Source organism: Streptomyces sp. NBC_01508, assembly GCF_045040315.1.
Classification (GTDB): Bacteria; Actinomycetota; Actinomycetes; order Streptomycetales; family Streptomycetaceae; genus Streptomyces.
Genome location: NZ_CP109419.1, coordinates 6,282,945 through 6,340,615, shown reverse-complemented (window position 1 = coordinate 6,340,615; position 57,671 = coordinate 6,282,945). Strand labels below are relative to the sequence as shown.

At 71.5% G+C, this 57,671-nt stretch carries 47 protein-coding genes and 2 pseudogenes (2 of these 49 cut by a window edge); 25 read left to right on the top strand and 24 right to left on the bottom strand.

Annotated features, from left to right (window positions below; translation table 11 throughout):
- Together OG700_RS29385 and OG700_RS29380 are read left to right on the top strand one after the other, a co-directional pair.
- A protein-coding gene (locus tag OG700_RS29385) for a DUF6891 domain-containing protein (protein ID WP_405618780.1) crosses the window boundary here: on the top strand, positions 1-169 show its 3' end. Its footprint begins 764 nt before the window's first position; only the last 169 of its 933 coding nucleotides appear in the window; its start codon lies beyond the left edge, outside the window; the stop codon is at positions 167-169.
- A gap of 397 nt (positions 170-566) precedes the next feature.
- The gene (locus tag OG700_RS29380) at positions 567-1,190 is read left to right on the top strand and encodes a winged helix-turn-helix domain-containing protein (protein ID WP_405618778.1); all 624 of its coding nucleotides are present in this window, start codon (positions 567-569) and stop codon (positions 1,188-1,190) included.
- Between the two features lie 97 nt (positions 1,191-1,287).
- On the opposite strand, the gene OG700_RS29375 is transcribed toward OG700_RS29380, so the two are convergent.
- Both OG700_RS29375 and OG700_RS29370 read right to left on the bottom strand, forming a co-directional pair.
- On the bottom strand, positions 1,288-2,790 hold the full coding sequence (locus OG700_RS29375) for a PepSY-associated TM helix domain-containing protein (RefSeq protein WP_405618776.1): 1,503 nt from the start codon (positions 2,788-2,790) through the stop codon (positions 1,288-1,290).
- Positions 2,791-2,847: 57 nt separating this feature from the next.
- On the bottom strand, positions 2,848-3,540 hold the full coding sequence (locus OG700_RS29370; protein ID WP_405618774.1) for a hypothetical protein: 693 nt from the start codon (positions 3,538-3,540) through the stop codon (positions 2,848-2,850).
- A gap of 120 nt (positions 3,541-3,660) precedes the next feature.
- Between OG700_RS29370 and OG700_RS29365 the strand changes: the two genes are divergently transcribed.
- From OG700_RS29365 to OG700_RS29350, 4 genes are all read left to right on the top strand, one after another.
- A complete protein-coding gene (locus OG700_RS29365; protein ID WP_405618772.1) occupies positions 3,661-4,668 on the top strand; it encodes an NAD-dependent epimerase/dehydratase family protein in 1,008 nt (335 codons plus the stop codon).
- A gap of 228 nt (positions 4,669-4,896) precedes the next feature.
- The gene (locus OG700_RS29360) at positions 4,897-6,180 is read left to right on the top strand and encodes a sensor histidine kinase (RefSeq protein WP_405618770.1); all 1,284 of its coding nucleotides are present in this window, start codon (positions 4,897-4,899) and stop codon (positions 6,178-6,180) included.
- Positions 6,165-6,818: a LuxR C-terminal-related transcriptional regulator gene (locus OG700_RS29355; RefSeq protein WP_405618768.1), complete on the top strand. Its 654-nt coding sequence runs from the start codon at positions 6,165-6,167 to the stop codon at positions 6,816-6,818. The genes OG700_RS29360 and OG700_RS29355 overlap by 16 nt, the downstream gene beginning before the upstream one ends.
- Positions 6,819-7,006: 188 nt before the next feature.
- A complete protein-coding gene (locus OG700_RS29350; protein WP_405618766.1) occupies positions 7,007-8,467 on the top strand; it encodes a DUF1996 domain-containing protein in 1,461 nt (486 codons plus the stop codon).
- An 82-nt stretch (positions 8,468-8,549) separates the two neighbouring features.
- Here OG700_RS29350 and OG700_RS29345 read toward each other — a convergent pair whose 3' ends face one another.
- The gene (locus OG700_RS29345; protein WP_405618764.1) at positions 8,550-9,038 is read right to left on the bottom strand and encodes a hypothetical protein; all 489 of its coding nucleotides are present in this window, start codon (positions 9,036-9,038) and stop codon (positions 8,550-8,552) included.
- A gap of 141 nt (positions 9,039-9,179) precedes the next feature.
- On the opposite strand from OG700_RS29345, the gene OG700_RS29340 reads away from it, so the two are divergent.
- Entirely contained in the window at positions 9,180-12,341 is a 3,162-nt protein-coding gene (locus tag OG700_RS29340; protein WP_405618762.1) for an alpha-N-acetylglucosaminidase, read from the top strand.
- A gap of 198 nt (positions 12,342-12,539) precedes the next feature.
- On the top strand, positions 12,540-14,501 hold the full coding sequence (locus tag OG700_RS29335) for a hypothetical protein (RefSeq protein ID WP_405622060.1): 1,962 nt from the start codon (positions 12,540-12,542) through the stop codon (positions 14,499-14,501).
- A 21-nt stretch (positions 14,502-14,522) separates the two neighbouring features.
- On the opposite strand, the gene OG700_RS29330 is transcribed toward OG700_RS29335, so the two are convergent.
- A complete protein-coding gene (locus tag OG700_RS29330) occupies positions 14,523-14,984 on the bottom strand; it encodes a hypothetical protein (protein ID WP_405618760.1) in 462 nt (153 codons plus the stop codon).
- Between the two features lie 52 nt (positions 14,985-15,036).
- Between OG700_RS29330 and OG700_RS29325 the strand changes: the two genes are divergently transcribed.
- The gene (locus OG700_RS29325) at positions 15,037-15,786 is read left to right on the top strand and encodes a TetR/AcrR family transcriptional regulator (RefSeq protein WP_405618758.1); all 750 of its coding nucleotides are present in this window, start codon (positions 15,037-15,039) and stop codon (positions 15,784-15,786) included.
- 33 nt (positions 15,787-15,819) lie between these two features.
- Here OG700_RS29325 and OG700_RS29320 read toward each other — a convergent pair whose 3' ends face one another.
- The 9 genes and pseudogenes from OG700_RS29320 to OG700_RS29280 form a co-directional block, all read right to left on the bottom strand.
- The gene (locus OG700_RS29320) at positions 15,820-16,551 is read right to left on the bottom strand and encodes a DUF4230 domain-containing protein (protein WP_405618756.1); all 732 of its coding nucleotides are present in this window, start codon (positions 16,549-16,551) and stop codon (positions 15,820-15,822) included.
- 108 nt (positions 16,552-16,659) lie between these two features.
- Positions 16,660-18,696 (bottom strand): ATP-binding protein, encoded by a 2,037-nt coding sequence (locus OG700_RS29315; protein ID WP_405622058.1) that lies wholly within the window; start codon positions 18,694-18,696, stop codon positions 16,660-16,662.
- A 127-nt stretch (positions 18,697-18,823) separates the two neighbouring features.
- A pseudogene (locus OG700_RS29310) lies at positions 18,824-19,599 on the bottom strand (alpha-1,6-glucosidase domain-containing protein).
- Positions 19,600-19,769: 170 nt separating this feature from the next.
- Positions 19,770-21,476, bottom strand: a complete 1,707-nt coding sequence (locus tag OG700_RS29305) for a carbohydrate-binding module family 20 domain-containing protein (RefSeq protein ID WP_405618754.1) — start codon at positions 21,474-21,476, stop codon at positions 19,770-19,772.
- Positions 21,477-21,857: 381 nt separating this feature from the next.
- Positions 21,858-22,916, bottom strand: a complete 1,059-nt coding sequence (locus OG700_RS29300; protein ID WP_405618752.1) for a LacI family DNA-binding transcriptional regulator — start codon at positions 22,914-22,916, stop codon at positions 21,858-21,860.
- The gene (locus OG700_RS29295) at positions 22,901-24,592 is read right to left on the bottom strand and encodes a glycoside hydrolase family 13 protein (RefSeq protein ID WP_405618750.1); all 1,692 of its coding nucleotides are present in this window, start codon (positions 24,590-24,592) and stop codon (positions 22,901-22,903) included. The genes OG700_RS29300 and OG700_RS29295 overlap by 16 nt, the downstream gene beginning before the upstream one ends.
- A 139-nt stretch (positions 24,593-24,731) precedes the next feature.
- Positions 24,732-25,610, bottom strand: coding sequence for a sugar ABC transporter permease (locus OG700_RS29290; protein ID WP_405618748.1), 879 nt, complete (start codon positions 25,608-25,610; stop codon positions 24,732-24,734).
- Complete coding sequence (locus OG700_RS29285) at positions 25,607-26,620, bottom strand: carbohydrate ABC transporter permease (RefSeq protein ID WP_405618746.1); 1,014 nt, start codon at positions 26,618-26,620, stop codon at positions 25,607-25,609. The genes OG700_RS29290 and OG700_RS29285 overlap by 4 nt, the downstream gene beginning before the upstream one ends.
- Positions 26,621-26,654: 34 nt before the next feature.
- Positions 26,655-27,929, bottom strand: a complete 1,275-nt coding sequence (locus tag OG700_RS29280; protein ID WP_405618744.1) for an extracellular solute-binding protein — start codon at positions 27,927-27,929, stop codon at positions 26,655-26,657.
- 382 nt (positions 27,930-28,311) lie between these two features.
- On the opposite strand from OG700_RS29280, the gene OG700_RS29275 reads away from it, so the two are divergent.
- Complete coding sequence (locus OG700_RS29275) at positions 28,312-29,391, top strand: LacI family DNA-binding transcriptional regulator (RefSeq protein WP_405618742.1); 1,080 nt, start codon at positions 28,312-28,314, stop codon at positions 29,389-29,391.
- Positions 29,392-29,465: 74 nt separating this feature from the next.
- Positions 29,466-30,599 (top strand): phosphatase PAP2 family protein, encoded by a 1,134-nt coding sequence (locus OG700_RS29270; protein WP_405618740.1) that lies wholly within the window; start codon positions 29,466-29,468, stop codon positions 30,597-30,599.
- On the opposite strand, the gene OG700_RS29265 is transcribed toward OG700_RS29270, so the two are convergent.
- Positions 30,584-33,658: a bifunctional [glutamine synthetase] adenylyltransferase/[glutamine synthetase]-adenylyl-L-tyrosine phosphorylase gene (locus OG700_RS29265; RefSeq protein ID WP_405618738.1), complete on the bottom strand. Its 3,075-nt coding sequence runs from the start codon at positions 33,656-33,658 to the stop codon at positions 30,584-30,586. The genes OG700_RS29270 and OG700_RS29265 overlap by 16 nt on opposite strands.
- Before the next feature lie 181 nt (positions 33,659-33,839).
- On the opposite strand from OG700_RS29265, the gene OG700_RS29260 reads away from it, so the two are divergent.
- Together OG700_RS29260 and OG700_RS29255 are read left to right on the top strand one after the other, a co-directional pair.
- A complete protein-coding gene (locus OG700_RS29260) occupies positions 33,840-34,352 on the top strand; it encodes a pyridoxamine 5'-phosphate oxidase family protein (RefSeq protein WP_405618736.1) in 513 nt (170 codons plus the stop codon).
- Positions 34,353-34,520: 168 nt separating this feature from the next.
- A complete protein-coding gene (locus tag OG700_RS29255; protein ID WP_405622056.1) occupies positions 34,521-35,279 on the top strand; it encodes a sulfite exporter TauE/SafE family protein in 759 nt (252 codons plus the stop codon).
- A 30-nt stretch (positions 35,280-35,309) separates the two neighbouring features.
- On the opposite strand, the gene glnA is transcribed toward OG700_RS29255, so the two are convergent.
- The 4 genes from glnA to OG700_RS29235 all read right to left on the bottom strand — a co-directional run bounded on the left by glnA (position 35,310) and on the right by OG700_RS29235 (position 38,176).
- Positions 35,310-36,671 (bottom strand): type I glutamate--ammonia ligase, encoded by a 1,362-nt coding sequence (gene glnA, locus OG700_RS29250; RefSeq protein ID WP_354607893.1) that lies wholly within the window; start codon positions 36,669-36,671, stop codon positions 35,310-35,312.
- Positions 36,672-36,870: 199 nt separating this feature from the next.
- Positions 36,871-37,257: a VOC family protein gene (locus OG700_RS29245; protein WP_405618734.1), complete on the bottom strand. Its 387-nt coding sequence runs from the start codon at positions 37,255-37,257 to the stop codon at positions 36,871-36,873.
- Positions 37,254-37,547, bottom strand: a complete 294-nt coding sequence (locus OG700_RS29240) for an ArsR/SmtB family transcription factor (protein WP_405618732.1) — start codon at positions 37,545-37,547, stop codon at positions 37,254-37,256. Before OG700_RS29240 ends, OG700_RS29245 begins: the two co-directional genes overlap by 4 nt.
- 77 nt (positions 37,548-37,624) lie before the next feature.
- A complete protein-coding gene (locus OG700_RS29235; RefSeq protein WP_405618730.1) occupies positions 37,625-38,176 on the bottom strand; it encodes a MarR family winged helix-turn-helix transcriptional regulator in 552 nt (183 codons plus the stop codon).
- Between the two features lie 159 nt (positions 38,177-38,335).
- On the opposite strand from OG700_RS29235, the gene OG700_RS29230 reads away from it, so the two are divergent.
- From OG700_RS29230 to OG700_RS29210, 5 genes are all read left to right on the top strand, one after another.
- On the top strand, positions 38,336-38,767 hold the full coding sequence (locus OG700_RS29230) for a hypothetical protein (RefSeq protein ID WP_405618728.1): 432 nt from the start codon (positions 38,336-38,338) through the stop codon (positions 38,765-38,767).
- Between the two features lie 86 nt (positions 38,768-38,853).
- On the top strand, positions 38,854-39,501 hold the full coding sequence (locus OG700_RS29225; RefSeq protein WP_405618726.1) for a DUF3105 domain-containing protein: 648 nt from the start codon (positions 38,854-38,856) through the stop codon (positions 39,499-39,501).
- Entirely contained in the window at positions 39,498-40,202 is a 705-nt protein-coding gene (locus OG700_RS29220) for a DUF305 domain-containing protein (protein ID WP_405618724.1), read from the top strand. Before OG700_RS29225 ends, OG700_RS29220 begins: the two co-directional genes overlap by 4 nt.
- A gap of 121 nt (positions 40,203-40,323) precedes the next feature.
- A complete protein-coding gene (locus OG700_RS29215) occupies positions 40,324-40,743 on the top strand; it encodes a CBS domain-containing protein (RefSeq protein WP_405618722.1) in 420 nt (139 codons plus the stop codon).
- Between the two features lie 147 nt (positions 40,744-40,890).
- Positions 40,891-42,651: an NAD+ synthase gene (locus OG700_RS29210; RefSeq protein ID WP_405618720.1), complete on the top strand. Its 1,761-nt coding sequence runs from the start codon at positions 40,891-40,893 to the stop codon at positions 42,649-42,651.
- 56 nt (positions 42,652-42,707) lie between these two features.
- On the opposite strand, the gene OG700_RS29205 is transcribed toward OG700_RS29210, so the two are convergent.
- The 3 genes and pseudogenes from OG700_RS29205 to OG700_RS29195 all read right to left on the bottom strand — a co-directional run.
- Positions 42,708-43,733: an endonuclease/exonuclease/phosphatase family protein gene (locus tag OG700_RS29205; protein ID WP_405618718.1), complete on the bottom strand. Its 1,026-nt coding sequence runs from the start codon at positions 43,731-43,733 to the stop codon at positions 42,708-42,710.
- Between the two features lie 192 nt (positions 43,734-43,925).
- Complete coding sequence (locus tag OG700_RS29200; protein ID WP_405618716.1) at positions 43,926-44,657, bottom strand: TetR/AcrR family transcriptional regulator; 732 nt, start codon at positions 44,655-44,657, stop codon at positions 43,926-43,928.
- Between the two features lie 185 nt (positions 44,658-44,842).
- Positions 44,843-45,505: pseudogene (locus OG700_RS29195) on the bottom strand (MFS transporter); the annotation flags it as partial.
- A 102-nt stretch (positions 45,506-45,607) separates the two neighbouring features.
- Here OG700_RS29195 and OG700_RS29190 point away from each other — a divergent pair.
- The 4 genes from OG700_RS29190 (at position 45,608) to OG700_RS29175 (ending at position 50,441) form a co-directional block, all read left to right on the top strand.
- Entirely contained in the window at positions 45,608-46,387 is a 780-nt protein-coding gene (locus OG700_RS29190; protein WP_405618714.1) for a hypothetical protein, read from the top strand.
- A 1,136-nt stretch (positions 46,388-47,523) separates the two neighbouring features.
- Positions 47,524-48,384 (top strand): 3-methyl-2-oxobutanoate hydroxymethyltransferase, encoded by an 861-nt coding sequence (gene panB / locus OG700_RS29185; RefSeq protein ID WP_405618712.1) that lies wholly within the window; start codon positions 47,524-47,526, stop codon positions 48,382-48,384.
- Between the two features lie 165 nt (positions 48,385-48,549).
- The gene (locus OG700_RS29180; protein WP_405618710.1) at positions 48,550-49,584 is read left to right on the top strand and encodes an ATP-binding cassette domain-containing protein; all 1,035 of its coding nucleotides are present in this window, start codon (positions 48,550-48,552) and stop codon (positions 49,582-49,584) included.
- Positions 49,581-50,441 carry an ABC transporter permease gene (locus OG700_RS29175; protein WP_405618708.1) on the top strand — a complete coding sequence of 287 codons (861 nt, stop codon included), beginning with the start codon at positions 49,581-49,583 and terminating at the stop codon, positions 50,439-50,441. Before OG700_RS29180 ends, OG700_RS29175 begins: the two co-directional genes overlap by 4 nt.
- A gap of 52 nt (positions 50,442-50,493) precedes the next feature.
- Here the strand turns inward: OG700_RS29175 and OG700_RS29170 are convergent, their stop codons facing one another.
- Positions 50,494-54,369, bottom strand: coding sequence for an AfsR/SARP family transcriptional regulator (locus OG700_RS29170; protein ID WP_405618706.1), 3,876 nt, complete (start codon positions 54,367-54,369; stop codon positions 50,494-50,496).
- Positions 54,370-54,495: 126 nt separating this feature from the next.
- Here OG700_RS29170 and OG700_RS29165 point away from each other — a divergent pair, with 126 nt between their 5' ends.
- On the top strand, positions 54,496-55,296 hold the full coding sequence (locus tag OG700_RS29165; protein WP_405618704.1) for a site-2 protease family protein: 801 nt from the start codon (positions 54,496-54,498) through the stop codon (positions 55,294-55,296).
- Here the strand turns inward: OG700_RS29165 and OG700_RS29160 are convergent.
- The gene (locus OG700_RS29160) at positions 55,289-55,480 is read right to left on the bottom strand and encodes a hypothetical protein (protein ID WP_405618702.1); all 192 of its coding nucleotides are present in this window, start codon (positions 55,478-55,480) and stop codon (positions 55,289-55,291) included. The genes OG700_RS29165 and OG700_RS29160 overlap by 8 nt on opposite strands.
- A gap of 86 nt (positions 55,481-55,566) precedes the next feature.
- Entirely contained in the window at positions 55,567-56,277 is a 711-nt protein-coding gene (gene npdG / locus OG700_RS29155; protein WP_405618700.1) for an NADPH-dependent F420 reductase, read from the bottom strand.
- Between the two features lie 147 nt (positions 56,278-56,424).
- Here npdG and OG700_RS29150 point away from each other — a divergent pair, with 147 nt between their 5' ends.
- Entirely contained in the window at positions 56,425-57,084 is a 660-nt protein-coding gene (locus OG700_RS29150; protein ID WP_405618698.1) for a hypothetical protein, read from the top strand.
- A 43-nt stretch (positions 57,085-57,127) separates the two neighbouring features.
- Positions 57,128-57,671: the beginning of an MFS transporter gene (locus tag OG700_RS29145; RefSeq protein ID WP_405618696.1), read on the top strand. It continues 797 nt past the right edge of the window; the window shows 544 of its 1,341 coding nt (coding positions 1-544); the start codon lies at positions 57,128-57,130; its stop codon lies beyond the right edge, outside the window.

The window sequence follows — 57,671 nt, the reverse complement described above, 5'->3', positions numbered from 1 at the left end:
GCTCTCGCTGTATTACGGAGGATTCGACGGCTCGGAGGAGACCACGGCGGCTGTCGGCGGGGAGGTCACGGCGGCTCTGGCGGACGCGGGTCTGTCGGTGACGTGGGACGGTTCGCCGGGTGCGGCGATCGACGTCACGGGCCTGGACTGGCGCAAGCGGCTGGGCTGACGGACGCGGGGCGGGGCGGGCGTGGGGCGGGGGCGGGCATGGAGGGGCGTGGGGCGGGGGCGGGCGTTGCGTGAACGGGCTGTGAACCTCATGAACTGCCCATGAAATGGCCAATGGTTCCCTCTGTGTGTACCGACCTGTGAGAGGGCACTCCTGCCGCGCCCCCGTTTCTGCTTCAATGAGGTCATGGCCAGCCTTCAGCACGACGCGTCGGGTCGCATCGACCTTGAGCCGTTCTGGCCGTCCCGGCAGCACCACGACTTCGACCGGGTGTGTCGGCGCGTGAGGAACGCGCCGGCCCTCTAAAGCCTCTTCCCGGGCCTTCGGCCGTCGCGAATGACGTACGTCCCGTCCTGTCGACTCGACGACATCCTTCGCGCGAAAGAGCTGACCCCTCATGGCGAACCCCCGTCCTTTCTCCACCGTCACCGCGGCCACCGCCGCGGCCGCGGCCTCCACCACCGCCACCACCTCCGGCCGTCACCGACTGAGGGCCGTCGACCGTGACGAGGTCGTACCGCTCGGGACGGCCCGTGCGGCCGGTCCGGTCATCGCGGCCGACCGGCTCGTGGACTTCCTGCCGCCCGGCTCCACCTGGCTTCCCGCCCCGGCGCACACCCTGCCGACCCTGCCGGGCAGGCCGCCGATGATCGGCTACCTCGTGCTCGTGCCGGCCGACCAGCACCCGGTGGCCGCCACCGCCGCCGCCACCGCCCCGGCTCCCGGCGGCGACGCCGGCGAGGGGCCGGTGCGGATCGACTCCGCCGAGCGGACCGTCGAGGTGGCCGGCCGGCCGCTGGATCTGACGTACCTCGAATTCGAACTGCTCGCCCATCTCGTGGCGCACCCCCACCGGGTGCACACCCGCGACCAGTTGGTGACCACCGTCTGGGGTTACGGACACGTGGGCGACGGCCGGACCGTGGACGTCCATGTGGCGAGGCTGCGCCGGAAGCTGGGCATCGAGCACCGGCACACGATCCGGACGATCAGGCGGGTCGGTTACAAGTACGCCCCGTAGGACCGCCGGCGTCTCGGTATGTGTGAGGCCCCCGTCGGTCGAGTCGGACCGACGGGGGCCTCGTACGTCCGCCGTACGGACGGGCCTACGGACGGGCCTACGTACCGGCCCGCGCCCGCGCCCGTGCCACCGCCCGCGCCCGCGCCCGCGCCACCGAGCCGAGCACCACGTCCAGGACCAGGAACGCCGCCAGCGTGATGCCGAGCAGGGGGACGAACCAGCCGGTAAGCGCCGCCGCGGCGATCAGCGGCAGCAGTACGGGCAGCGGCACCTTCCGCCACGCGCCGCGCGCCATCGGCTTGCCCACGGCCGGCTTCCGGTCCTGGGTGGGCCTGCGCTGCCACCACATGCGGTAGCCCCAGACGATGATCAGGATCAGCGAGAGGGCGAGCGCGGCGAGGAGCAGCTGGTTGACGACGCCGAACGTGAGGCCCATGTGGGCGTCGATGCCGATCCGGGTGAGCTGGGCGAGCAACGGGTAGTCGGCGAAGCGCAGTTCGTCGAGGATGAGTCCGGTGCCGGGGTCGACGGCGACGGAGTCCAGCCGGACCGGGAACTGGCTGTCCCGTTGCGCGACGACGTACGCCGCCCCGTCGGCGGGCGGTTTCACGATCACCGGGCCGTCGAGCCCGGCCTGGCGCGCGGCGGTCAGGGCGTTGTCGATGCCGATGTCCATCCCCTGGTGGTCACCGCCCGCCGCGCTGTCGCCGCCGTGCCCTTCGTGCCCTTCGTGTCCTCCGGCACCGGCCGCCGCGCCCTCGCCGCTCTTCAGGGCGGACGAGACGACGGGGGTGGCGCCGCCCAACTGGTCCTGGACGGCGCCGATGTTCGCGCCCGCGTACGTCGACCAGGTCAGGCCGGTCGCGGAGAGCAGCACGAATCCGGTGGCCGCCCACAGCCCGAGCGAGCCGTGCCGGGTGAGTGTCCTGCGGCGTCCGGTGGCGCCGCGTTCGGGCCGGAGCAGGGCCCGCTTCGAGGCCCTTCGGCGGCCGGTCCAGAGCAGCAGCCCGCCGAGCGCGACGACCCACAGCCAGCTGGCGGCCAACTCGCTGTAGACGCGGCCGGGTTCGCCAAGGTGCAGATGGCGGTGGAGCTGGGAGAGCCAGGTGCGCAGCGGGAGGGCTCCGGAGCTGCCGTAGCTGTCCAGCTCGCCGCGTATCCGGGCGGTGTGCGGATCGACGAACACGGCCAGCGACATGCTCTCCTCGCTGTCCGGCATCGTCATCAGGACGCGGGTGGACTCCTCGTCGTCGGACGAGGGCCAGACGGCGGTGACCTTGCCGTCGGGGTGCTCGGCGCGGGCGGCCTCCACCTGCTCGGAGAGCATGGCCGTACGGTCGCTGTCCGGGGAGCGCAGCTCCTGGCGGTAGACGATCTTCTCCGCCTGGTACGAGAGCGAGTAGAGCAGCCCGGTGGTGGCGGCGATCAGCAGGAGCGGGGCGATGAGCAGCCCGGCGTAGAAGTGCAGGCGCAGGACGAGCGGGCGCACCGCGCCCCACGTGGTGATCGTGGCCGCGGGCGGCTTCTTGGCGCCGGGCTTCTTGGCCGGGGCCTTGCCGCGTGGTGAGTCGGCGCCCTGTACGGGGTCGTCAATGGCCATGGCTGTCCTAGGAGTTGGCGGGGCACGGGGAAATCGACGCCCCGGGCCCCGCCCGGTTCAGACCATGGCGGCGGCGGCCCCGGAGGCCGTCGTACGGATCGGGAGCGCGCGGCGGGCGGGCGGGCCGCGCCGCGACACGGCGTGGGCCAGGACGGTGCCGCGCGGCCGGTGCGGCGCGCGGGTGCGGTGCCGGGGCCGTGCGGGTGGCGGCGTTACGGCGAGGGGCCGGGGCGCGGCGAGGAGCAGCCCGAGCGGGGTGAAGGCGAAGGCGGCGACGGTCTCGGCGAGACGGAAGAAGGCGGCCTCGCCGCGGGCCAGCCAGAGTGCGCAGACGGCCCCGGCGAGCAGGTGGGCGGCGAGCATGCCCGGCGAGGTGTCGCGGGCGGCTGCCAGCACGGCACCGACGGCGCCTTCCGTACCCCCGGCCGTACCCCCGCCCGCGCCCATGCCCGCCGCCGTCGCGTGGCCGTGGCCCGCCGGTACCATCGCGCCGTGCGTCCCGGCGGCGGCGAACGTCACATGCAGCCCGGCCTGTGCGGTGAGCACGGCGGGCCCGATGAACCCGATGCCCCGGCGCCGCCCGCCCGCGAGCCATGACAGCCCCGCGAGCACCGCGAACGCGGCCGTAAGCGCACCGAGCGGAATTTCATGAGCGGACATGGACGAATGCCCCACCGCCGCCAGTGTCACGCACACCGCCGCGAGAACCGCGGCCCGCAGGGCGCGCATCGGCGACCGGGCATCTGTCATGGTGCGCTCATGCTGCCATCCCCGTGGCGCGTGCGGCAGATGGCGCGAACGGCGTTGACCTGCTATGCCCGCGGCAGAAGAAATCCGGTGGCCGGACAGCCGCGTGGCAGGGTTTCGGCCATGAGACTTCTGATACTGGGCGGGACGGAATTCGTGGGGCGCGCCGTGGCCGAGGCGGCGCTCGCGCGGGACTGGCAGGTGACCGTCTTCCACCGCGGGCGCCACGAGGCACCGGCGGGCGTGCGGGTCCTGCACGGCGACCGCACGGCGCCGGACGGCCTCGCGGCCCTCGCCGCCGGGGCCGGCGGCGCGGCTCCCGAGTGGGACGTGGTCGTCGACACCTGGTCGGGCGCGCCGTCGGCCGTGCTCGACGCGGCCCGGCTGCTCGCCGGCCGGGCGGGGCACTACACGTACGTCTCCAGCCGTTCCGTGTACGCGTACCCGGCCCCGGCCGGTCTCCCGGAGGACGGCCCGCTGGTGGAGGGCGCCGATGCCGATGCCGGGCAGCGGGACTACGCGCGGGACAAGCGCGGTGGCGAACTGGCCGCCGAGGCGGCCTTCGGCGACCGTGCGCTTCTGGTGCGCGCGGGCCTGATCCTCGGGCCGTGGGAGAACGTGGGGCGGCTGCCGTGGTGGCTGGGGCGGATCGCCCGCGGCGGCGCGGTACTCGCGCCCGGACCGCGCGACAACCCGTTGCAGTACATCGACGTACGCGACCTCGCCGAGTGGACGCTCGACGCGGCGGGGCGCGGTCTCGGGGGCGCGTACAACCTGGTGAGTCCGCCCGGTCACACCACGATGGGCGGGCTGCTGACGGCGTGTGCCGAGGCCACCGGCTCGGACGCCGAGCTGCGCTGGACCGACCCGGACGCGATCCTCGCCGCCGGGGTCGAGCCGTGGACGGACCTGCCGATCTGGCTGCCGCACGGCGGTGAGGCGCACGGCACGATGCACGGCGGCGACGTCTCCAAGGCGCTCGCGGCGGGGCTGCGTTGCCGGCCGGCGGCGGAGACCGTCGGCGACACCTGGGCCTGGCTCAGGTCGGTCGGCGGCGAGGCTCCGCGGCGCCCGGACCGCCCGTCACTCGGGCTCGCGGCGGAGGTGGAGGCGGCGCTGCTGGGGCGGTGACCTGACGGTTCACCGGGTCCGTCCGGTGGCCGGGGAAACGGTCGCCCCGGCATCCCTGGAAGGCGCTGGGGGCGGGGATGCCGGAGGTGTCCGAGTGGTGCTGGCTACACCCCCGATCGGGGGCGGAAGCGGCTCCCGCCGCGCGGGTCCCGCCCGGCAGACTGATGTGCGTGCCCGCAGGCCGGGCCGAGGGCCGATGGGGCACGGGCGACGAGGAGAGGGACGACGATGGACAGGGCGACGGACAGGGCGAAGCAAGTAGTCGCGGGGGCGGCGGCGACCGCGGGCCGGGGGCTGGTGCTCGGGGTCACCGCCCTCGCGGGGTCGATCACGCTGTTCGTCTTCTCGGTCCTCTCGATCGTCTTCATCATTCTCGGCATCGGCGTCTTCACCACCCCCCACGTCCTGACGGCCGTGCGGGCGCACGCCAACCGGCGCCGGCTGCTGGCGGCCACCTGGTCGGACGTCAGGATTCCCGTTCCGTACCGCCCGATGCCCGCCGATCTGCGTACCGGCGTCACCGGTCAGGTCGAGCGGACCACGCTGATGCTGAAGGACCCGGCGACCTGGCGGGACCTGACGTGGCTGCTGGTGGACATGACGGCGGGCGCGACGGTCGCCCTGTTCTCCATGGCGCTGCTCGTCTACCCGCTGGAAGGCCTCGTGCTGGCGGCCGGGCTGTGGCGGGTCTTCGAGGAGGGCGGCGCCTACTGGTACGGCTTCGTCCCCGTCGACAGCCAGTTCACCGGCCTGCTCGCCGCCGCGCTGGGGGTGGCGATCGGGGCGGTGGGTGTGCGGTACGCCCACGAGATCCAGCGCGGTCACTTCCTGCTCGCCAAGTCGCTGCTCGCCCCCGGCCAGGACCAGGAGCTGGCCCGGCGCGTCGCCCATCTCACCGAGACCCGGCACGACGCCGTGGACACCTCCGCCGCCGAACTGCGCCGGATCGAGCGGGACCTGCACGACGGCGCGCAGGCCCGGCTGGTCGCGATGGGCATGGACCTGGGCACGATCGAGGCGCTGATCGAGAAGGACCCGGCCAAGGCCAAGGAGCTGATCGCGCACGCCCGTAAGTCCTCCGCCGAGGCGCTGACCGAACTGCGCGACCTGGTCCGGGGCATCCACCCGCCGGTGCTCGCCGAACGCGGTCTGGGCGACGCGGTGAAGGCGCTGGCGCTGCGGCTGCCGGTGGAGACCGACGTACAGGTGGAACTGCCGGGCCGGACCCGGGCGCCGGTGGAGTCGGCGGCGTACTTCGCGGTCAGCGAGATCCTCACCAACGCCATCAAGCACTCCGGCGCCGACCGGATCTGGATCGACATGACCTACGCGCAGTCCATGCTGCGGGTCGCCGTCGGCGACAACGGCGTCGGCGGCGCGCGGATCGGTTCCGGCAGCGGCCTGAGCGGACTGGAGCGCCGACTCGGTACATTCGACGGCATCCTGGCCGTCAGCAGCCCCGCGGGCGGCCCCACCATGGTCACCGTGGAGATCCCTTGCGAGTTGTCCTAGCCGAAGATCTCTTTCTGCTCCGTGACGGCCTGGTCCGGATGTTGGAGGCGTACGACTTCGAGGTGCTGGCCGCCGTGGAGACCGGGCCCGAACTGACCAGAGCCTTAGCGGAGTTGGAGCCGGACGTCGCCGTCGTCGACGTCCGGCTTCCGCCGTCGCACACCGACGAGGGGCTTCAGTGCGCCCTCGCCGCGCGCAAGGCCCGTCCCGGACTTCCCGTCCTCGTGCTGTCGCAGCACGTGGAGCAGTTGTACGCACGGGAGTTGCTGGCCGACGGCAACGGCGGCATCGGGTATCTCCTCAAGGACCGGGTCTTCGACGCCGACCAGTTCATCGACGCGGTACGCCGGGTGGCCGGCGGCGGTACGGCGATGGACCCCCAGGTCATCCAGCAACTGCTGTCCCGCCGCACACAGGACAAGCCGATCGGGCAGCTGACGCCGCGTGAGCGCGAGGTGATGGAGCTGATGGCGCAGGGGCGGTCGAACGCGGCGATCGCCGGCCAACTCGTGGTCACGGAGCGGGCGGTGTCCAAGCACACGTCGAACATCTTCGGAAAGCTGGGGCTGCCGGTGTCGGACGACGACAACCGGCGGGTACTCGCGGTGATCGCCTATCTGGACCGGGGCCAGCAGTAGCGACCGGGCGGGCACTCAGGGTTGTCCGTCGCCCGTACTGCCCAAGGTGCCGCCGGGCGGGGCGTGTTGAGGGCATCCGCCCGGTTTGTTGATGGGGATTTCCATGAATTCCGATGGCGGCTGAACAGGCCGCGAATGCCGTCCGTATGGAACGGAGCGCTTCCTCCCCCGCCGGCTTGAGGAGTTCCATGGGACGCACGTCAAGAAAACGCTCGACAGTGGCGAACCGGGCCATCGCGGCCGCGGCGGCCTTGATTCTGGGCGGGGGTGGGCTGGTAGCGGTAAATGTCTACGCATCCGCGGGAGAGGGCCGCTCCGGTCAGGAGCAGCGGATCCAGAATGCCGGACGGCAGATGTCCACCATCGACTGTCCCGAGGTCGCCAACGCGCTCACCAAGGTGCCGAGGCGGGCCCGTGCCCAGGTCGACCGGGAACTCGCCCGGATGGACACACAGATCACCGCCGCCTACAAACGGTTCGCCGACAACAAGACGCGGTTGGAGAGAGATCCGGGACTTACCGAGAGGAAGATCCTCAAGCCGCTGAAGCAGAAGAGACTCGCCAGTCTCAAGCGCATCCGTACCGCGCTGAAGCGTGCGGGTCACTGGCAGAGGAGTCTGGATTCGCTCGCCCCGTGCACCATGCGCCCCGATGACAACACCGACGACGGTGACCCGGGCGGCGGCCAGAACGGCGGCCAGGACGGCGGTGACCCGGGCGGCGGTGACCCGGGCGGCGGCGGCCAGCCGCCCGGCACCCCCGGCAACGGCCCCGAAGCCTCCGACTTCGTCGACATCGAGTCCATCGAGCCGAACATCCAGCAGCCCCAGGAGCAGGAACAGGCGTCGACCGGCACCTTCACCACCGACTGCGGGCGCAACGAGAACGGCCTCTTCAACTCGGACAACGTCATCGCCGCCCCCGGCGTGAGCAACGGCGCCCACCACAAGCACGACTACGTGGGCAACCAGGCCAACAACGCCTTCGCGAGCGACGACGACCTGGCCGACGGTGAGACGACCTGCGACGAGCAGGGTGACAAGTCCACCTACTACTGGCCGGTGATCCGCCTCCAGAACGGCCAGAACGAGGGCGACGCGAACGAGGACGGCGGCGGCAAGGACGGCAACGTCGGAGAGATCCAGACCCCGTCCGAGGTCACGCTGCGATTCGCCGGCAGCGCCGTGTCGAAGGTGACCGCCATGCCCCGATTCCTGCGCGTCATCACCGGCGACGCGAAGGCGTTCGTCAACGGCGACGCGAACGCGAACGCCTCGTGGAGCTGTACCGGATTCGAGGACCGTCAGCTGAAGGACAAATACCCGATCTGCCCCGCGGGCAGCCAGGTGGTGCGTTCCTTCGACTTCCAGAGCTGCTGGGACGGACAGAACACCGACAGCGCCAATCACCGCACCCATGTGGCGTTCGCCGACGAGAACGGTCGGTGCCAGGAGGGATTCCAGGCCATTCCGCAGCTGAAGCAGCGGATCGTGTACGACATCCCGCCGGGTCCCGGATTCGCGGTGGACTCGTTCCCCGAGCAGTTGCACAAGCCCGTGACCGACCACGGTGACTTCATCAATGTCTTCGACGAGGACGTGATGAACAGAATGGTCGGCTGCATCAACACCGGTAAGGAATGCAACTAGGCCTCTCGGTGTGACGTGATTCACGAGCGTCGGGCGCCGGGCGGGCCGTGTACGTACACGGCCCGCCCGGCGCCCGGGTGCGTCAGCTCTTCCCGGTGTGACCCGAGTGCCCCGCGCCACCGTCGCTCTCGCCACCGCCGCCACCGCCGCCACCGTCGTCGTCGCTCCCCGAGTGGTGCTCGGGGGCCGTCTCGACCGTCCCGCCCAGCCGGCCGCGCAGCGACTCGACCACCTTCGCGTCGCCGCTGGCGACCCATTTCCGGCCGACGAGATACGAACCGCCGTAGTCGTCGGCCTCGTTGATCCACTCGCGCAGACCGCGGTCGGTCGCGAAGGTGGTGAGGATGTATCTGCCGTCGTCCGTCGTGCAGTTGGCCTGACGCAGTTCCTCGGCGTCGGTCTGCACGTTCGGATCACAGGTGGCCTGCTCGGCCAGCCGTTCGAGGCTCCCGGTCGCCGTCTTCGGCACCTTCGGGGCCTCGTCGTCGTTCGCGCCGCAGCCGCTCAACAGGACCATGGCGAGGGCCAGGGCCGGTACCGCCAGTGCCGGCCGGGTTCGCTGGGTACGCATTCGGCCATCGTGCCCTCTCCACAAGCCCCCGCGCGGGTGAACGACGCATCACATCGTTGCCCACCACCCTCCCCGTCATTAACGTGCGCTCCGCACGCACCTGTTGTCACCCCCCCCATGACTGAGGACAGAGGACCGCTGATGACCGAGCTGCCGAGTCCCACCCCTCCCGCCACTGTCCCGATTCCCTCCGCTTCCTCCGCTCCCTCCGCCCCCTCCAGACGCGCCGTGCTGGCGGGCGCCGGGGCGATCGGCGTCGGTACAGCGCTGATCTCGCACTCCCCCGCCCGTGCCGACGCGCGGGCGACCACCGCGACCACCGCGACCACCGCGGCCACCGCCGTCACCGCGACCACCGCCGCCCGCGCCGCCGTGGAGCGCCTGCTGCCCCGCCACGCCGACCAGTTCCGGTTCCGGTTGACACGCGGCCCCGAGCGGTTCCGGGTCGCCGGGTCCGCCGGCCGGATCGAGGTGTCGGGCACCGACGCCGGCGTGCTGCTCACCGGGGTGCACTGGTACCTGAAGTACGAGTGCGGCGCCCACATCAGCTGGTCGGGCAGCCAACTCGACCTGCCCGCCACCCTGCCCGCGCCCCGCCGCCCGCTGGAGCGCTCGGCGACCGTACGGCACCGGTTCGCGCTCAACGACACGCACGACGGCTACACCGCCCCGTACGCCGACTGGCCGCGCTGGGAGCGGATGCTCGACATCCTCGCCCTGCACGGCTGCAACGAAGTTCTCGTCACCACCGGCCAGGAGGCCGTCTACCACCGGCTGCTGACCGACTTCGGCTACTCCGACACCGAGGCCCGCGGCTGGCTGCCCGCGCCCACCCACCAGCCGTGGTGGCTGCTCCAGAACCTGAGCGCGTACGGCGGGCCGCTCTCCCCCGAGCTGATCGCCGTACGCGCCACGCTCGGCCGGCGCATCACCGACCGGATGCGCGAGCTGGGCATGTCCCCCGTGCTCCCCGGCTACTTCGGCACCGTCCCGGACGGCTTCGCCGCCCGCAACCCCGGCGCGCGGACCGTGCCGCAGGGCAGCTGGAACGGGCTGCCGCGCCCCGACTGGCTCGACCCGCGCACCCCCGTCTTCGCCGATGTCGCCGCCGCCTTCTACCGGCACCAGGGCGAACTCTTCGGCGAGGTGAACCACTTCAAGATGGACCTGCTGCACGAGGGCGGCAACCCCGGGGACGTCCCCGTGCCCGCGGCGGCCCGCGCGGTCGAGACGTCGCTGCGCACGGCCCGCCCCGACGCGACCTGGGTGATCCTCGGCTGGCAGACCAACCCCGTACCGGCCCTGCTCGACGCCATCGACACCGACCGTGTGCTGATCGTCGACGGTCTGTCCGACCTGGACTCGGTGACGGACCGCGAGCGGGACTGGGGCGGCGCGCCGTACGCCTTCGGCACCATCCCCAACTTCGGCGGGCGTACGACGATGGGCGCCAACTCCGACCGCTGGACCGAGCGGTTCACGGCCTGGCGCGACAAGCCGGGCAGCGCGCTCGCCGGCACCGCGTACATGCCGGAGGGCGCCGAGCGCGACCCGGCCGCCTTCGAGCTGTTCAGCGAGCTGGCGTGGCGGGAGGAGCCGGTGGACCGGGAGAGCTGGTTCCGCTCGTACGCCGATCTGCGCTACGGCGGCGATGACCCCTCCGCGCGGGCCGCGTTCGGGGTGCTGGCGGCGACCGCCTACCGGCTGACGACCACCGACGGCCGGCCCGTCGACTCGATCTTCTCCCGCCGCCCCGGCCTCACCTCGTCCGTCGGGACCGCCTTCGACACCGGCGAGTTCGACAAGGCCTTCGGCGCGCTGCTCGACGTGGCGGCCGGGCTGCGCGGCTCGGACGCCTACCGGCACGACGTGACCGAGCTGGGCAGACAGGCGCTCGCCAACCGCTCCCGGCTGCTGCTGCCGCAGTTGCGCGGCGCCTTCCAAGGAGGCGACGTCGCCACGTTCCGCGCGCTGGCGGCACTCTGGCTGAAACTGATGCGGCTGAGCGACGCGATGGCGGGCTGCCACCGTTCGTTCCTGCTCGGTCCGTGGCTGGAGGACGCGAAGCGGCTCGCGACCGGTCCGGCGGAGGCCGCGACGCTGGAGCGGACGGCACGCACGCTGATCACCACCTGGGCCGACAGATCGGCGGCCGGGCACTTGAGCAACTACTCGAACCGCGACTGGCAGGGCCTGCTCGCCGATGTCCATCTGCCGCAGTGGCAGGCGTATCTGGACGAGCTGACCGACGCCCTGGCCGCCGGGCGCGAGCCCAAGGTCTTCGACTGGTACGTGGACGAGGAGGCGTGGACGCGGCAGCGCGGCGCCTATCCGGTGCGGGCGACCGGTGACGCGCACCGCACGGCCCTGCGCGTACGGGACACCCTGGCCACCGCCCCGTACCAGGGCACCGTCACCGTCACCGCCGACCCGCTCACCTTCACACCGGGCAGTTCGGGCACGGTGCGCGCCGACTTCAGATACCTCAACGGGCTGCGCGGCACCGGCCCCGTCGACTTCGCCCTGACCGGCCTCGAAGCCCGGCCGGACGGCCCCGCCCGGCTGCCCGCCGTCGAACCGGCCGGCGCCGGATCCGTCGCCTGGTCGGTGACCGCGCCCGACGAGCCCCTGACGGCACCGCTGCGCCCGCTGCCGTACGCGCTGGCGCTGGAGTACGGGCCACGCGGCGAGGAGCGCGTGAAGACCGTCCAGCGGGGCGTGGTGTACGTCGCGGGGCCGCCGGCCGCCGACTGGCGTACGTACGGCAACAACGGGGCGGTCTTCGGGCAGCTCGGCGAGCGCTTCTCGGTCAACGGCGGCGGCCAGGACCTGTGGCGGGCGACGACGCAGTTCGGCACGGCCTTCAAAGAAGGCGCGTTCAGGGACGGCGTGGGTGTGACGGTGCGGGTGGACGCGCAGGAGAACACGGGGGCGTGGGCCCGCGCGGGCATCATCGCCCGCGACCGCCTGGCGACGCCCGGTTCGCCGGGCATCGTCAACCTGGCCGTGACGCCGTCCAACGGGGTGGTGCTGTCGTACGACACGACCGGCGACGGCACGCTCGACACCTACCGGCGTGTCACCGGCGTCACCGCTCCGGTGCTGCTGCGGCTGGCGCGTGCGGGGGGCCGGTTCACCGGCTCGTGCTCGACGGACGACGGGGCCACGTGGCGGACGGTGGCCTCGGTGGCGGTGCCCGGCGCGGCCGACGTCCAGGACGTGGGGCTGTTCATGACCGCGACGAACGGGAGCAGCGGGCTGCGGGGCACGGTCGAGTTCAGCGGCTGGGCGGTCACGGGGTAGGGCGCGCCCCGCCCTACGGGCGGACGGCGCTGTTCGCCGGACACGGCCCGGGGCGGCCCTGACCGGCGGGGGCCGGACCGGCCGCGCGTGCGGCCGGTCCGGCGACTCGCGGACACCGCATCCGGCCCGTCCGGCGATTTGCGGACAACCCGCCTGGGACACAAGGGGGTTGGGTGACCATCCGACGAATCGCTCGTTCTGCTGAACGTGCCCCCACCCGACGCCGCCACGGCCTCCGCCGCCTCCGCCAGCCCGATTCCGCCCGCCCCCGCGCCCGCCCCCGTCGACGTGGAACAGGCCGAGGCCGCCCTCGTCGAGCACTACCAGCGGCTGGTGCGGCTCGCCTATCTCGTACTGCCGCCGGCCCTCGGCCGCAACCGCCGTGTGCTGACCGCGCACGCCGTCGTCCAGCGCTCCCTGCCGCGCAACCGCACGGCGGCGACCCCCGACGACGGCTACGCCTACGTACGCGGCCGGGTGCTGCGGCAGGCGCTCGACGCGGAGCGCCCGCTGCGCCGCGCGGCGTGGCCCCGGCGCGCCCAACTGCCGCCGCTGCTGCCGCACGTGTGGGGCCTGCGGCTGTTCCCGCGCTCGGGCGGCGCCGACGAACTGGCCCTCGACCAGCGCCTGTCGGCCCTCTCCGGCGGCGCCAGGGCCGCCTTCGTACTGAGGGGGCTGGAACGGCTGCCGGACACGGACGTACGCCGGCTGCTCACCGCCGCCGGGGTGGCCGACGCGCACGCGGCGCTCGCGGAGGCCGACGGCATCGGTACGCGGGGCGTGGCGCTGCTGGAGTCCCCCGAGTACGACCCGTGTTCGCTCCAGGCCCGCCCCACCGATCTGCTGCGCCGGCGCCAGCACGCCCGCGCGGCGGTCGCGGGAGCCGCCGCGCTCGCCGTCTGCGGCGCGCTGCTCGGGCTGCCCGGTGGCGGCTGGGGCGCGAACGGCGCCGCCGCACCCGCGTACGCGCGCAACTCGGCGGCGGAGGCGGCCCTGGACCCGGCGAAGGTGCTGCGCGTGCCCCAGAACGTCTGGCAGGCGTCCGCCCGTACCGACTTCTCCGTGTGGCCCACGCGCGGCGCGCTGGCCGCCGACCGGCCGCTGCTGCGCCGGGCGCTGGCGGTCTGGGCGCGGCCGGGCGCGTCGGTGCGGGTCTCGTCCACGCCGGCCACCCCCGTGGGGCCGCCGATGGGACCGGCGCAGTTGCTGTACGCGGGCGAGGTCGACCGGGCGCGGGTGGTGCTGCTGTACGACGGGCTGCGGATCGCCCGGTACGCGGAACCCCGGACCGGCACGGGCCCGGTGGCGCTGGACTTCGCCCGGGTCGACGGCGCGGCGGCCGACACCGCGCCCGGCGCGGCCCCGGCCACGTACGCACTGGTCGCCGGGCGCACGGACGGCAACGTGCGCTATCTGACGGCGCCCTGGGTGGCGGCGACGTCCGTACGCGATCTGCTCGACCCGGCCGGTGCCGCGCGGCCCCTGCGGCGCGGCGCGGACGGTGTGACGGACCCGCTGCCGACGCCGGGCACGGAGCGGACGTGCGGGGCGTGGGACGTGCTGGAGGTGGCGGAGGGCGGTAAGGGCGGCGCCGTACGGCTGCTGACCGACCTCGGCGAACTGACGCCCGCCCGGCTGACGTCGGGCCCGCCGTCGGCGCCCGCCGACGTGTCGGGCGGCGCGGCGCGCGCCGCCTGGGCGCGGACGGCGTGTCTGCTGCCCGCGGTGCGTTCGCACGGGGTGCGGACGGTCAACTCCTGGCAGTACGCGAACCAGCCCCTGCCCGAGTCCAACGGCGGCGCGCGGTGGGTGTGCACCCGCGCGGACACGTGGCGCGGCACGGAGAGCAGGGTGCTGGCGCAGTTCCAGGCGCCGGGGGCGAAGGGCGGGGCGCCGGGGGCGATCGCGGCGCGGGCGGAGAACACGGCGGCGTGCGGCCCGCGTGAGCCCCATGTGCTGGCGGGCGTGCTGTGGAAGTCGCGCGGCGGCCGGTGGTACGTACTGGCGGCCGGTGGCGGCGAGTTCCGCTCCGTACGTACGACGGGTGGCGTCACGGGCGACGCGGACGGCCGGCTGCTCGCGGTACCTGCGAAGCCCGGCGACCGGGCGGAACTCCACGGGCGGCTAACCGACGGCACACGGGTGGGCGCGCTGCGGTGACCGCCGGGGGCATCGCCACGGTCAGGGCAGGAGCAGCCAGTCGGTGGCCAGCGCCGCCGCGAGGCCGACGCCGAGCAGCCAGGTGGCGAGGCGGGTGCGGCCGTGTCTGCTGAGTTCGATGACGACGCCGCAGAGGATCATCGCGAGCCCGTAGAGGCCGACGACGAGGACGGAGGAGCGGTTGGCGAGCCGCACCGCCAACAGCGCGGCCATGGTGACCAGAAGGACCGAGGCGACCGCGACGCGGATTCGGCGGGCCTGGCGCGGGGTGAGGGCGCTGTCGTCGTGGTCGGTGTCCCCGGGGGCGGTGTCCCCCGGGTCGTCAGCGGCGAAGTCGGCGGCGGGGTCCGGGCCTGCCGCCGGCTCCGCCTCCCCCTCGGCCTCGGGCTTCGGCTTCGGCTTCGGGTCCCGCTTCGATTCCAGTTCCGATTCCGGCCTGGATTCCGGCGTTTCGGTGACCTCTTCCTGGTCAGGTGCGCTCATGGTCGGCGAGCGTAACGGACAGGCTTCGGCCACCGGCGGTTAGGCTGTTCATATGACGACCGGGGTGCGACGCAGAATGGGCGTCGAAGAGCGACGCCAGCAACTGATCGGTGTCGCGCTGGAACTGTTCAGCCACCGCTCGCCCGATCATGTCTCCATCGACGAGATCGCGGCGGCCGCCGGCATCTCCCGGCCGCTGGTATACCACTACTTCCCGGGCAAACAGTCTCTGTACGAGGCCGCGTTGCGGCGCGCCGCCGACGAACTGGCCGGCCGGTTCGTCGAACCGCGCGAGGGGCCGCTCGGCGCCCGGCTGCTGCGGGTCATGACGCGCTTCTTCGACTTCGTCGACGAGCACGGCCACGGCTTCTTCGCGTTGATGCGCGGCGGCCCCGCCGTGGGTTCGTCCACGGCCAACGCCATGATCGACGAGGTGCGGCAGGCCGCGTACGAGCAGATCCTGTCCCACCTCTCCATCCAGTCACCGCCGCCCCGGCTGGAACTGGTCGTGCGTTCCTGGGTGTCGCTCGCCGAGTCGACGGCGCTGCTGTGGCTGGACGGCCGCCGGATCCCGCGCGGTGACCTGGAGTTGCAGTTGGTGCACGACTTCGCGGCGCTGGCCGCGGTGAGCGCGGCGTACGACGACGAGATGGCGCGCATCCTGCTGCCGGTCCTCACCGACGAGCCGCCGGGCGGCCCGTTCGGCGATCTGGTGACCCGACTGACGGCCCTGGCGGCGACGCTGCCCGCACCCGTGACGGCATCGGTGACGGCATCGCTGCCGTCACCGCGCACGGCGTAGCCGCGCGCTGGACACACGGCGAGCGGGGTCCGGTCAGCCCGTCTCCCCGTAGACCACCGTCACTTCCTTGAAGCCGAGGGAGGTGAGCAGCCCTCGCAGCATGCTGGTGGTGTTCGTCTCGGCACGCTTGGTCAGTCCGCTGTCCTTGGCCGCGTCCTGGATGTGCTGGGCGGCGAGCTTGTTGACGGCGCGCTCGTCGGCCGGGTTGTCGGAGAAGAAGTCACCGAGCCGGTCGAGCAGCCCGCGCTGCTTGGAGACGGCGTACGACCGGTCGGCGTCCAGCGTGGCCTTGCCCAGTCGGGCGTGGGGCAGCCGCAGCGTTGCGGTGGTGCGGTCCTTGTTGACCCGCACGTTCTCGTCGCCGATCCCGCCGAGGTCCACGTACGACCCCACGCTGCCGGCGCCCACGTAGAGCGTGCGGCTTCCCTTGATGCTGTCGGGGAGGAGTTTGGCGTCCTTCTCCAGATCGACCACCACCTGGAAGTTCCCGGACGCCGCCTGGTAGCGGCTGAGATCCTGGATGGACTTGAGCAGGGTGGGTCCGGTGCGGTCCTGTGTCTCCTCACCGAAGACATCGTCGAATCCGGGCACGAGATCGAGGCGGCTGCCGATCCCGAGCAGCAGGACGAGCACCACGAGAGCGGCGGGCAGCTTGATCCACCAGGGCGCTCTCGACACACGCGCCCCTCGGGTACTGCCCCGGCTCGGTCCGGGTCCGGGTCCGGGTTCTGGATCCGGTTCTGGTTTCACGTCGGTGGACGTCATACCTACCGGGTTACCCGTCCGGCCGGGTTCACGCCATGGCGGGGCCGCAACAAGTCCCGGCAACTCCGGCGCATGGCAGCGGTGTTGGCGGGGACGGCCGCCCCAGCCTCAGGGCATCGGCCCGCGCAGCGCCCGCGCCAGATTCTTCACGCTGTCCTCCGACAGGCCCAGGCGGAACTCGCTCTCGTACGCCACGTCACCCGCCGCCTCGCGGGACTGACGTTCGCATTCCGTACGGACCGCCGCCAGTTCCGGGGTGCCGCGCTGGGGGTGGCCGACCATGTCCCAGAACGCCTGGCCGGTGCCGTAGAGGCGGGCCGCCCGTGCGCCTTCGCCCTGGGCGGCGACCGCCGCCGCCATCAGGTCGAGGCCGAGCGCGATACCGAAGCTGTCGCGCAGTTGGTGTTTGCCCGCGAGCATCGAACGGGCGTGGGTCTCCGCCGCGTGCGGGTCGCCGCTCAGGAGGTGGACCAGGGAGAGCTGGTAGTCGGCGTACGAGCGGGTCCAGCATTCGCCGCGTGCCGCGCACTCCGCCCGGAGGGTGGCGGCTTCCGCGCCCGCCTCGTCGAGCCGGCCGAGGCCGGTGAGGGCGAAGACGCGGACGAGGCGGCAGCGCAGCTCGGAGGGGTGGGAGAAGCCGTCGCCCCCGGCGGCGCGCAGCGCGCGGTCGGCCACCGCGTGGCCCGTCTGCGCGCCGCCGGTCATCAGCGAGGTGAGACCGAGGAGGTACGCCGCCGAGAGCGTGGACTCGGGGTCCTTGTCGTGCGAGGCGGCCGTGTCGCACTGTTCGCCGAGGCGGTGGGCGGCCTCGTAGTCGCCCTGGAGCATGGCGGTCAGCCCCAGCGCCCACAGGCTGCGGGTGCGGTCCGGTCCGGGCTCGTGGAAGGCGTCGAGGGTGCGCTCCAGGTAGATCCTGGCCTCGTGGAGGTGGCCGCAGCAGCTCCAGAAGAAGCCGACCCGGCCCGCCATCTCCTGGGCCGCCGCCGGGTCCGTGGCCAGCAGGTGGTCGAGGGCGGCGCACAGTTCGGAGTGGCTGTCGGCGATCCTGCCGTACCAGGCGACCTGGTCCCGGCCGAGCCACCCGGCGTGTGCCCCGCGCACGAGCGCGGCGAAGTGCGCGGCGTGGCGGTCGGCGAGCGCGCGCTCCTCGCCGAGTTCGGCCAGCCACAGGGCGCCGTACTCGCGCAGTGTGTCGAGCATCCGGTAGCGGGTGCCGTCCTGGCGGATCACGGATCGGTCCGCGAGTCCCGTGAGGGCGCGTGAGACGTCGTCGGCGGAGAGCGGGCCGCCCGCGCAGACGGCCCGCGCGTCGGCCTCCTCGATGTCGCCGCCGAACACGGCGAGCCTGGCCCACAGCAGCCGTTCCAGGGGCGCGCACAGTTCGTGGCTCCAGCCGATGGCGGTGCGCAGCGCGCGGTGCCGCCGGGGCCGGGCGGACTCGTCGGTGAGGACGTCGAGCCGGGAGGTGAGCCGTTCGGCGATCTCCTGGACGCTGTTCTCGCCGAGGCGCGCGCAGGCGAGTTCGAGGGCGAGCGGGATGCCTTCGAGGCGGCGGCAGATCTCCTGGGCCGCCGCCTCGGCCGCCGGTTCGTCGAGACAGATGCCGGGTACCGCCGTCGTGGCCCGCTCGCGGAACAGGGCGAGCGCCTGGCCCTTCTCGTCGTCGCCGGCCAGCGGCAGGGGTGGCACCTCGACGCGCTTCTCGCCCTGGGCGCCGAGCGGCTGTCTGCTGGTGGCGAGGACGGTGAGGCCGGGCGCGGCGCCGACGAGGTCGGCGACGAGCTGGGCGCAGGCGCCCACCAGCCGTTCGCAGCAGTCGAGTACGAGCAGCAGCCGCCGGTCGGCGAGCCATTCGCTGAGCGCTTCGACGGGCATCCGCAGGGTGTGGTCGGAGAGTCCGACCGCGTCGGAGACGGTCACGAGAAGGAGCCGGTCGTCGGCGAGCGGCGACAGGTCGACCCACCACACGCCGTCGGGGAACCGGTCGACGGCTCTGTCCGCCGCGCGCAGCGCGAGTCTGCTCTTGCCGACCCCGCCGGGGCCGGTGAGCGTCGTCAACCGGTGTGTCCGTAGCGCGCGTTCGACGGTGACCAGCTCGGTCGCGCGTCCTACGAAACTGGTCGTCTCTTCCGGAAGGTGTCCCACCACGCGGACAGTCTGGCCCAATTGAGGACCTGAACTGCCCGCCATGGTGAGAATCAGTCAGAAACGGACGGGATTGGCCACGCTGCCGACCCCGTCACCGAACCCGCCCCCCTCGTGTCCCCTTCGGTCACCCGCCCGCCCGGAAGACCGCGACCGTCCGCGCCGGCACCGCGAAGGTGCCCGAACTCGCCTCGTACGACACCTTCTTGACGGTCGCGTCCGAGCCCGCCGCCTGCACCGGGTGCAGGCCGTACGCCCGGTCGGCGAGCGCGGTGACCCGCTGCCGCGCGCTGTCCGGCGTGGCGTTGAAGACCACCACCAGTTCGCCGAGGCGCATCGTGATGACGCCCGGCGTCTCGTCGGGTCCGGACAGCGGGAAGGAGAGCGTGGACGGGAACGCGTCGGCGTCGACCCGGCCGACGCCCTCGCGGTCGTCGAAGGGGCGGCCGTCCTTGTCGAGGTACGGATAGGCGCCCTTGGGGCGGTAGTCGTACTTCTTCTCCGCGTAGTCGACGGTGTCGGCCGTGTGGTTGGTGATGACGTCGAAGAACACCTTCATGCCCTTGGCGTGGGCCTTGTCGATCAGCCTCTCCAGTTCGGCGTTGGTGCCGAGGCCCTTGATGTAGTCGAGCCGATCGGTGATCCCCTTGACGTCGCCGCCCTGGTAGAAGCCCTTGTCGGCGGGGTCGAAACCGGTCCGCGTACGCGAACCGGTCAGCCCGCCCCGGTCGTTGGACCGGTCGCCGTTGGCGAAGCGGTCGGGCAGCACGAAGTAGAACTGATCGCGGGTCAGATCGTGCCGGGCGGGTTCGGCGGCGAGCCGGGCGTCCGACGGCGGGGCCGGGCGCGGGCGGCGGCGGCCGGCAGCGCGGGCACCAGGGCCGCGCACAGGGCCGGGGCCACGACGGCGACGGCCGCGGTGCGCGGGAGCGCGGGCAGGGGCGGGCGTTTCACGCGGGGATCTCCTCGGGGTGTACGGGAAGAGGCCGGCCCGGCGACGGCGCGGGGAGGGGCGGGGGGTGCGCGTCGCCGGGGCGGCCGGATGGTGCGGGGGGTGCGGGGGGTGCGGTGGATCAGTTGCGCCAGGTGTCGTTCAACGTCAGCCCGCCCCCGGTGGAGTTGGGCACGGTGGCCGTACGGTTGGCGCCGCTCTCCCACGTCACCGCGCCGGCCGCGTCCTTGCGGAGGTACTTGTAGGCGAAGGACGTACCGGCGGGCAGCGGCACGTCGAGCTTCCACACCGGGTAGGCGGCCGGGTCGAGCTTGAGCGCGCTCCCGGTGTTCCAGTTGCCGAGTTCGGCGCGGTCGCCGGTGACGTAGATGTTCTGGCCGGGCTGCGTCGTGGCGTTGACGCCGAACGTCACTGTCGACTGGCCGGGCTGCGGATTGCCGCCGCCCCCGCCGCAGGTGCGGGCCCCGGCGTGCAGGGCGACCGCCGTGTTGGCGCCGAGCGCCGCGGTGAACTGGCCCGAGCCGTTCACGGTGACACCGTTGCCGCTCTGCACGTCACAGTAGTCACCTGCGGGCAGCGACGTCTGGAAGGTGCGGCTGAGCGCGGAGCCGGTGTAGTTGATGGCGACGTACGCCTTGGAGCCGCGCCCGAAGGCGATCTGGTCGCCGCCGTTGTCCCACCAGTCGGTGACGGCCTGGCCGCGCGCCGCGTTGCGGAAGCCGACCATGGAGGAGATCTCGCGCCAGTCGTGCTGGCACTTCCAGCCGTCCGCGTAACAGGCGTTCACGGTGCCGCCGTTGGGCGGTCCGGCGTCGTGGTCGCCGAACTCGTAGCCGGAGTGCACGTCGGGCGAGCCGTACGGATGGGCCAGCATGAAGACATTGGCCAGCGTGTAGGCGGCGCCGGCCTTGTAGTTGAGGGTGTCGCCGCCGCGCTCGGTGTCGTGGTTGTCCACGAAGACGGCGGACCTGCCGCTCTCCATGAAGCCCCAGCCCTCGCCGAAGTTCTTCAGATTGGCCAGGTTCTCGCCGGTGAAGACCTGCTTGAGGCTCCGGCCGTAGCGGAATTCCTGTACGTCTCCGGTGCCCAGGTACTCGGCCGGCGACACGGCCTCGCCGCCGCCGTAGATGGCTTCCTGCTTCCAGTACACGCCCGGATCGCTCAGCCTGGACTTGATGTTGGCGAGGTCGCCGGCCGGCATGTGTTTGGCGGCGTCGATCCGGAAGCCGTCCACGCCGAGCGAGAGCAGGTCGTTGAGGTAGGCGGCTATTCGGCCGCGTACGTACTCCTCGCCGGTGTCGAGGTCGGCGAGGCCGACGAGTTCGCAGTTCTGGACGTTGCCGCGGTCGCCGTAGTTGTTGATCTGCGAGCGGCAGTCGTCCAGGTCGGCGCCCGAATAGATGCCGGGGTACTCGTACTTGGTGTACGAGGTGCCGCCGGTACCGGTGCCCGATCCGGCCGACATGTGGTTGATGACGGCGTCGGCGACGACCTTCACCCCGGCGGCGTGGCAGGTGTTGACCATGTTCTGGAAGGCGGCGCGGTCGCCGAGCCGGCCGGCGATCTTGTAGCTGACGGGCTGGTACGAGGTCCACCACTGGCCGCCCTGGATGTGCTCCTGGGGCGGGGAGACCTGGACGTAGCCGTATCCGTCGGGGCCGAGGCTGTCGGTACAGGCCTTGGCCACCGAGTCGAACCGCCACTCGAACAGGACGGCGGTGACGTCCTTCTCTCCGGGGGGCGCCGCCTGTGCGGGGCTTCCGGGCGCGACGAGAGCCGCCGCGCCTGCCACAAGGGCGAGCGCGAGGGCGGGAGCTCTGCGGGCCATATTTCCTCCTGCGTGGGGGGAGGTGCGGGTGACGGGAGAGAGACCTCGCATGGCAACGCGCCCTGCCCTCAAGGCTCTTCAAGACTCCTGAATGTTCTTGCTGCAAGAAAGCAAATACTTGCCGCGGAGCAGACCGTACGAGGCCCGTCGGTCCCGGTCAACCCTCTGGACACCACTGGGTAACACCGGGGAAATATCGGCATCGATGATGTGCAAGACCTTCCGCAAGAGATTGCGGCGAGGTACGTTCATCGCGACTCCGGTCCGGTCGGACGGGAGGTCCCGGCAACGCCGGACCCCACGCGCCCGCCGGCCGGACCGGTCACGCACGGGGAGGTTTCGTCCTCGGGGGAGGTTTCGGCCCTGAGCGCCGGACGGGGCTCACTGACAACCCGCCGTCGACCCCCGTACCACCAGCTCCGGCTGGAACACATACTCCGTACGCTGCACGGGACTTCCCCCGATCTCCTCCAGCAGCGCGCTCACCGCCGCGCCCGCCATCGCCTGCACCGGCTGGCGGACCGTCGTCAGCGGCGGGTCGGTGAAGGCGATCAGCTGCGAGTCGTCGAAGCCCACCACCGACACGTCGTACGGGACCCGCAGCCCGCGCTCACGGGCCGCTCGCACCACACCCAGCGCCATCATGTCGCTGCCGCAGACGATGCCCGTGCAGCCCCGGTCGATCAGCGCGCCCGCCGCCACCTGGCCGCCCTCCACGCTGAACAGCGTGTAGCACACCTGCTCCCCGGCCTCCTCGCGCGAGAGCCCCAGCGAGGCGACCAGGGCATCGACGAAGCCCTCGCGCTTGCGCGCCGATGGCACGTAGCGCAGCGGTCCCGTCGCCAGGCCGATCCGGCGGTGCCCCAGGTCGGCGAGGTGCCCGACGGCGATGCGCATGGCCGCGCGGTCGTCCAGGGACACGAACGGCGCGCTGACGCGGTCGTTGTAGCCGTTGATCATGACGAACGGCACACCCCGGTCGATCAGCGCGGCGTAGCGCGACGGATCCGCCGCCGTGTCCGCGTGCAGCCCCGACAGGAAGACGATGCCGCCGACGCCGCGCTCCACCAACTGCTCGACCAGCTCGTCCTCCGTTGCCCCGCCCGGCAGTTGGGTGCACAGGACCGGGGTGTAGCCGTGCCCGGCCAGCATCTGCTCGACGGCCTGGGCGAACGCCGGGAAGATCGGGTTGATCAGCTCCGGGGTCACCAGACCGATCAGCCCGGCGCTGCGCTGCCGCAGCCGTACGGGACGCTCGTACCCGAGGATGTCGAGCGCGGCGAGGACCCGTTGGCGGGTGCTGTCCGCGACGCCGGGCTTGCCGTTGAGCACGCGGCTCACCGTCGCCTCGCTGACCGATGCCTGTCCCGCGATGTCCGAGAGCCGTGGCGTGCCGGCGCCGGTCGCCCTGGGGAGGGGCAGCGTCACACCGTCCACCACACCGTCGTGTCGGCGGGCAGTTCGGCCTCGGAGCCCTCATCGGACTCGGTGAAGGGACCGCTCGCCAGCAGCACCCGGCCGCGCACCGGGATCCGGACCGGCGCGCCGGTCGTGTTGACGGTGCAGAGGAAGCCGGGGCGAGCGAAGACGAGCACACCGCCGGGGGCGTCCTGCCAGTCGACGGACCCCCCGGCGCCGAGCCCGGGGTGCGTCCGCCGGGCGGCGATGGCCGCGCGGTACAGCTCCAGGGTGGAGCCCGCCACGCCGGTCTGCGCCTCGACGCTCAGCGCGCCCCAGCCGGCCGGCTGCGGGAGCCAGCTGCCGCCGGTGCCGAAGCCGTACGACGATCCTTCGCGGGTCCACGGGATCGGCACCCGGCAGCCGTCGCGGAAGCCGTCCTGGCCGGCCGCGCGGAAGTACGAGGGGTCCTGCCTGGCCTCGTCCGGGAGGTCGGTGACGTCGGGCAGCCCCAGCTCCTCGCCCTGGTAGAGGTAGGCGGAGCCGGGCAGGGCGAGCATCAGCAGCGTCGCCGCGCGGGCCCGGCGCAGGCCCCGTTCGCGGTCGCCCGCCTCCCGGAGCTGGGTGCCGAGGAAGGTGGGATGGGCGAAGCGGGTGGTGTGCCGGGTGACGTCGTGGTTGGAGAGCACCCAGGTGGTGGGGGCGCCGACGGGGCGCATCGCGGCGAGCGAGGTGTCGATGACGTCGCGGAGCGCGGCGGCGTCCCAGAAGGTGCTCAGATACTGGAAGTTGAACGCCTGGTGCATCTCGTCGGGGCGCACGTAGTTCGCGGTGCGCTCGACGGTGGGTGTCCACGCCTCGGCGACGGCGATCCGGTCGCCGGGGTACTCGTCGAGGATGGTGCGCCAGCTGCGGTAGATCTCGTGCACGCCGTCCTGGTCGAAGAACGGCATGACGTCATTGCCCAGCAGCTTGAGCTGACTGTCGCCGCCGGCGGCGCCGATGTCGGGCAGCCCGGCGGCCTTGACGAGTCCGTGGGCGACGTCGACGCGGAAGCCGTCGACGCCCATGTCGAGCCAGAAGCGCAGGATGGAGCGGAACTCGTCGGCGACGGCCGGGTGGTCCCAGTTGAAGTCGGGCTGCTCGGGCGCGAAGAGGTGCAGATACCACTCGCCGGGGGTGCCGTCCGGGTCGGTGGTCCTGGTCCAGGCGGGGCCGCCGAAGATGGACTCCCAGTCGTTGGGCGGGAGTTCGCCGTCGGTGCCCTTGCCGGGCCGGAAGTGGTAGCGCTCGCGCAGCGCCGAGCCGGGGCCGTCCTGGATGGCGCGGCGGAACCAGTCGTACTGGTCGGACGAGTGGTTGGGCACCACGTCGACGATGACGCGCAGGTCCAGCTCGTGCGCGTCGCGGATCAGCGCGTCCGCGTCGAGGAGCGAGCCGAACATGGGGTCGATGGCGCGGTAGTCGGCGACGTCGTAGCCGGCGTCGGCCTGCGGCGAGGCGTAGAACGGGCTGAGCCAGACGGCGTCGACACCCAGCGCGCGCAGGTACGGCAGCCGGCTCCGTACGCCTTCGAGATCGCCCATGCCGTCGCCGTTGGAGTCGGCGAAGCTGCGCGGATAGACCTGGTAGATCACCGCGTCCTGCCACCAGCCGGAGCGGTGGGCCGGGGCGTCGTCGGACGTGCCGGTGAAGGGGGCAGCGAGGTGCTGGGTCATGTCGTCCCTGGGGGGTCTGGGTGGGAGCGGCGCCGGGGTCCCGGTGGGGCCACGCGGCGCCGCTGTCACTGTCGCTGTCGTATCGGGTGGTGCGGGGTGGTGCGGGTGTACGGGTGGTGCGGCTGGGGCAGAGGCGCCGTCAGCCCTTGACGGCGCCCGCGGAGACACCGGTCACCAGATGGCGCTGCGCGAACAGGAAGACGATCGCCGCGGGTATCGCGATGAGCACGGACGCCGCTGTCATCGGACCCCATTGGGCGCCGTACTGGTTGACGAACTTCTGCAAACCGCCCGCGAGGGTGAGGTTCTCGTCGCCGACCATGAACGCGGAGGCGTACGCCACCTCACCCCAGGCGGTGACGAAGGAGTAGAACGCGGTCACCGCGAGACCCGGTTTGGCGAGCGGCAGGATCAGCCGCCAGAAGGTGCCGAACGGCGTCAGCCCGTCGACCATGCCCGACTCGTCGATCTCGCGCGGGATGGTGTCGAAGAAGCCCTTCATCATCCAGGCGCAGAACGGCACGGCGATCGTGAGGTACGTGATGACCAGCCCGGCGGCCTGGTTGAGCAGGCCGAGGCTCGACATGATGTTGTACAGCGGCACGATGAGGACCGCCATCGGGAACATCTGCGTGATCAGCAGGGTCCACATCAGGCCGCGCTTGCCGGGGAAGCGGAAGCGGCTGACGGCGTAGCCGGTGGTGGCGGCGGTGAACACGCCGAGCACGGTGGTGAGTCCGGCGATGAGCAGCGAGTTGCCGAACCAGGTGAGGAACGGCGTGTCGGCCAGGAGCTTGGTGTAGTTCTCGAACGTCGTTTCCTTGAAGAAGTCCGTCGTCGTCGCGTACGCGGCGGGCTTCAGCGACGTCAGCAGGACCCACAGCACGGGGAAGACGGCGATGACGGACGCCACGATCAGGGTGGCGTGCAGGCCGGCGGACGCGGCCCGGGAGCGGTCGCCGCGGCGCCGTACCTTCGCGGTCGGCGGGTTCGTCTGCGTACCGGTCACGGCGGTCACCAGGTATCTCCCTGCTTGCGGAGGACTCGTTGGTAGACCACGGCGAAGATCATCAGGAGTACGAGGATGAGCACGCCCCAGGTGGACGACTGTGCGAAGTCGCGTGGGCTGATCTCGAACGAGAACTTGTACGCCTGGGTCACCAGGATCTGGGTGGCCTCCCCTGGACCGCCTCTGGTCAGCAGGAAGATCACCGGGAACATGTTGAACGTCCAGATGGTGCTGAGCAGGATCACCGTCGTACTGACGGACCGCAGGCCCGGCATGGTGATGTGGCGGAACCGCTGCCAGGGGCTCGCGCCGTCCATCTCGGCGGCCTCGTACATCTCGCCCGGTATGGACTGGAGTCCGCCGAGCAGGGCCACGAGCATGAAGGGCACCCCGAGCCAGATGTTCACGGCGATGACCGAGAACTTGGCCCAGGTGGGGTCGTTGAGCCACGGCACGGCGTCGATGCCGCCGCCGGCGAGCAGCTTGTTGAGGAAGCCGCGGTCCTCGTTGTAGAGGAAGCGCCAGGCGAAGACGGACACGAAGCCGGGGACGGCCCACGGCAGGATGAGCATCATCCGGTAGGCGGAGCGGCCCGCGATCCGCCGATTCAGCATGTTCGCCAGGCCGAGGCCGAGGGCGAAGGTGAGGCCGACGCAGGAGACCGTCCACACCAGCGTCCAGCCGAGCGTGGACAGGAACTGATCGCCCGTCAGGGCGTCGGCGTAGTTGTCGAGGCCGACGAACTCGTAGGTGGCGGGCAGGTGGTTGACGCCGATGTTCCGCTCGACGTTGCGCTCGTTGGCGTCGGTCAGCGACAGATAGACGCCGCGGACGAGCGGGTATCCGACGATCACGCCGATCACGGCCACCACGGGGGCGACCATGGCCCAGGCGTACCAGTGGACCGAGAGCGAACGCCGCAGCCCGCCGGGGGGTTTGCCAGTGCCGCGGCTCCGGCCGCGGGCGACATCCGAGTCACCCGCGGCCTTCACCGCCGACTGGCCGGTGTGGACAGCCATCAGCCGGCCTGCCTTCCTTCCTCTCGCCGAAGTCTTACTTCCAGCCCTTGAGCAGCTTGCGGTAGGAGTCGCCGGTCGCCTTGACGCCCTTCTCGGGGGTCGTCTGACCGGTGAGGACCTTGGTGTACTCGGTCACCAGCGGCGCGAACAGGCTGCCGGTCTCCGGGATCCAGGGGCGCTCGATGGCCTTGTCCACGACCGGCTTGAAGAAGCCGACGATCTCGTTGCTCGCGACCTCGGGCCGGGAGTAGACGGACGTACGGGTCGGCAGCAGGTTCAGTTCGGTGGTGACCTTCGCCTGGGACTCGGCGGAGGACATGTACTCGACGAACGCGTAGGAGGCGTCGAGGTTCTTGGAGCCCGCGTAGACGGCGAGGTTGTGGCCGCCCTGCGGGGCGCCCTGGCCGGCCGATCCGGCGGGGACCGGGGCGACGCCCAGGTTGGCCTTGTCCTTGAACTGCGGTCCGGCGTAGGTGTCGGCGATCGCCCACGGGCCGTTGATCATCATGGCCACGTCGCCGCCCTTGAAGGCGGCCTGCATGTTCTCCCAGCCGTCGGTGGCGTCGGTCTTGGCGGCGCCGGAGTCGACCAGGTCCTTGACGACCTCCATGGCCTTGACGCCGGCCGGGCTGTCGACGGTGACGGTCTTGCCCTGGGCGTCGACCAGGTCGCCGCCCTCGCCGTAGAGGAACGACAGGAACCAGTACGCGTCGTCGCCGCGCAGATACATGCCGGTCTTGCCTGTCTTGTCCTTGATGGTCTTCGAGACGGTCTTCAACTCGTCGATGGTCTTGGGGACTTCGACCCCGGCGTCCTTGAAGAGCTTCTTGTTGTAGAAGATGCCGAGGGAGTCGATGACCTGCGGGACGGCGTACGTCTTGCCGTCGTACTTGGTGGAGGCGGCGGCCTGCGGGACGAAGTCCTTCTCGTCCTTCAGCGCGGCGGTGCCGTCCAGCGGGGCGAGGTAGCCGAGGTCGGCGAACTCGGGCGTCCAGGCGACCTCGGAGCGAATCACGTCGGGGGCGCCGGAGTTGGACTGCGCGGCGTTCTTGAACTTGTTCTGCGCCTCGCCGAACGGCACGTTGACGTACTTGACGTCGACGCCCTTGTGCTTGGCCTCGAAGTCCTCGGCGAGCTTCTTGAAGACCTTGTCCTCACTGCCCACGGTGGAGGTGTCCCACCAGGTGACGGTTCCCGTCAGCTCTCCCGAGCCCGACTTGCCGCCGGTGGACTCCTCGTCGCCGCCACAGGCGGTCGCCGCGAGCGCCAGGGTCGCGACCAGGGCGGTGGCCGTTATGCCACGTCGCATCTGAACTCCTTCAACTGCCGTACCGCTCCGTCGCGGCGCCGGGTCGACGTGAAGGTAACAAGGATGAAAGAAGGCCGAAAGAGCTTGCGGAATATTTCTGCAAGCATCTGTGATCGTTACATTCACGTGTCCTCACAGTTGCCGCAAGGGCTCTTGACGGAGAGCGCGCGAGCTGGCACGTACGGTACGTGTCAGCCGATACCGACTCCGTGAGCGTCCGGGGCGCTCCGGCCGGACCATCTCGCAAGGTCTTGCAAGATTTTGCCACCAGGGTGATTGCAAGGCCCTGCAAGGCATCCGGCACCGGCCGCCCCGTCGGCGCCGGTGGCTGATGCAGGCACACGGTGGGCAATCCGGCACCCGCCCGGTACAGTCCCCTTCCATGACCGCACGGCTAGCCGATATCGCAGCCCAGGCGGGGGTCAGCGAAGCGACGGTCAGCCGCGTACTGAACGGCAAGCCGGGTGTTGCCACGGCCACCCGCGAATCCGTACTCGCCGCACTCGACGTCCTCGGCTACGAACGCCCCGTACGGCTGCGCAGGCGCAGCGCCGGCCTCGTCGGACTGATCACGCCGGAGCTGGAGAACCCGATCTTCCCGGCGCTCGCCCAGGTCATCGGCCAGGCGCTGACGCGCCAGGGCTACACACCCGTCCTCGCCACCCAGACCCCCGGCGGCTCCACCGAGGACGAGTTGACGGAGATGCTGGTCGACCGCGGCGTCTCCGGCATCATCTTCGTCTCCGGACTGCACGCCGACACCTCGGCCGACATGCAGCGCTACGAGCAACTGCGCGCCCAGGGCGTGCCGTTCGTCCTCGTGGACGGCTTCTCGCCGAAGGTCAGGGCGCCGTTCATCTCGCCGGACGACCGGGCGGCGATGCGGCTGGCCGTGACACATCTCGTCTCGCTGGGCCACCGCCGGATCGGTCTCGCCGTCGGACCCAAGCGTTTCGTGCCGGTGCTGCGCAAGATCGAGGGCTTCCGCGCCACCATGCGCGAGCAGCTGGCGCTGACCTCCGAGGAGACGGAGGAGCTGATCCAGCACTCCCTCTACACCCTGGAGGGCGGCCAGGCGGCGACGACGGCGCTCATCGGGCGCGGATGCACGGCGGTGGTGTGCGCGAGCGACATGATGGCGCTGGGCGCGATCCGGGCCGCCAGACAGCTCGGCAAGGACGTGCCGCGCGAGGTGTCCGTCGTCGGTTTCGACGATTCGCCGCTCATAGCGTTCACCGATCCACCACTGACCACGATCCGCAAGCCGGTCCCGTCGATGGGCCAGGCCGCCGTCCGTACGCTGCTTGAGGAGATCGGCGGCACGCCCGCTCCGCACAGCGAATTCGTCTTCATGCCGGAGCTGGTGGTACGCGGTTCGACCGCCTCCGGGCCGGCGCCCGGACCCCTGGGGAAATCCCTGGGGGAAACCGGGCGGAACTCAGGGTCGCACGCTCGTCCGTAGGACGTAGCGCATGCGCTCAGGACCCACCCGAGGGATGATCGGTCGAGTGCGGAAATCTGGCAGACTCTCTCTCCATGGGTGAAACGACCGTGAAGATTCCGGAAGGCACGAAGGCCCCGCCGACACCCCCCGCGGGTGCGACGGCCGACGAGTCCGGCCCGGTGTCACGCACCGCTCGCCTGCGCCGGATCCGGTCGCCACGACGCCCGCGTATCTGGTTCGAAATCCTGCTGATCGCGGTGAGTTACTGGACCTACTCCCTGGTCCGTAACGCGGTGCCCGAGCAGAAGACCCAGGCCCTGCGCAACGCGGACTGGATCTGGCACGCGGAGCGCTCGCTGGGGCTCGCGTTCGAGGAGAGCGTCAATCACGCCGTGAATTCGGTGACATGGCTCGTCGTCGCCATGAACTACTACTACGCGACGCTGCACTTCATCGTCACGATCGCCGTGCTGGTCTGGCTCTACCGCAGCCATCCGGGCCGCTACGCGGCGAGCCGGCTCATTCTCTTCGCGACCACCGCTGTGGCACTACTCGGTTACTATCTGTATCCGCTCGCGCCGCCCCGGTTGATGAACGGGCAGAACTTCATCGACACGGTGAAGGTGCACGAGACCTGGGGTTCGATGGCCTCGGGCAACTTCAAGAACATGTCGAACCAGTACGCGGCGATGCCCTCGATGCACATCGGCTGGTCGCTCTGGTGCGGGCTGACGATCTTCGCGCTGGCCAAGGCGCCGTGGGCGAAGATCCTCGGGCTGCTCTACCCGACGGCCACGCTGGTCGTGATCGTCGCCACCGCGAACCACTTCTGGCTGGACGCGGTGGGCGGCATGATCTGCCTCGCGTTCGGATTCGCCGTCTCGTACGCCTGGTACCGCGCGCTGCCGCACCGGCTGCCACGGTATGTCGCGGACGACCGCCCGAAGCGGCGGCGGTGGCTGCGGCGCCCCGGCACGTCCACGGCGGGCACACGGGCGGCGCCGCCCGAGCCCGCCGGACAGACCGCCCGGACCGCCCTGACCGCGCCGACCGGTCAGGAGGTCACCGGTCGGACGGAAACCGATCACGCGGCCGCCGATCAGGCCGCCACCGGTCACGAGGCCACCGCGGCCTCCGCGCCGTCCGGCCGGGGCGCGACCGCGCGGCCCGGCCGGGGAGCCCCGTCCGCCCGGCAGCCGCCGCCGTCCGCTCAGACAGCCCCGTAGAACAGCTCCTCCATCACGGCGCGGGCCCGCCGGGTGGTCCGGCGGTAGTCGTCGATCATGTCGCCGCTGTGGCCGTTGTACGGACCACCCGCGCCGGGCGCCACCGAGCCGGGGCCGTAGCCCAAGTACCGCCCCATCGCGGCCAGTTCACGGCCGTCCGAGGGGAACGTGTCGCCCGCCCTGCCGCGTACGAGCATCACGCCGTTACGGACCCTGGTCGCCAGCACCCAGGCCTCGTCGAGGATCTGGGCGTGCTCAGCCGAGAGCAGGTCCGCGGCGTGCGCGGCGGCCAGCGCCTCGCGGGTGCGGGTGGTGCGCAGGCCGGGTACCTCCCAGGCGTGCCGCATCTGGATCAGCTGCACCGTCCACTCGACGTCCGAGAGACCGCCCCGGCCCAGCTTGGTGTGCAGCGTGGGGTCGGCGCCGCGCGGCAGCCGCTCCGTCTCCATCCGCGCCTTGAGCCGGCGGATCTCCCGTACGGCGGCCTCGCTCAGGCCCTCGGCGGGGTAGCGCAGCGGGTCGATCAGCTCGATGAAGTCGCGGCCCAGTTCCGCGTCGCCGGCCATCGGCTCGGCGCGCAGCAGCGCCTGGCTCTCCCAACCCAGCGACCAGCGGCGGTAGTAGGCGGCGTAGGAGGCGAGGGTCCGCACCATTGGGCCGGTCCTGCCCTCCGGGCGCAGATCGGCGTCGATCATCAACGGCGGGTCGGCCGTGGGCAGTTGGAGGAGTCTGCGCATCTCGGAGACGACGGTGCTCGCGGCCCGTGACGCCTCGTGGTCGCCGACGCCCTCGCGCGGCTCGTACACGAACAGGACATCCGCGTCGGAGCCGTACCCCTGCTCGTGGCCGCCGAAGCGGCCCATGCCGATGACCGCGAACCTGGCGGGAAGGGTGTCGCCCCACGTCTGGCGCACGGCGGCGCGCAACGCGCCCGACAGGGTGGCGGAGTTGAGGTCGGTGACGGCGTTGCCGACCCGGTCGACCAGCTCGCCGGGGTCCTCCTCGGCGGGGTTCTCCTCGGTGCCGTAGCTGCCGATGATGTCGGCCGCGGCGGTCCGGAACAGCTCGCGGCGGCGCACCCCCCGGGTGACGGCGACCGCGATCTCGGCGGTCTCCGCCCGCCCGACGGCGGCCAGCACCTCCAACTCCAGATGCTTGCGCCCGCGCGGTTTCAGGCCGCCGGGGTCGCCCAGGATGGCGACCGCCTCCGGGGCGCGCAGCAGCAGGTCGGGGGCGAGGCGGCCGGCGGACAGCACCCGGGCCAGATTCTCGGCCGCGGCGCCCTCGTCCCTGAGCAGCCGCAGATACCAGGGCGTCTTGCCGAGCGCGTCGGACACCTTGCGGAAGCCCAGCAGACCGGCGTCCGGGTCGGCGGAGTCCGCGAACCAGCCCAACAGCACGGGCAGCAGAGTCCGTTGGATGGCGGCCTTGCGGCTCACACCGGACGACAGCGCCTCCAGATGCCGCAGCGCGGCCACCGGGTCCGCGTAGCCGAGGGCTTCGAGGCGCTGGCCCGCCGCCTTCGGGCTGAGCCTGATCTCGCCGGGGGCGAGCTGGGCGACGGCGTCCAGCAGCGGCCGGTAGAAGATCTTCTCGTGCAGCCGCCGGACCACCGAAGCGTGCCGTTTCCAGGCCCTGTTGAGTTCGGAGACCGGTTCGGTCCGCAGCCCGAGGGAGCGGCCGAGACGGCGCAGATCGGCGTCGTCGTCGGGCACCAGATGTGTACGCCGCAGCCGGAACAGCTGGATGTGGTGCTCCATGGAACGCAGGAAGCGGTACGCCTCGTCGAGCTGCGCCGCGTCGGCCCTGCCGACGTAGCCGCCGGCCGCCAGCGCCCGCAGGGCGACGAGGGTGCTGCCGCTGCGCAGCGAGGCATCGCTGCGGCCGTGGACCAACTGGAGGAGCTGTACGGCGAATTCGACGTCGCGCAGCCCGCCGGGGCCGAGTTTGAGTTCGCGGTCGATCTGGCCGACGGGGATGTTGTCGACCACCCGGCGGCGCATCTTCTGCACGTCGGGCACGAAGTTCTCGCGGTCGGCGGCCTGCCAGACCATCGGCGAGACGGCGTCCACGTACTCCTTGCCGAGCGCGATGTCACCGGCCACGGCACGGGCCTTGAGCAGGGCCTGGAACTCCCAGGTCTTGGCCCAGCGCTGGTAGTAGGCGAGATGGCTGGAGAGGGTGCGTACGAGGGGGCCGTTGCGGCCCTCGGGGCGCAGGTTCGCGTCGACGGGCCAGATGGTGCCCTCGGCCGTCGTCTCGGAGCAGATCCGCATCATGTGGGCGGCCAGCCGGGTGGCCGCCCGCACGGCCTCGGCCTCGGTGTTCGAGGTGTCGGCGGCGCCGTCGTCGGGGGTTCCGTGCTGGTGCGCCGCGCCGTGGGCGGGCTCGCCGACGAAGATGACGTCGACGTCGGAGACGTAATTCAGTTCGTTGCCGCCGCACTTGCCGAGCGCCACGACCGCGAGCCGGCACAGCGCCGCGTCCTCGGGCGCGGCGGCGCGGGCGACGGCGAGCGCGGCGCGCAGCGTGGCGATCGCCAGGTCGGCCAGCTCGGCGGCGGTCTGCGCGACGTCGGTGGTGCCGCACACGTCGCGGGCGGCGAGGGACAGCAGACAGCGGCGGTAGGCGATACGCAGTGTGTCGACGTCGTGCGCGTCGGCCAGCCCGGCCTCGAACTCGGCGACGCCGGGGTGCAGATCGGCCGACTCGTAGGTGACGAGCACCTGCCAGTCGGCGGGATGCCTGGCCAGATGGTCACCGAGCGCCTCGGACGCCCCGAGCACCCCCAGCAGCCTGTCCCGCAGCGGCTTCGCCGCGATGAGCGTGTCCAGCAGGCGGTGCCGGTCGTCGGGCTCGTGCGCCTCGACCAGCCGGACGAGACCGCGGAGCGCCAGATCGGGATCGGCGGTGGAGCCGAGCGCGTCGAGGAGGACGGGATCGGTCCGTACGGACGCCAGCTCGGGGACGCCGAGCAGGCGCTCGGCCGCGGACGGATCGGTGAAGCCGTGCCGGAGCAGACGGGTGAAGTTACTGCTCCTGCGTCCCTGCACCGTCATCCGGCCTTTCGTCTGTCCGATCAAGGTCCGGACCCGAGCCTAGTACTCCGCCGGTCCCGCCGGCCGGGTTGTGGCCCGCCGACCGATGAGTCCCGGCACCGCCGCCGGTCACCACTCGCGGAAGGGTCGTGAGCGTACTCCCGCTCGCGGCCGTACAGCACGCTTCCCGGAGGGACGCGCCATGGCGCACAAGGAACCGACCAGCACCACCCTGGACACCCGCTACAGCGACCCGAAGGCCGTCGCGGACGGCTGGGCCGACGCGGTGACCCGGCTGGCGGCGGCGGAGCTCTTCTGGCTGTCGACCGTACGCCCCGGGGGCCGGCCCCATGTCACCCCGCTGCTGGCGGTCTGGTGGCGGGACGCGCTCCACTTCTGCTCGGGCGAGCGGGAGCGCAAGGTCCTGAACCTCCGGGAGAACCGCGAGGTCGTCCTCACCACCGGCGCGAACGCGCTCGACGAGGGCCACGACCTGGTGATCGAGGGCGAGGCGGTACGGGAGAGCGACGACACGCGGCTGCGTGAGCTGGCCGGCGTGTGGGAGTGCAAGTACGGCTCCGACTGGCACTTCGACGTGAAGGACGGGGCGTTCACCGGGGCGCACGGCCCGGCCCTGGTGTTCGGCGTGACCCCCCGCACGGCCTTCGGCTTCGCCAAGTCCCCGTACGCCCAGACACGCTGGCGGTTCGCCTGAGGGCGGGCCGGGTCATGTCCGTGGTGGCTTAACCGGGTTGCGCGGCACGTCGGCCGCGCTTGTCCTCGATCGCGGGACGGACCCGGCGAACCCGGCCCGGCACCGGCGGTGTGCCGTGTGGTCGGCCTGAGGTGGGGTGGACACGTGGTCGTAGCATGGGTCATCGCCATGGACACGATCAGCATGTGGGAATTCGTCGCGCTCGCCGCGGCGGCCGCGCTCGTCGGCTTCTCCAAGACGGCGGTCAGCGGCGCCAACACGGTCAGTCTCGCGGTGTTCGCCGCCGTGCTGCCGGCCCGCGAGTCGACCGGGGTGCTGCTGCCGATCCTCATCGTGGGCGACACGATCGCCGTCCTCACCTACCGCCGCCACGCGCACTGGCCGACCCTGTGGCGGCTGTTCCCGGCGGTCGCCGGGGGTGTGGTCGTCGGCACCGTCTTCATGGTGTGGGCCGACGACGGAGCCGTACGCGTGTCCATCGGCTCGATCCTGCTCCTGATGGCGGGCGTGACGATCTGGCGGCGGCGGTACGCGCCCGGGGAGGACACCCCGCAGGAGTCGGCGTCGCTCAGGGGCCGCGTCAAGGCCCGCTCGTACGGGGTGCTCGGCGGGTTCACGACGATGGTCGCCAACGCGGGCGGCCCCGTCATGTCGCTCTACCTGCTGTCGGCGGGCTTCCGGAAGCTCGGCTTCCTGGGCACGTCCGCGTGGTTCTTCCTGATCGTGAACACCGCCAAGGTGCCCTTCAGCGCGGGCCTCGGCCTGATCGACCGCGACTCGCTGCTGCTGGACGCGCTGCTCGTGCTCTTCGTCCTGCCCGGCGCCCTCTTGGGCAAGCTGTGCGTGGACCGGATCGACCAACGCGTCTTCGAACGGCTGGTGATCGGCGCGACGATCCTGGGCGGTCTCCAGCTCCTCCTGCGCTGAGTCACCCGCGCCGACCCACCTGACCCGCCCCTACAGCACCGGCAGCAGATTCTTCAGCTCGAAGGCCGTCACCTCGGAGCGGTACTCCTCCCACTCACGCTTCTTGTTGCGGAGGAAGAAGTCGAAGACGTGCTCGCCCAGCGTCTCGGCGACCAGTTCGCTGCGCTCCATCAGCGAGATCGCCTCGCCGAGGTTCTGCGGCAGCGGCTCGATGCCCATCGCGCGGCGCTCGGCGTCGGACAGGGCCCATACGTCGTCGTCGGCGCCCGCCGGGAGTTCGTAACCCTCCTCGATGCCCTTGAGGCCGGCGGCCAGGAGCACCGCGTACGTCAGGTACGGGTTCGCGCCGGAGTCGATGGAGCGGACCTCGACGCGGGCGGAGCCGGTCTTGCCGGGCTTGTACATCGGGACGCGGATCAGGGCGGAGCGGTTGTTGTGGCCCCAGCAGATGTACGAGGGGGCCTCGCCGCCCGAGCCGGCCGTGCGGGTGGAGCCGCCCCAGATGCGCTTGTAGGAGTTGACCCACTGGTTGGTGACGGCCGAGATCTCGGCGGCGTGCGTGAGCAGTCCGGCGATGAAGGACCGGCCGACCTTGGAGAGTTGGTACTCGGCGCCCGACTCGTAGAACGCGTTGCGGTCTCCCTCGAAGAGGGAGAGGTGGGTGTGCATCCCGGAGCCGGGGTACTCGCTGAACGGCTTCGGCATGAACGACGCGTGCACGCCCTGCTCCAGCGCGACCTGCTTCATGACCAGGCGGAAGGTCATCACGTTGTCGGCGGTGGAGAGCGCGTCGGCGTACCGCAGGTCGATCTCCTGCTGGCCGGGGGCGCCCTCGTGGTGGCTGAACTCCACGGAGATGCCCATGGATTCGAGCATCGTGATCGCCTGGCGGCGGAAGTCCATGCCGACGTTCTGCGGGGTGTGGTCGAAGTAGCCGGAGCTGTCGGCGGGGGTGGGGCGGGTGCCGTCGACCGGCTTGTCCTTCAGGAGGAAGAACTCGATCTCGGGGTGGGTGTAGAAGGTGAAGCCGAGGTCCGAGGTTTTGGCGAGCATCCTCTTCAGGACGTAGCGGGGGTCCGCGAAGGACGGCGAGCCGTCGGGCATCAGGATGTCGCAGAACATCCGCGCGGTGCCCGGGGCCTCAGCGCGCCACGGCAGGATCTGGAAGGTTCCCGGATCGGGCTTGGCGATCATGTCGGACTCGTACACCCGCGCGAAGCCTTCGATCGCCGAGCCGTCGAAGCCGATACCCTCGTCAAATGCCTGTTCAAGCTCGGCGGGGGCGACGGCGACCGACTTGAGGAAGCCGAGCACATCGGTGAACCACAGGCGTACGAAGCGGATGTCGCGTTCCTCAAGGGTCCGGAGCACGAATTCCTGTTGCTTGTCCATGTCTGCTGTCCTACCCATCCTTGCCGGTCAGGCCGCCTGCTCCCACGCTGCCGAGTACACCGGGGCACCCGAGCATGACACCACAGGATTTCCGGAAGGTTGCACACCGGCGTACTAAAGCATTGTCGGACACGCGCCCCGTGGGGCGCGCGTCCGGGTGCCTCAGTGGTGGACGGGGCTACGCGGACGGTGCCGGGGGTCAGGCGCTGTGTGCGATCTGGATCAGATTGCCGCAGGTGTCGTCGAACACGGCCACGGTCACGGGACCCATCTCGACCGGCTCCTGCGTGAAGCGCACACCGAGCCCCCGGAGGCGCGCGAACTCGGCGTGGACGTCTTCGACGGCGAAGGAGGTGTACGGGATGCCGTCCGCCACCAGGGCGTCCCTGAAGGGCTTCACGGCGGGGTGTCCGGACGGTTCGAGCAGCAGCTCGGTGCCGTCGGGCTCGGTCGGGGACACCACGGTGAGCCAGCGGTCGTCGCCCACCGGAACGTCGTTCTTCGTCCGGAAGCCGAGCACCTCCGTATAGAAGCGCCGCGCCTCGGCCTGATCGTCTACGAAAACACTGGCCAGATGGATCTTCATGGGGATTCTCCTGATCGCTCGGGTGCGAGCCAGCGGTCGGTGAGGTGTTCGAGCGGGCTCGTATCGAGGTGATGGAACTTGTAGCGGCCGTCCCGCCGGGTCTCCACGAGGCCGGCGGCCTCAAGGAGCGCGAGATGCTGCGAGACGCCCTGCCGGGACAGGTTGAGGCCGTGCTTGGTCGTCAGCCGCGCACAGATCTCGAAGAGCGTCTGGCCGTCGCGTTCGGCCAGCTCGTCGAGGATCTTGCGGCGGGTGTGGTCGGCCAGGGCCTTGAACACATCATCGGACACATCTCCACCATAGGCAAGTCCTTCCTTGCCTATCAAGTCCTGCCCGTGGCCCGTGGCCGGTGGGCGGGCGGTGGCCGTCAGTGGAGCGGGACCGCGGTGTCCGACCAGCCCAGGGGGTACGGCTCCCCCTCGTCGTCCGGCATGGGCCGCTCCCCGCCCGCCTCGGTGAACGCCGTGAGGGCCGCCACGAGCGCCGTACGCTGCTCGGGAGCCAGCCGCCGGACGATCGAGGTGATCTCGCGGTGGCGCGCCGCCGAGACGTCCGCCACGAGCGTGCGGCCCCCCGTCGTGAGCCGCAGTTCGGTCTCCCGCCGGTTGCCGGGGTTGACCCCGCGCTCGGCCAGCCCGGCGGCGATGAGCCGGTCGACCATTCGCATCGCGGTGGAGGGGTTCACCCCAAGCCGCTCGGCGACCGACACGAGGTTGGCGCCGCCGTGGGCGGAGAGGACCTTCAGCAGCCGGAACTGGGGCAGGGTGACCCGGTCCTGGACGGTGGCCAGGGAACGGACGGAGACGGCGACGAGGAGCCGTGAGGCGATCAGCACCGCCCGGGTGACGGCGTCGGTGTCCGCCTCCGCGTCGGTGTCCGCTTCGGGCTCGCTCGGCAAGGGTTCCGGGGGGTCGGCCATGCCTCTTTGTACCGCGCCGGAGCCATCCCGGACCCACCCAGGCCCCTGCCCCGGCCCCGCTCCGTACCGCCGTGTGAACCACTCCCCCAGGCACGTTCCGGACTCGGTACCTCCTGCGCACTCCTGCTCGACCACCTGTACGGACTACGATCTGCGCCCATGGGGGGACGACGGCACATACCCGACGCGCGTCCCACGGCCTTGCTGAGCGCCGTGGCGACGCTGCTCGCCGCGCTCTACTTCTGTCTGGTCCCCGCCGAGACGCGGACGCACCACCCGGCGGCGTCGTCACCGGCGGCGCCGGCGGCCGCGAGCGACGGCATCACCCTCCGTACGGAGGCGGCGAACACCGCCGCCGGTCCCGCCGCCGCGGCCTCCGAGTACACCTGCCCGTACGACCGGGGCAACTGCCGCTTCCTCCCGCACCTCAGTCCGGCCGTGCTCACCGCGCCGCACCCCGCCGACCCGCTCGGCGTCGACGACGTGGCTCCCGCGCGCCTCGTGGTTCCGTCCCACGCCGGCCAGGTGTCCCGCTCCGGAGTGTTTCCCCGTGCGCCGGATCCGCACGTCCTTCAAGTACTGCGGACGTAGCCGGGCCTGGCCCCGCGCCCCCACCGGGTTCCCGTAACTCCCCCACCCCCGTTCCGCAGGTTTTCGAGAAGGACGACACACACACCATGGCTTCCAAGTCGCAGAGCACCGAGCGCAAGGCCCGAATAGAGCAGATGCGCAAGGCCGAGCGCGCACATGAGCGGCGTAACCGCATCCTCACGATCACGGCGAGCACGGTCGTGGTCGTGGCGCTCATCGGTTTCGGCGCGTTCGTGCTGAACAAAGAGTCCGAGGACCAGAAGAAGGAAGAGCGGGCCGCCGCCGAGCCCGTCAAGGGCGAGAAGTCCTGGGAAGCGAAGGACCTGGGCCGTGACCATGTCACCGAGGCGGTCGACTATCCGCAGACCCCGCCGGTCGGCGGCAATCACAACCAGGTCTGGATGAACTGCGGCGGCGACGTCTACAAGGACGCGATCCCCAACGTGAACGCGGTCCACTCGCTGGAGCACGGCGCGGTCTGGGTGACGTACAACGACAAGGCTCCCGAGGGTGACGTGAAGGCGCTCGGCGATCTCGTGGGCAAGACGCAGTACTCGCTGATGAGCCCCGTGAAGGAGCAGGCCGGGGCACTCATGCTGACCGCGTGGGGCAAGCAGGTCACCGTCGACAGCGCGAAGGACCCGCGCGTCGACCAGTTCTTCGCGAAGTACGTGCAGGGCCCGCAGACGCCTGAGCCGGGTGCGGCGTGCACCGGCGGAATGGGCGACCAGTGACCCGCACGAACTGGGCGGCCATCACGGCGGTCGTGCTCGCCCTGCTGTTCGCGGGGGCGGCCACGGTCGCCTCCGCGGGGCGCGACGACGCGCCCCGCGCGGCTGCCACACCCACGGCCGACTCGGCCGAGGCGGGGTTCGCGCGGGACATGGCGGTCCACCACCAGCAGGCGGTGGAGATGTCGTTCCTGGTGCGCGACAGCACGGACGACGAGGAGGTGCGCCGCCTCGCGTACGACATCGCCAACACCCAGGCGAACCAGCGCGGCATGCTGCTGGGCTGGCTGGACATGTGGAAGCTGCCGAAGGTCTCCACGGGCCAGGAGCCGATGGCCTGGATGGCCGAGGACGGCGGGCACGCGGGCACGGGCGGTACGCAGGGCATGGAGGGCATGGAGGGCATGGAGGGCATGGATCACGGCGCCCACGAGGTCCGTGACGGCTCGCTGATGCCGGGCATGGCGACCAAGACGGAGCTGGACACGTTGCGCGCCGCCAAGGGGAAGAAGGCGGAGATCCTCTACCTCCAGCTGATGACCGACCACCACAAGGGCGGCGTCACGATGGCCCGGGGCTGCGCCGAGTTGTGCGAGGTCGACACCGAACAGGCCCTGGCCGAGGGCATGGTGACGGCCCAGCAGTCCGAACTGAACCTGATGGCCGACCTCTTGAAGGCCCGGGGCGCCAAGCCGCGCGCCTGACCGGCCCCGCACGCGTACGCGACCGCTGTCACCCGTTCGGGTGACAGCGGTCGCGTACGCCGGACGGCCCCATGACGATGGGGTCGCTCGGGGCGGACGGCATTCAGGAGGTACGAACCCCATGACCACCGCCAAAGACATCATGCATCCCGGGGCCGACTGGATCCCCTCGCACGAGACGCTGGACCGGGCCGCACAGCTGATGCGCGACCTGGACGTGGGCGCCCTGCCCATCGCCGACAACGACGAGCGGCTGACCGGCATCCTGACCGACCGCGACATCGTCGTCGGCTGTGTCGCGAAGGGCCACGACCCGGCGAAGGTCACCGCGGCCGAGATGGCCCAGGGCACGCCGCGCTGGATCGACGCGGGCGCGGACGTGGACGACGTCCTGCACGAGATGCAGAACCACCAGATCCGCCGGCTCCCGGTGATCGAGAACAAGCGCCTGGTCGGCATGATCAGCGAGGCGGACCTGGCGCAGCACCTGACCGACGCGCAGATCGCGGCGTGGGTGGAACGGGTGTACGCCTCCAGCTGACGGGCGCCGCGGAAGCGGCACGGGACGGGATCCGTCACGGTGGCCGGTTCGTCCTCGATCGCCGGACGGGCTGGTCCAAGACCGTCCGGCGATCGGGGACACCCGCCCGCCACCACATCGCGTCAGAGAGACGATTACACTGGGCCCGTGCCTCAACTACGTCTCGCCCTGAATCAGATCGACTCGACCGTCGGCGATCTCGCCACCAACGCCGAGGCGATCGTGCACTGGACCCGGCACTCCGCCGAACAGGGCGCGCATCTCGTCGCGTTCCCCGAAATGGTGCTGACCGGCTATCCCGTCGAGGATCTGGCCCTGCGGTCGTCCTTCGTGGAGGCGTCCCGCGCCGCCCTGCGCGCGCTCGCCGCGCGGCTCGCCGACGAGGGCTTCGGGGAGCTGCCGGTCGTCGTGGGCTATCTCGACCGGTCCGAGCGGGACCGGCCGCGGTTCGGCCGGCCGGCCGGGTCCCCGCAGAACGCCGCCGCCGTGCTGCACCGGGGCGGTGTGGCGCTGACGTTCGCCAAGCACCATCTGCCCAACTACGGCGTCTTCGACGAGTTCCGCTACTTCGTACCGGGCGACACCATGCCCGTCGTCCGGGTGCGCGGCGTCGACGTCGCGCTCGCGATCTGCGAGGACCTGTGGCAGGACGGCGGCCGGGTCCCGGCGACCCGTGCCGCCGGTGCCGGGCTGCTGCTCTCGATCAACGCCTCGCCGTACGAGCGGGCCAAGGACGACACCCGGCTCGAACTCGTACGCAAGCGCGCCCAGGAGGCCGGCTGCGTCACCGCCTATCTGGCGATGATCGGCGGCCAGGACGAGCTGGTCTTCGACGGCGACTCGATCGTCGTCGACAAGGACGGCGAAGTCGTCGCGCGGGCACCGCAGTTCGCCGAGGGCTGTGTGGTGCTGGACCTCGAACTGCCCGCGGCGGCGGCCGAACCGCCGGCCGGCACCGTGGGGGACGGTCTGCGTATCGACCACGTCGTCCTCTCCGATGAGCCCGTCCCCGCCTACGAGGCGGAGCTGTCCGGCGGCTACGCCGACCGGCTGGACGACGACGAGGAGGTCTACTCCGCCCTGGTGGTGGGCCTGCGCGCGTACGCCGCCAAGAACGGCTTCAGGTCCGTCCTGATCGGCCTCTCCGGCGGCATCGACTCCGCGCTCGTCGCCGCGCTCGCCTGCGACGCGCTGGGCGCGGCCAATGTCTACGGCGTCTCGATGCCGTCCAAGTACTCGTCGGACCACTCGCGGGGCGACGCGGCCGAACTGGCCCGCCGTACGGGGCTGAACTTCCGCACCGTCCCCATCGAGCCGATGTTCGACGCGTACATGGACGCGCTCGCCCTGACCGGCCTCGCGGAGGAGAATCTTCAGTCGCGGCTGCGCGGCACGATGCTGATGTCGCTCTCCAACCAGGAGGGCCAGATCGTGCTCGCACCGGGCAACAAGTCCGAGCTGGCGGTGGGGTATTCGACGCTGTACGGCGACTCCGTCGGCGCGTACGGCCCGATCAAGGACGTCTACAAGACGACGGTCTTCCGGCTCGCCCGCTGGCGCAACCGCGCCGCCGAGGAGCGCGGCCGGACCCCACCGATCCCCGAGAACTCGATCTCCAAGCCGCCGAGCGCCGAACTGCGCCCCGGCCAGGTCGACACGGACTCGCTGCCGGACTACGAGGTGCTGGACCGGCTGCTGGAGATGTACGTCGACCGGGACCAGGGCAAGGACGCGATCGTCGCGGCGGGCTTCGACCCCGCGCTGGTGGCGAAGACGCTGCGCATGGTGGACATGGCGGAGTACAAGCGGCGGCAGTATCCGCCGGGCACCAAGATCTCCGCGAAGGGCTTCGGCAAGGACCGGCGGCTGCCGATCACCAACCGCTGGCGGGAATCGCCGACGCCCTGAACAGCCGTGAACAGCCCTGGCCAGCCCTGAACAGCCCTCAACAGGGCTGACGAAGCTCAGAGTTCGATACGGGCGGCGATCGGCAGATGGTCGCTGCCCGTGCGGGGCAGCGTCCACGACGACATCGGCTCGACGCCCTTGACCATGATCTGGTCGATCCGCGCCATCGGGAACGCCGCCGGCCAGCTGAAGCCGTAGCCGTCACCGGCGGCGCCCTGGGTGGAACGCATCTGCGACGTCACGGCGTTCAGGGAGCGGTCGTTCATGGTGCCGTTGAGGTCGCCGAGCAGCACGACCCGGTCGAGCCTCTCGTCGGCGATCGCCTCGCCGAGCGCGTCGGCGCTGTCGTCACGCTGGTTGGCGGTGAAGCCGGCGTGCAACTTGACGCGTACGGACGGCAGGTGCGCCACGTAGACGGCGACTTCGCCCTGCGGCATCGTCACCGTGGAGCGCATCGCGCGGGTCCAGCCCATCCGGATGTCGACGGGCCGGCTCGCGCTCAGCGGGTACTTGCTCCAGAGCCCCACCGTGCCCTGCACCGAGTGGTACTTGTACGCCCCGGCCAGGGCCTTCTCGTAGATGGGCACCTCCGACGCCTTCAGCTCCTCCAGCGCCACGACCTCCGCGCCGGAGTCCGCGATCTTCCGCGCGGTTCCCTCCGGGTCGGGATTGTCGGCGTTGACGTTGTGCGTGGCGACGGTCAGATCGCCACCGGGGCCCGACTTGCCGCTGAGCAGCCCGCCGAAGAGGTTGACCCAGACAACGGCCGGCAGCAGCAGGGCGATCAGCGCCGTGGCGGAGCGCCGTACCAGCGCGGCCACGAGAAGCACGGGGACGAGCAGCCCCAGCCACGGCAGGAAGGTCTCCATGAGACTGCCCAAGTTGCCGATGCGGTTGGGGATCTGGGCGTGCAGGATCATCAACAGTGCCGTCAGGACGGCGAGCACCGCGAGGACGACACCGCGCCGCCAGATGCCCGGGTCACCGCGCCAGCGGTCGATGAAGGTCCGGATCGGGCTCTTGGGAGGGTCGTTGTCGTCGGCGCCGTCCACCCGGGACTCAGCCGTGTACTCCTGCGTCATTCCGCTGCCCTCACTGCCTTGCCGTTCACGCCCGCCATCGACCCTAGGGGATGACGGGCACTTTCCCTGCCGTCGCCCGACGGCCGTACGGGCTCAAGGACGAGTGGCATGGGGCGGTGGGTTCCGAACACGGGCGGTTACCGGGCCGCTGTGACACAAGACGCACGAGTGGCGCGGACGCCCGGCGGCCGGTCAGCTGTCCGCTGCCGTGGCCGAATCGGGTGCGGTATCGGGTGCCGTGCCCGGTGCGGTGACTGGTGCGATGACCGGTGCGGTGTCCGTGGTTGTGACCGGTGCCGCGTCTCTCGGGCGCAGTCCTTCGAGCAGCGCCCGGACGATGCGCTCGGCGAGATCGTCGTCCAGCGGCGCGTCCTTGCGGTGAATGGTGCGCACGAGCACGGGGCCGACGAAGAGTGCGTCGATCAGCTCCACATCGATGTCGTCCCGGAGTTCACCCGCGGCGACGGCGCGCCGCACCGCCGCCGTCATGGCGGCGCGCCGCGGCTCTATCACCGTGCTGTGGTACGCGCTCCACAGCTTCGGATGGCTCTTCATCTGCGCGAAGACGTTGTACAGCAGGGCGGAGCTGCGCTGGGCGAGACCGCGGCGGCGCATGGACTCCAGGCCGACGAGGATGTCGGCGAGACCGGAGGTGCCCGACAGGGCGGGTTCGGGCGGCTCGATGGTCCGCAGGACGTCGAGGAAGAGTTCTTCCTTGTCGCTCCAGCGCCGGTAGACGGTGGCCTTGCCGACGCCGGCCGTGCGCGCGATGCGCTCGATGGAGAGCCCGGCCAGCGGCTCGCCCTCCTCAAGAAGTCTCACCACGGCCTGGACAATGGCGCGTTCGGCCGCCTCGCTGCGCGGCCGGCCCCGCCGGGGCTCCGGCTCCCGCGCCCGCTCGCGACCTTGCTCTTGCCCTCGCACCGCGCCACCTTTCGCCCCGCTGCCACCACGCCGTCCGCCTCGCGCCATCCCGCCGATTCTCGCCGACGGTGGCGCGCCGGGCGAACCGGCCACCCGGCTGGTGCTGTGACCGGACAACGCGGCCCGTCCGGCGATCGAGGACAAGCGCGGCCCGAGAGCGGCGCGACACCGGCCGAGCCGAGGGCGGTGACGTGCATGGCGCTCAGGAAGGCGTCGTTCGCGGAGGAGAAGGCCGGCTTGTTGAAGCTGGACATGTCGATCGACGGGTGGTCGCTGCGCTTCTCGTGCACGACGAACGCGGCCAGGACGGCCACGCCGCCGATGATCGAGGCCGGCACCGTGGCGTCGGTGAAGTCGGCGAGTTCGCCCGCGCGGATGATCCCGTACACCAGCAGCACGAGTCCGGCGATCGACAGCAGCACGCCGAGCGGGTCGACCCGGCCGGGGTCGGGGTCCTTGGAGTCCGGCACCAGCACCATCGCGAGGAGCGCGACGATCACCACGGGGACGTTGCCCAGGAAGATCGAGCCCCACCAGAAGTGTTCGAGAAGTACGCCGCCGGTGATCGGCCCGATGGCGATGGCCAGTCCGACGCCGCCCGCCCAGATCCCGATGGCCTTGGGCTGCTCGTCGCGCTCGAAGACGCTCATCAGGACGGCGGGGGTGTCCGGCATCACGAACGCGGCGCCGAAGCCCATGAGGGCGCGGTACGCGACGAGTTCACCGGGGGATCCGGACATCGCGGCGAGGGCGGAGCCGAAGACGACGATGCCGAAGAGCAGCACCTTCTTGCGGCCGACGCGGTCGCCGAGCAGGCCGGAGGTGAAGAGCAACCCGGCGAACACCAGCGCCTGGAGCTGGCCTTTGATGAATTGGCCATGGCTTACCCAAAGTCCTCGCCAGAAGCCTTGTTGGAGCGCATTCGAAAGCACACGGCATACGTTGTAAAGTTGCTGGATTCTAAGAAGACACTCGCCGAACACCGGCGCTTGCTAGTGGTCGGTGGCTGGCTCTCGCTCCTCGGTGCCACAGTTCACATCGACCTCAAGCAAGACGATGCAGCTACGGCCCGACTCCACACGGCGGCGACTCTCGCCAGGGAAGCAGAACATCCAGAGATAGAGGCATGGTGTTTCGAGACTGACGCGTGGCGGGTGCTCACTGAGGGCGAATACGTCCGCGCGTTGGAGCTGTCACGCACAGCCCAGAGCTTGGCGCCTGCCAGCTCATCAGCTCTGATTCAGGCGACGGCTCAAGAAGGGCGAGCACTCGCGAGACTCGGTGAGTCGAGAGAGACCTACGACGCAATCGACCGCGTACAGGAATTGTCGTCTGCAATCGGAGATCCGGACCGGCCTGAGCACCATTACAAATACGACCCCAATAAGGCCATGTCGTACACAGCAACGACGTTGGCGTGGCTCGGAGATGCTGCGGCAGAACCGTATGCGCGAAGCGTCATCGAGCGACTGAAGCCCAGCGGTGACCCTTCTCGATGGCCTCGGCGTGTGGCCTCAGCCAACATCGACTTGGCCTTGGTCCTGGTCACGGGCGACCGGCTTGACGAGGCGTGCGACTCGGCACAGAAGGCGATCCTGAGTGGACAGGTAGCCCCGTCGAACCGCTGGCGCGCCTTGGAAGTTGTTATGGCAGTCGAGGCCCGCGGCCTGTCCGAAGGTGCCAATCTGCGCGAGGCGTATCGAGAACTCAGAGCGGCACACGACCTATAGGCGGGCACTCTCCGGTGTGCTGGCGCGGTCTCTTCCTCGGGAGGGGCCGCGCCTTCCCGCGTCCGTGGGTCTGTGGCGTGGGGTTCGTCGTGGTCCTGGTGGTGGTGCTCGCCTTGGGCGGCGAGCTGGTGGCGGGCCGCGGGTGGGCATGTGGCCGGCGGGGTGGGGCTTTGGGCGGGAGCTGCCATGGGGCGAGAGATCGTGACCCGTACGCTCGCCGCGAATCGGGCAGTCCCTGGACCTGCCCGCAATAGCCCGATGGGGGTCCCGATCTTAGAGGCTCGCCCCATGGTGGCTGCCTAAAGCCTCACCCCGCCTGCCACCCCTGAGCCAGACTGGGTTGAGGTTCTTTCGACCACGATCGGGGGCTGTGATGAGTGTTCGCCGTATGACCGTGGGCTCGCCGCTGCGGAACCAGGGGCGGGGCAAGGTGCGCGTCCTCAAGGACGGCGAGGGGCATCAGTGGGTGGCGTGCTCGGGGTGCCGCCTCGACCGCTTCGCGCCCGCGTTCCCGCCCGCAAGGTCTGTGGCGCGGCGCCATGCCGCGGCCTGCTTCAGGTGGCGCACCGTCAGACGAGCGTGAACCTTCCCTTCTGACGCTCTGTGTCGTCTGAGGCGGGGAGCGGCGGCGCCCGGCCGGGACCGGCGCCCGCGCCGCATGCCCGGCCGGGGTGCATGGCCGCTCCGCGCGCCGCAGGCGCGCCCTTGATGTCGGCGCCGGTCATCCGCACCCACCGACGTGCCTGGTCGTCGTCGGCGCCGAGCTGCCCTTCCGCCTCTTCGGGCGGACAGGCGGGCCAGCCCTGCGAAGTTCAGCCCCTCGAAGTCGCCCCAGTGTGCTTGGCGTACCAGATTCTCAGTCATGCACGGCTTCGGGCACCCGGGGGCCGGCGTCGGCCGCGCCGGGTGGTGGCGCGGACGGTGACGGGGCGGGCGGGGACGAGGGTGGTGGTGTGGACATGGCGGTGAGCGTGGGCAATTTCAATACGAGACCGTCTCGTATTGTAAATTCTTTACCCGCGGGACCCGCGAGAACGGAGCAGCCCCACTTCCCGTCGACGGTGCTCGGATGCCACCATGGAGACGGTCCGGGGACGCCGTCAGGGCGCCTCGAGATGACGAAGGAGCCGTAAGCCATGACGTTCGAGGCTGCGCAGAACCCCTCACGTGATCCCAAGTCGCTGTACGGCGGCACGGGCACCCGCCGTGTCACCGTCCACGACATCGCCGCCGCCAAGCGACGCGGCGAGAAGTGGCCCATGCTCACCGCGTACGACGCGATGACCGCCTCCGTCTTCGACGAGGCCGGCATCCCGGTCATGCTCGTCGGCGACTCGATGGGCAATGTCCACCTCGGCTACGAGACGACCGTGCCCGTCACGCTCGACGAGATGACGATGCTGTCCGCGGCCGTCGTACGGGGCACCAAGCGCGCCCTCGTCGTCGGCGACCTGCCCTTCGGCTCGTACCAGGAAGGCCCCGTCCAGGCCCTGCGCAGCGCCACGCGCCTGGTCAAGGACGCCGGGGTCGGCGCGGTCAAGCTGGAGGGCGGGGAGCGCTCGCTGCCGCAGACGGAGCTGCTGGTCCAGGCCGGTATCCCGGTCATGTCGCACCTGGGCCTGACGCCGCAGTCCGTGAACACCCTGGGCTACCGGGTGCAGGGCCGCGGCGACGAGGCCGCGCACCGGCTGGTGCACGACGCCAAGGCGGCGCAGGCGGCCGGCGCGTTCGCGGTGGTGCTGGAGCTGGTGCCCGCCGAGGTCGCCGCCGAGGTCACCCGGTCGCTGGAGATCCCGACCATCGGCATCGGCGCCGGTCCCGACACCGACGCGCAGGTGCTCGTGTACACGGACATGGTGGGTCTCACGGCCGGGAAGGTGCCGCGCTTCACGAAGCAGTACACGAACCTCCGGCAGACGCTCGGCGACGCCGCGAAGGCCTTCGCGGACGAGGTCACCGGCGGAACGTTCCCGCAGGAGGAGCACACCTTCCACTAGATCAACCGGCACCACCACAACAGCCACTGCCGCAAGAGAAGACAGCCCGCCGACATCCCCCATCGGCGGGCTGTCGGCGTTCGCGGGCCGCCCGACAGATGGCTGTCGGGCGGATGTCGGTCGGATGTCGGTTCCTTGTCAGTGGCGGCTGCCACGATCAACGGCATGACGCGAATCGACACCATCCCTGCTGACGGCACCACGGCCGTCACGGTGCGGGGCCTGGTCAAGCACTACGGTGCGACCAAGGCGCTGGACGGCGTGGACCTGGACGTGCGCGAAGGCACGGTTCTCGGTGTCCTCGGCCCCAACGGCGCCGGCAAGACCACCCTCGTACGCTGCCTGTCCACCCTGATCCTGCCCGACGCCGGTACGGCCGTCGTGGCCGGTTACGACGTGGTGAGGCAGCCGCGGCAGCTCCGCCGCACCATCGGCCTCACCGGGCAGTATGCCTCGGTGGACGAGAAGCTGTCCGGCTGGGAGAACCTGTACATGATCGGGCGGCTGCTCGATCTGCCCCGTACGGCCGCCCGCAGGCGGGCGGACGAGCTGCTGGAGCGGTTCTCGCTCACCGAGGCGGCGAAGAAGCCGGTGCTCCAGTACTCCGGCGGTATGCGCAGGCGACTGGACCTCGCGGCATCGATGATCGGGGAGCCCGCGGTGCTCTACCTGGACGAGCCGACGACGGGCCTCGACCCCCGTACGCGTAACGAGGTGTGGGCCGAGGTCAAGCGGATGGTCTCCGAGGGGGTGACCGTCCTGCTCACCACGCAGTACATGGAAGAGGCGGAACAGCTCGCGAGCGAGCTGACGGTCATCGACCGCGGCCGGATCGTGGCGGGCGGCAAGGTCGACGAGCTGAAGGCGAAGGTCGGCGGCCGGACCCTGGAGGTCCGTCCGACCGACCCCGGTCAACTGACCGAGATGGCACGGGCGTTGAGCGAGACGGGTCTGGACGGCGTCGCGGGGTCGCAGATCCACGACGGCATGCTGTTCGTGCCGATCCTCGCCGACGAACAACTGACCGCCGTGATCGGTCTGTTGGGTGGGCGCGGGTTCGACATCGCGCACATCGGCACCCATCTGCCCAGCCTGGACGAGGTGTTCCTGGCGATCACGGGCCAGAAGACGAGTGAACAGACCGACGACGTGCGCGACGGCGCCCACGACGACACGCAGCCGAAGGGGGTCGCGGCATGAGCACGGCGACAACGACGAAGGTGACGGACTCCGCGCCGTCACCCCGGACCGCACGGACCGTCCGGGCCACCGTCGGCGACGGCCGGATCGGGGTGCGCGCCAATCTGCGGCACATCGGCGCCCTCGCGCGCCGTAACGCCCTCCAGATCAAGCAGGACCCGGAGTCGATGTTCGACGTCCTGCTGATGCCGATCGTCTTCACGCTGCTCTTCGTCTTCGTCTTCGGCGGGGCCGTCGCGGGCAAGGGCAACCAGTCCGAGTACGTCAGCTATCTGGTCCCGGGACTGATGGCGATGATGGGGCTCAACGTCTCGATGGCTGTGGGCACCGGAATCAACGAGGACTTCCAGAAGGGGGTCATGGACCGGTTCCGTACGATGCCGATCGCCCGGTCCTCGGTCCTCATCGCCAAGATCGTGGTCGAGGTCGGCCGGATGATCGTCGCCTTCGCGATCCTGCTGGTCGTGGGCTTCGTCCTCGGTATGGAGATCGAGACCTCGCCGCTCCAGGTGCTGGCGGCGATCGGGCTCTCGCTGCTGTTCGGCGCGTCGCTGATGTGGATCTTCATCCTGATCGGTCTGACCGTGAAGACGGCGCAGGCGGTGCAGGGCCTGGGATTCCTGGTGCTGATGCCGCTCCAGTTCGGCTCCTCGATCTTCACGCCGCCGTCGACCATGCCGGGCTGGCTCCAGACCTTCACGGACTACAACCCGCTGTCGAATCTGGCCGACACGGCGCGCGGGCTGTTCATCGGCGGCCCTGTCGCGCACGACCTGTGGATGACGCTGGCCTGGTCGGCGGTGATCACTGCGGTCACGGCGCCGCTCGCGGTGTCCAAGTTCCGCAAGAAGACCTGAGGGGCGGGCCCGGCCCCGGGCTCCGTCCGGGGGCCGGGGTACGAGAGACGTGTCAGGCGCCGGCGACGACGACGGCGAATGCCTCGTCGAGGGTGAGCGCGCGGCCCTCGGCGAGGGCCGCGTCGTACGCGGCGCCGTCCAGGCCCCCGGCCCGGACGGCCGCCTCGGCCGCCTCCAGGGTCTCGCGCTCCTGCGAGGCGCGGTAGTGGCCGCGCGGCAGATGCGTCTCGTACGCGCCGATCAGCCGGGCCCCGTCCCGGACCCGCTCCGGTCCGCCGAGCCCGGCCAGCGACCAGCCCGCGGTCAGCAGATGGACCGCGGCCATCTGCGGGGCGACGATCCGCGCCATCGGATCACGCACCCCGGCCAGCGCCTGCCGGGACCAGTCGAGCCCGACCGCGTAACGGGCCTGAAGATTCTCCAGCCAGCCGAGCAGGCCGAAGACGAATCCCTCGAAGATGGCCAGGTTGGAGTGTTTGAACTCCTCGCGCAACTGGTCCAGTTCGTGGCGCGCCTCGGTGGCGCGCCCGCTGCGGCCGAGCCAGATCGCCAGAAAGAGCCGGGCGGCCGGCTCCGCCTCGTAGTCACGCCGGTCGTGCTGCGCCAGGATCTCGCGCAGCATCACCTCCGCCTCGTCCCCCTCGCCCGTCTCCATCATGATGCTGGCCAGGCGCGTACGCAGGAGCGCGACCTGGGACTCCACGCCGAGCAGCCGGGTCTTGTCGATGGCGGCGAGGAAGTCCTCGGTGGCGCGGGCGAATTCACCGTTGCATTCATGGGCTTCGGCGCGCGCCGACAGCGCCTCGGCGGCGCCCCACGCGTCGCCGAGCCGGGTGAAGATCTCCAGGCTCTCGTTGGCGTCCCGGCCCGCGTCACCGACCCATTCGGTGCGGTTGGCGAGGATGTTGGCCCGCACCTGGAGAGCGGAGGCCAGCTCCCACTCGTAGCCGAAGTCCCGGCACGCCTCCACCCGCGCGTCGATCAGCTCACGGAACTGGTCGACCTGCCCCGTCAGCATGACCGCGAAGAACCAGAGCGAGCCGGGCGTACGGCAGGTCTGCGGCAGATCGGGCCGGTAGACCTGGCTGACGCGGCGCAGCCACTCCATGGCCTCGGGCGAGGTCCACTCGTCGAACTCGTGGTTCATGCTGGACAGATGGATCAGCCGGGCCCCGCGCCGCGCCTCCAGCAGCACCTCGGGCGCCATCGGCGGCGGCGCGTCCGTGCACTGTTCGTGGACGGGCGGGGCGGGGACGACCGGCGCGTCGAAGGGGTCGGGGCCGAGGTCCGCGGCGGCGCGCGACCAGTGCCGCGCGTCGGCGCGCAGATCGCGGATCTGCCAGTAGAAGGCGAGCGAGTGCACCAGGCAGAGCGCCTCGTGCTCGTCGGCGCCGGCGACGGCGTGCCGCAGCGCGGTGCGCAGGTTCTCGTACTCGACCGTGATCCGGGTGATCCAGTGGAGCTGCTCGGGGCCGCGCAGCTTCGGGTCGGCCCGCCGGGCCAACTCCCGGAAGTGCACGAGATGGCGGCGCTCGGCGGCGGCGCGGCCACCGGACTCGTCGAGCCGTTCACCGGCGTACTCCAGCACGGTCTCCAGCAGCCGGTAGCGCATCGCCCCGTCAGGCGCGGGGGTGGCGACCACGAGCGACTTGTCGACCAGCGAGCCGAGCAGTTCGAGCGCGTCCGGTCCACACACGGCTTCGGCCCCGGCGAGGTCGCAGCCGCCCGCGAAGACGGACAGGGCGCCCAGCGCGGTCCGCTCGACGGGGTCGAGCAGGTCCCACGACCAGTCCACGACGGCGCGCAGCGTCTGCTGCCGGGGCAGTACGGTGCGGCTGCCGCCGGTCAGCAGCCGAAAACGGTCGTCCAGGCGGTCGGCGATCTGCCGGGGGGTGAGCATCCGCAGCCGGGCGGCGGCCAGTTCGATGGCGAGCGGCAGCCCGTCGAGCCGGCGGCAGATCTCGTCGGCGGCGGCCGGGTCCTCGTCCGTACGGAAGCCGGGCCGGGCGGCGGCGCCGCGGTCGGCGAGCAGCCGCAGCGCCATCGGTTCCGGCAGCGGGCCGACGGGGCGTACGACCTCGCCGGGCACGCCCAGCGGCTCCCGGCTGGTGGCGAGGACGGTCACGCCGGGGCAGCGGGCCAGCAGCTCCTCGGCCAGCCGGGCGGCGGCGTCCACGACGTGCTCGCAGTTGTCGAGCAGGATCAGCATGCGGCGGCGCGAGCAGTGCTCGACCAGGCGTACGAGGGGGTCGTTGGCGCCCGGGTCGACGGCCCGCAGCCCCTCGGCCCCGGCGCCGCGCAGCACGGTCTCACGGGCCCCGAGCGCGACGAGCACGGCCTCGGGCACGGTCGCGGGATCGTCCACGGGCGCGAGCTCGGCGAGCCACACCCCGTCGGGCCAGCCTGCCCCGTCATCCCCGGTGCTCCCGCCGCTCCCGGCGGCCACCTCCTGCGACAACCGCGTCTTCCCGGCCCCACCGGCCCCGAGCAACGTCACGAGCCGCGCGTCCCGAAGATCCCCCCGAAGGGCGGCCATGTCGGCCTCTCGGCCGACGAAGCTGGTGATGTGGGCGCGGAGATTGCCGGAGGGCGCGGGCGGGGTGGCGTACGGGGCGGGCGCCGTCCCCGCACCGGGGCCGGGGCCGCCGGACGCCGCCGCGTCGCGGGGCGCGGGCGGCGCCGCAGCGTGCCGATCGGGTGCCGGCTCCCCGGGGGAATCCGGCTCCGCCGGACCGGCAGCCCCGTCCGGGCGGGACTCGTCGCCCCGGCCGGACGAATCCGTCCCGGCTCCGCCGGGCACCGGGGCACGTCGGGCGGCAGGACCGTGGGGTGGCGCGTGACCAACGGGATCGGACCCGTCCGCCCGACCGGACGACCCCGCAAGGTCGCCGTCACCGCTGGGCACGGCGCCCGGTGCGTTGCCCGGCGCGGCACCAACCGGATGGGATCCGTCTGCCGGGCCGTACGACGGGTGGGCATCGGCCCGCACCCCGCCGGCCCGGGTGGACTGCGTCCCGCCGCCAGGCCCGGCAGGGGCGTGCGGTCCGTGGCCGTCAAGGCGAGGCGCGTCGGACCGGCCGGGTCCCGTCCCCGTCCGGGGCGGCGGACGGCGGGCGCGGGATGTGGCGGCGGGCTCGGGGTACGCGTCCGGGTTCAGCAACTCCTTGTGGAGCGAGCGGAGTTCGGGGCCCGGGTCCATGCCCAGACGGGTCGCGAGGTCGCGGCGGATCTCGTCGTAGGCCGACAGCGCCTCGGCCGTGCGCCCCACCGCACGCAGCGCGCGGATACGCAGCGCCTGGAGCATTTCGTCGATCGGGTGGTCGTCGCAGAGCGCCGCCAGCTCGGGCAGTGCCTCCTCCGCGTGGCCGAGGGCGAGCGCCGCCGTGAGCCGGGCCCGGCGGGCGCCCAGCCGGCGGGTCTCCCAGCGCGCCGCCTCGGCCCTGCGGTCGGGCAGGTCGGACAGCGCGGGGCCGTGCCACAGTCCCAGCGCCTCGTCCAGCAGTCCGGCGGCCCGCTCGGGGCTGCCGTCGTCCAGGGCCCTGATCCCCTCGGCCGTGAGCCGTTCGAAGCGGTAGAGGTCCACGTCCTCCGGGTCCGCGCACAGCCGGTAGCCGCCGGTGTCGGAGACGACGGCCCCGGCCCCGAGCGCCCGGCGGAGCCGGCTGACCAGGGCCTGGAGCGCGCCCGCCGCGTCCGCGGGTGTGTCGCCGTCCCAGACCTCGTCGACGAGCGTGGCCGCCGGGACGGTCCGGCCGGGCCGCAGCGCCAGTACGGTCAGCAGCGCGCGCAGTCTGGATCCGCCGACGGCGTACGGGGTGCCGTCGGCGCGCAGTGCCCGCGTGGGGCCGAGTAGCCGGTAGCGCACCCCACCATTGTCCGGTACGACCATCCGGTCGGCCGCCCGCTCCCCCAAGTCCGTACCCCGCATATGCCGGCCCCCTCCCTCCGTACGCCCAGCCTCGCCGGAACCCACCCCCGCACGCGAGACGTTTTCGCCGTGTCGCCTGTACGGTCAGGCAACCCCGACGCCCGCCCTCCCCTCCAGGAGCCGCGAATGACGACCGCACCCTCCCGTAGCGACCGGCGGATCAGTCCTGTCTTCCTGGGGATCGCCGCCGTCATGGCGGCGACGGGGTGGGCGGTGTGGACGGGCTTCGCGGCGGACGCCCGGATCGCCGTCTTCCTCTTCGTCACGTCCGCGTGGATCGTCTCGCTCTGTCTGCACGAGTACGCGCACGCGCGCACCGCCCTGCACAGCGGCGACATCTCCATCGGCGCCAAGGGCTATCTGACGCTCAACCCCCTGAAGTACACGCACGCGTTGCTGAGCATCGTGCTCCCCGTGCTCTTCGTCATCATGGGCGGCATCGGACTGCCCGGTGGCGCGGTCTTCATCGAGCGCGGGCGCATCCGGGGCCGCTGGCGGCACAGTCTGATCTCGGCGGCGGGCCCGCTGACGAACGTCCTGTTCGCGGTCGTCTGCACCGCGCCGTTCTGGCTGGACGCGCTCGACGGTGTGCCGGTCGTCTTCCGCTTCGCGCTCGCGTTCCTCGCGCTGCTCCAGGTGACGGCGGCGATCCTCAACTTCCTGCCGGTGCCGGGACTTGACGGCTACGGCGTGATCGAGCCGTGGCTGTCGCGCAAGTTCCGCGCCCAGGTGGAGCCGTTCGCGCCGTTCGGACTGATCGCGGTCTTCGGCATTCTGTTCATTCCCGAGGTGAACCGCGCGTTCTTCGACGGGATCGACGCGATCCTGAGCGGGCTCGGCATCTCCGATCTGGAGACGTACTGCGGCCAGAACCTCTACCGCTTCTGGACGGCCCGCAACGAGTTGTGCCAGTCATTCGTCAACTAGCGCGCCCGACCGCGCGGCCGGCCGTCTTCACCTTGCGCAGGTAGTACCAGGCCATGTTCGAGGACAGGCCGGCCAGCAGTACCCAGACGACGCCGAGCCAGCTCTCCCCCCGCACGAAGGACACCACGGCCGCCGCGGTGGACAGGAGACAGACGACGAGGGCGTAGAGAGCGAGGCGGGGCATGGGGTCGGCTCCTGGTCCGGGGGTGAGCGGGGCGTGCCTACGACGCCCGCGAAGTCCCGTCCAGTGTCCCCCACGCCCCGGCCCCGTCAGACGTCGGTGACGCGCAGGCCCGCGTGGGCCTTGTAGCGGCGGTTGGTCGAGATCAGGTTCGCCACCAGCGACTCCACCTGGTGCGCGTTGCGCAACCGCCCCGCGAACACCCCGCGCATACCGGGGATACGGGCCGCCAGCGCCTGCACGATGTCGGTGTCCGCCCGTACCTCGCCCAGCACCATCACATCGGTGTCGATCCGCTCGACCGCGGGGTCCTGGAGCAGCACGGCGGACAGATGGTGGAAGGCGGCGGTCACGCGGGACGCGGGCAGCAGGGCGGCGGCCTGTTCGGCGGCGCTGCCCTCCTCCGGCTTCAGCGCGTAGGCGCCCTTCTTGTCGAAGCCGAGCGGGTTGACGCAGTCGACGACGAGCTTGCCGGTGAGTTCGTCGCCGAGCGATTCCAGCGTCTTGGCGTGGCCGTCCCACGGCACGGCGACGATGACGATGTCGCTGCGGCGCGCGCACTCGGCGTTGTCGGCGCCCTCGACGCCGAGGCCGAGTTCGGCGGCCGCGGCCCGGGCGCGCTCGGCGGCGCGGGAGCCGATGATCACTTTCTGGCCGGCCTGTGCCAGCCGGTAGGCGAGACCGCGTCCCTGGTCGCCGGTGCCGCCGAGAACACCCACGGTCAGGTCCGAGACGTCGGGAAGCTCCCAGGGGTCCTTGGCGGGAGGCTTCGGCGTGCTGCCACTGTCAGTAGAGGTCATGCCCGTGACAGTACCTATCGGTACTGGAGCGGCCCCGCACGACCCTGACTGCGCCCGCACGGCGCCCGCACGGCCGGAGCGACCCGTTCGGGTGACGCCGTGCCGACCCCCGGCGCGGGGCGTGGCGCTGCGGCAGGATCCCGGCCCATGGATGCCGTACGTGTCGCCCTGCTCCGTGAAGTTCTGGCCGGTACGCAGTGGCCGGCGGCGACCCGCCGGTTCGCCGTGTCCCTGCGGTCCTCCGTCGTGCCGCACGGGGGCGGGCTGCTGCTGGTGGGGACGCGGGCGTACGAGCCGTGGCACCTGGCCGCGCATCTCGTGGACGAGGCGGCGTGGTCCGGCCGCCCGGAGCTGGCACCGCTGCTCGTACGGCACCGGGTACGCCCCGGCGACCCCGCGCATCTGGCCGTCGGGCTGGGCAGGTTGGAGGGCGCGGGGCGCGGCGAGACGCTGCTGCTGGTGGCCCCGGAACGGCCGGACGGCGGGCTGCTGGAGCGGGTGCACGACGCCCGGAGGGCGGGGGCCACGGTGCTTTCGCTGGGCAGTGGGGACCCCGAGGTGGTGGGGCTGGCGCACGACGCGCTCACGATCACGCCGGACGTCCGGGCGGAGGGCGAGGGTGAGGTCGCGGGGGAGGCCGAGGGGGACGGGGCGGGGTCGGGCGTCGACCTCGACATGGTGCAGCACCTGGTGAGCGCGGCGGCCGGCGAGAACAGCCTGCCCACGACGCGCGGCAGGCTCCGCTTCCGGGACCGGCTGTGGCGGCTCGCCGACCAGCTGACGTCACCGCCGCCCGCCCGCTGGTAATGGACTTGCCCGGTATGACAGTCACGACGCACCATGGTCCCTCGTGACCAAAAAGCTCTCCGCGATCCTGCCTGACCTCACTCCGCTGCGCACATTGCGGGAGTTCAGACTCCTGTGGATCCAGGGCCTGGTGACGTATTTCGGCAGCTCCATGGCCATGATCGCGCTGCCGCTCCAGATCAAGGACCTCACGAACTCCCCGCTCGCGGTCGGCGCGATGGGCGCCGTCGAGCTGATCCCCCTCATCGTTTTCGGGCTGTACGGCGGGGCGCTCGCCGACGCGGTCGACCGCCGCAAACTGATCCTGCTCTCCGAGGCGGGCCTGGGGCTGCTCGCGGTGGTCCTGCTGATCAACGCGCTGCTGCCGCGGCCGGCGCTCTGGCCGCTGTACGTCGTGGCCGCGGGCGTCTCCGCGCTGGCGGGCATCCAGCGGCCCGCGCTGGACTCCCTGATCGCGCGGATCGTGCCGCACGCCCAACTGACGGCGGCAGCCGCGCTCAACGCGCTGCGCTGGCAGATCGCGGCGGTCGCGGGTCCCGCCGCGGCCGGTGTCGTGGTCGCGGTCTCCGGGGCGGCGACGGCGTACG

Excerpts from the sequence above, each read along its gene's own strand:
- OG700_RS29370 (WP_405618774.1), bottom strand. The coding sequence starts at position 3,540 with ATGACAGATGCCCGGTCGCCGATGCGCGCCCTGCGGGCCGCGGTTCTC.
- OG700_RS29215 (WP_405618722.1), top strand. The coding sequence starts at position 40,324 with ATGACCACCGCCAAAGACATCATGCATCCCGGGGCCGACTGGATCCCC.
- OG700_RS29260 (WP_405618736.1), top strand. The coding sequence starts at position 33,840 with ATGGCGCACAAGGAACCGACCAGCACCACCCTGGACACCCGCTACAGC.
- OG700_RS29340 (WP_405618762.1), top strand. The coding sequence starts at position 9,180 with ATGACCGAGCTGCCGAGTCCCACCCCTCCCGCCACTGTCCCGATTCCC.
- OG700_RS29320 (WP_405618756.1), bottom strand. The coding sequence starts at position 16,551 with ATGACGTCCACCGACGTGAAACCAGAACCGGATCCAGAACCCGGACCC.
- OG700_RS29160 (WP_405618702.1), bottom strand. The coding sequence starts at position 55,480 with ATGCCCCGCCTCGCTCTCTACGCCCTCGTCGTCTGTCTCCTGTCCACC.
- OG700_RS29305 (WP_405618754.1), bottom strand. The coding sequence starts at position 21,476 with ATGGCCCGCAGAGCTCCCGCCCTCGCGCTCGCCCTTGTGGCAGGCGCG.
- OG700_RS29330 (WP_405618760.1), bottom strand. The coding sequence starts at position 14,984 with ATGAGCGCACCTGACCAGGAAGAGGTCACCGAAACGCCGGAATCCAGG.
- OG700_RS29230 (WP_405618728.1), top strand. The coding sequence starts at position 38,336 with ATGGGGGGACGACGGCACATACCCGACGCGCGTCCCACGGCCTTGCTG.
- OG700_RS29170 (WP_405618706.1), bottom strand. The coding sequence starts at position 54,369 with ATGCGGGGTACGGACTTGGGGGAGCGGGCGGCCGACCGGATGGTCGTA.
- OG700_RS29360 (WP_405618770.1), top strand. The coding sequence starts at position 4,897 with ATGGACAGGGCGACGGACAGGGCGAAGCAAGTAGTCGCGGGGGCGGCG.
- OG700_RS29350 (WP_405618766.1), top strand. The coding sequence starts at position 7,007 with ATGGGACGCACGTCAAGAAAACGCTCGACAGTGGCGAACCGGGCCATC.
- OG700_RS29235 (WP_405618730.1), bottom strand. The coding sequence starts at position 38,176 with ATGGCCGACCCCCCGGAACCCTTGCCGAGCGAGCCCGAAGCGGACACC.
- OG700_RS29325 (WP_405618758.1), top strand. The coding sequence starts at position 15,037 with ATGACGACCGGGGTGCGACGCAGAATGGGCGTCGAAGAGCGACGCCAG.
- OG700_RS29255 (WP_405622056.1), top strand. The coding sequence starts at position 34,521 with ATGGACACGATCAGCATGTGGGAATTCGTCGCGCTCGCCGCGGCGGCC.
- glnA (WP_354607893.1), bottom strand. The coding sequence starts at position 36,671 with ATGGACAAGCAACAGGAATTCGTGCTCCGGACCCTTGAGGAACGCGAC.
- OG700_RS29375 (WP_405618776.1), bottom strand. The coding sequence starts at position 2,790 with ATGGCCATTGACGACCCCGTACAGGGCGCCGACTCACCACGCGGCAAG.
- OG700_RS29265 (WP_405618738.1), bottom strand. The coding sequence starts at position 33,658 with ATGACGGTGCAGGGACGCAGGAGCAGTAACTTCACCCGTCTGCTCCGG.
- OG700_RS29270 (WP_405618740.1), top strand. The coding sequence starts at position 29,466 with ATGGGTGAAACGACCGTGAAGATTCCGGAAGGCACGAAGGCCCCGCCG.
- OG700_RS29225 (WP_405618726.1), top strand. The coding sequence starts at position 38,854 with ATGGCTTCCAAGTCGCAGAGCACCGAGCGCAAGGCCCGAATAGAGCAG.
- npdG (WP_405618700.1), bottom strand. The coding sequence starts at position 56,277 with ATGACCTCTACTGACAGTGGCAGCACGCCGAAGCCTCCCGCCAAGGAC.
- OG700_RS29295 (WP_405618750.1), bottom strand. The coding sequence starts at position 24,592 with ATGACCCAGCACCTCGCTGCCCCCTTCACCGGCACGTCCGACGACGCC.
- OG700_RS29275 (WP_405618742.1), top strand. The coding sequence starts at position 28,312 with ATGACCGCACGGCTAGCCGATATCGCAGCCCAGGCGGGGGTCAGCGAA.
- OG700_RS29180 (WP_405618710.1), top strand. The coding sequence starts at position 48,550 with ATGACGCGAATCGACACCATCCCTGCTGACGGCACCACGGCCGTCACG.
- OG700_RS29285 (WP_405618746.1), bottom strand. The coding sequence starts at position 26,620 with ATGGCTGTCCACACCGGCCAGTCGGCGGTGAAGGCCGCGGGTGACTCG.
- OG700_RS29345 (WP_405618764.1), bottom strand. The coding sequence starts at position 9,038 with ATGCGTACCCAGCGAACCCGGCCGGCACTGGCGGTACCGGCCCTGGCC.
- OG700_RS29150 (WP_405618698.1), top strand. The coding sequence starts at position 56,425 with ATGGATGCCGTACGTGTCGCCCTGCTCCGTGAAGTTCTGGCCGGTACG.
- OG700_RS29175 (WP_405618708.1), top strand. The coding sequence starts at position 49,581 with ATGAGCACGGCGACAACGACGAAGGTGACGGACTCCGCGCCGTCACCC.
- OG700_RS29165 (WP_405618704.1), top strand. The coding sequence starts at position 54,496 with ATGACGACCGCACCCTCCCGTAGCGACCGGCGGATCAGTCCTGTCTTC.
- OG700_RS29205 (WP_405618718.1), bottom strand. The coding sequence starts at position 43,733 with ATGACGCAGGAGTACACGGCTGAGTCCCGGGTGGACGGCGCCGACGAC.
- OG700_RS29365 (WP_405618772.1), top strand. The coding sequence starts at position 3,661 with ATGAGACTTCTGATACTGGGCGGGACGGAATTCGTGGGGCGCGCCGTG.
- OG700_RS29380 (WP_405618778.1), top strand. The coding sequence starts at position 567 with ATGGCGAACCCCCGTCCTTTCTCCACCGTCACCGCGGCCACCGCCGCG.
- OG700_RS29245 (WP_405618734.1), bottom strand. The coding sequence starts at position 37,257 with ATGAAGATCCATCTGGCCAGTGTTTTCGTAGACGATCAGGCCGAGGCG.
- OG700_RS29280 (WP_405618744.1), bottom strand. The coding sequence starts at position 27,929 with ATGCGACGTGGCATAACGGCCACCGCCCTGGTCGCGACCCTGGCGCTC.
- panB (WP_405618712.1), top strand. The coding sequence starts at position 47,524 with ATGACGTTCGAGGCTGCGCAGAACCCCTCACGTGATCCCAAGTCGCTG.